Origin of the sequence: Mangrovihabitans endophyticus (assembly GCF_014646155.1) — a bacterium.
Taxonomy (GTDB): Bacteria; Actinomycetota; Actinomycetes; order Mycobacteriales; family Micromonosporaceae; genus Actinoplanes; species Actinoplanes endophyticus.
Genome location: NZ_BMMX01000007.1, coordinates 115344 through 173014, shown reverse-complemented (window position 1 = coordinate 173014; position 57671 = coordinate 115344). Strand labels below are relative to the sequence as shown.

Genomic DNA, 57671 nt, shown 5'->3' with positions numbered 1-57671 from the left:
GGAGACGTTTCGCCGCCCGGCATCATCGTGACCATCTGGCGGCGGGTTGTTGCGTGTCGGCTGGGCCATGGTTGGTGGCGGGTTGTTGCGTGTCGGCTGGGCCATCGTTGGTGGCGGGTTGTCGCGTGCCGGCTGGGCCATCGTTGGCGGCGGGTTGTTGCGTGCCGGCGGGGGTGAGCCACACCGAGGGCTCCGCGGGCCGCGGCTGCGTTGGCGGCGCGCAGTCGATTGCAGGCAGGGCGGGCGATGCCGAGCGGCCCCGTCCTGTCGGGCCTTGCTGGGATTGGTTGACGGTCATTCTGTGGGGGATCCCCTCCGTGCCTTCGCTTTATCCCTCCCGTGCCTTTTGTTCCTCTGTGCCTTTTGTTCCTCCGTGCCTTTTGTTCCTCCGTGCCTTTGTCCCTCCATGTCTTTTGTCCATGGTACCTTTGTTTCTTCGGGCCTTTTGTCCCTTCGGGTCTTGGCCCGCAAGGCGGCGATCCAAGATGTCTGTATTCGCTCGCTCGCTCGCTCGCCCGATCCCGCTCGCCCGATCCCGCTCGCCCGCCGGACGGATGGGAAAAGCGGATTCTCATCGAGAATTGGTCGGATTTTTCATCCACGGAAAATGGCGTGAGGAGCGGATCATGGTGAGGTCGGATGGTGTCGTGGGAGAATTTTTTCATGCGGCAGCTTCAGCTTTTCACCACGGCCCAACTGGCCACCATGCGCGATAGGACGAAGCGCCGTAACTATTCGGCCGAGGCCGAGGAATTTCGTCGTGAGCATGCGCGGCACCGGGAATGGGGGCTGGCGCAACGACACGCGCGAAAGCTGTGCCGGCGGTACGGTCATGTGCCCGATGGCGCGGAGCTGATCGCGAGGTGGAACGAGCGGACGGCCGCCGCGGTCCAGCCGATCGAGCCGGGTTCGTCGCCGGATGGCCAGTCGCAGCGACCGGGGCCGGCGCGGACGGCGGCTGCCGGGCGGACGCTGCCGTGTCGGCCGTTGATTTCCGTTGCCGCGCCTACCGGGCCAACGGCCCTCGTGGCCGAGCTGTCCGTGGCAGAGCCTGCTGTGGCAGAGCCTGCCGTGGCAGAGCCTGCTGTGGCAGAGTCGGTCGTGCCCAAGATGGCCGCGCCGGAGCCTGCTGTGCTCGGGCCTGCTGTGCTCGGGCCTGCGGTGGTGGAGCCGGTCGTTGCCGGGCCGGTGGTGGTGGAGCCTGCTGTGCTCGGGTCTGCGGTGGTGGAGCCGGTCGTGGCCGGGCCAGGATGGGGTGGAGACGAGTCCGAGGTTGCTGGTCTGTGCGTGTCCGAGTGCGGGGCGGCCGAGTGCGGGCTGGCCGAGTGCGGGCCGGCCGAGTGGGGCAGGGTCGGAGCCGGGGCAGTTGAGCAGGGCTGGGTGGAGCCGGAGGTGGCCGGGCTGGTTGCTGTTGGGGCTGAGTCGGCGGGAGGGGACAGGGCCACAGTGAACCTTTTTCAACCCGGCGTCGATTCCGTCGGTTGCGCGCCGTCGACCAGCGGCGGCATCTGCCGGCCTGGTCACGTTGAAACCGGCCTGGTCACGTTGAAAAAGGCTCAGTCTTCCGGGGACAGCGCCGTTGTCGGCCGAGGCCAGAACGCCGGTGGACCGATAGGCGATGCGATACCCACCGGCTCGGGCTGGCGGGTGGCCGCCACGGGGAAGGCGCGGGGAAGGCGCGGGGAAGGCGCGGGCGGGTGCGCAAGGGGAATGGTGCCCTTGTCCCGCTGCTCGGTGCCGAGGGTTTCGCCGTACTGCCGCATCAGCGCGGTGTCCCAGGGGTCGCTCCGGCCACCGGTGCGGGCAACTGGGTGACGCCGGTGGCACCGTCGCCCACGCCCAGCGGGCCGTCCTGCAGACGCAGTGCGGGGATGCCCAGGCGGGTGTTGGCGGGGATGCACCCGGCGTACCCGCAGCCGCCCGAGCCGTGCAGCATGGTCAGCTTCTCGGTCTGGGTCATGACCGCGAGCAGCTCGTTCGCTTGGTCGGCGGGGGACAGGGCGGTGTTCGTCCAGGGCTGGTCGGCCGCTCGGGCGCGGGGGACGCGACGGCCAGCGGCACGGCGAGGACGACGGCCGCCAGGACGGCTTTGCGTAGCACGGGGAACTCCGAAGGATCGATGGTTCCAGCCTTGACGCTGCGCAATCGGCAGGGAAGGGCGCGCCGGTTCCGGGATGGTTCCGGAACCGGCGGCGGGGCTTGTCAGGCGGTGCGGCTTGTCAGGCGGTGCGGCGGCCGAACAGCCGGGAGCCGACCGCGAAGGAGATGCCGGCGAGGGCGACGGCGACCAGGCCACCGATGTAGACGGTGGTGCCGAGCTGCCCGGCGAACAGGGCGCGTGCCGCGTTGACGACGTAGCGCAGCGGGTTGAGACGCGCCAACAGGTCGAGCCAGGCAGGTCCACGGTCGATGGGCAGAAGGATGCCGGACAGCAGGAGCAGCGGGATGGCGAGGGAGTTGACGGTCGGGGCGAACAGCCACTCGTTGGGCAGGGCGAGCGCCAGCACGTACGACAGGGAGGCGAGCCCGATGCCGGTGATGAGGATGAGGGCGACGGAGGCGAGGACACCGAACGGATTCGCCGCCATGCCGAAGGCGTAACCCAGCACGATCAGCGGGACGGCCTGGATGACCAGGACGACCGCGTCCTTGAGGACCCGCCCGAGGAGGATCGCGAGGCGGCTGATGGGGGCCACGCGCAGCCGCTCCACGAAGCCGGACCGGATGTCCGGGATGAGGTTGAACCCGGCGAAGCCGGTGCCGAACAGTCCGAGCTGGAGCAGCAGCCCCGGCACGAAGAACAGCCACGGATTCCGCCCCCCGGGAAGCGCCTGGGTGAGCAACGGGCCGAACAGCAGCAGGTAGACGAACGGCTGGATGAGGCCGATGGCGATGCCGATCCGGTTGCGCAGGGCGAGGCCGAGCTCGCTGCGGAAGACGACACCGATGTCCTGGAGGGTGTGCACGGTTCAGACCTCCTGATGCGTGGCGTGGCCGGTGAGAGCGAGGAAGACGTCGTCGAGGGAGGGGTGCGCCACGCGCAGGCCGCGGACCTCGACGCGGTTGTCGTGCAGGGCCAGCACCACCCGGCTGACGAGCTCGTCGGCGTTCTGGCATCCGATGCGCAGCTCGTTGCCGTCGCCGTGCACGCCGCGCACGCCGGGCAGCCCGCCGACGGCGTCCCGGGCGCGCCCGGCGTCGCCGGTGAGGGCAACGGTCAGGACGTCGTCGCCGAGCTGCCGCTTGAGTCGTGCGGGGCTGTCCTCGGCGACGAGCCGTCCGTGGTCGAGGATCAGCACCCGGTCGCAGAGCGCGTCGGCCTCGTCGAGGTGGTGGGTGCTGAGCACGACGGTCGCGGCGGCGCGCCGGCGCAGGTTCCGGATGTGCTGCCACATCTCGGCCCGGCTGGGCGGGTCGAGAGCCGCGGTGGGTTCGTCGAGGAAGAGCACGGCGGGCGTGTGGATGAGGCCGATGGCCACGTCGAGCCGTCGGCGTTGACCGCCGGACAGGGTCATGGTGGGACGGTCGGCCAGGTCGGCCAGATCGAAGGTGTCGATCATCGCCTGGGCCCGCCGGGCCGGTTCGGCGAGGCGGTGGATGCGTGCTTGCAGCAGCAACTCGTCGCGGGGGGTCGCGATCGGCCGGGTGCCGCCGCTCTGCGCGACGAGACCGATGCTTCGCCGTACGCCGTGAGCGTCGCGCAGCAGGTCGTGTCCCGCGACCACGGCGCTTCCCCGGGTCGGCCGTTCCAGGGTGGACAGCATGCGCATGGTGGTGGTCTTGCCTGCCCCGTTGGGCCCGAGCAGACCGACGACCTCGCCGGGTGCGACGCGGAAGCTCACCTCCCGGACCGCGCCGACCGTTCCCGTCTTCGTCTCGAAGGACTTGCTCAAGCTCGTCGCTGCGATGACCGGCGTCACGAGGACTCCTATTTGTATACGAGTATCCGTATACGAAGGTAGCATGAGGGCATGCCGCTGCGCGCCACCGACAATCCGCTCGTGCTGCCCCTGCTCGGTCTGCTGCTGGAACAGCCCCGGCATCAGTACGCCCTGCTGGCCGCGCTGCGTGAGCGGTACCAGCACCTGCGCGTCCGCACCAGCTCCGTCTACACGCTTGTCAACTCGCTGCGCGACGCCGGATGGATCGAGCCCGCGGACGCCGCATCGACACCGGTCGCCTTCCGACTCACCGCGGACGGCGTCGCCGAATTCCGCGGTCGCGTCGTGGCGGATCTCCAGGACACGGACCCGGCCAACGCGACAAGGTTCATCACCGCACTCGCGTACGTGGGGATCCTGGACCGCGCAACCGCGAGGGACACGCTCGGCGGGCGCGTCGGAGCCCTCCGCCAGCGCGCGGCCGAACTGGAGAAGGCGGTCGGAGCGGCGGGCATCCCCGCCGTGCACATGATCGAGGTGGCCTTCTTCGCCTCGCAGACCCGGCACGACATCGCCTGGCTCGAACGGTTCAGAAACCAGATCGCCGATCCCGGCTACGACTGGCCGATCGACGCCCTCACATGAGTCGGGAGCGGATCGCGCGTCTGCCCGATCCGCTCCCGTTCGTGTCGTCAGTGCCTGCTGCGGAGGGTGAGCGGGAAGGTGCCCTCGCCGAGGTCGTCGAGCGTGCGGGTGTACTGCCTCAGGTACGTGTCCAGGAACGGTGACCTGTCGCCCTGCGTCGGCGCGTCGAACCGGGGGTTCTGCAGGGCCAGGTCCAGCCGCGCCCGGGTCACCGTGATCGTGTTGCCGCTCGGGGTGTCACGCCAGCTCCCACTGCCGATGGTCCCGATCTGCACGGCGAGCTGGTGGCCCGCCTCGAAGGTCCAGTCGGTGGACTTCAGGTCGAACGCGACCCGCCCCGCACGTTCGATCAGCGCCACGTTCTCGTCGAACATCACCGCGGTGCCGTCCGGGGCGACGTCCCACAGACGCACCATGACGTTGCCCGGCGCGTCCGCGTGCAGGGTGACCCGCGGCGTTGCGGTGATCCGCAGCCGCGACGATGCCGGTGTGGACCAACGGAGATAGCTGTGCGCATCGCCGGCCGCGGCCAGCGGCGCGAGGCTCCGGGTGGCGGGCGGGGCGGGATCCGTCGCGTGCTCCATGTCCCACTTCCGGTCGGCCAGAGCGGCAGGCGCGGCCAGCGTCGAGGCGACGCCGTCGTCGACATACTGCCCGTCCGGCAGCTTGGCCGGGAGGTACGACGTCGGCCGCGGCCAGCTCGATTGGGCGCGCCACACGCCGGTGCTGTCCTCGATGGCGAAGGCGGGATCGTGGACGGCCGGCCTGGCACCCTTCAGGTAGCGGTCGTAGAAGCGCATGACCTCCTCGAAGAATCCGGCGCGGCCCTGCAGGAGCTGCCCCTGCTCGTTGGTGTCGTTGCCGCGGACGTGCTCCCATTGCCCGAGCCAGCCCCGCTCGATGCCGCGGTGGTTGTCCAGGTACTCCTCGATGTCCTCCGGTTTGGTGTTGTTCTCGATGAAGCCCTGGGTGACGAACAGCGGCGTGTTCGTGCCCTTCGCCCTCGCCGCGAGGTTGCGGGCGCGCCAATACGGCGAATCAAGGTCGGGGTTGTTGTTGTTCGTCAGGTTGTCCGCCAGGCATTCCGGGTGGCTTTCCTCGTACGCCGCGTTCGCCTGGTAATGGTCGGTGTCGTCGGACAGCGGGTCCATCGTGGCGATCCCGTTGTAGGCGTTCGGTGTGCCTGTCACGTTGGGTCGCGGCACGCCGTTGCTGAACAGGTAGTTGTACATGTTCCACACCGGCTCCTGGGCCACCACGGCCTTCAGCGCCCGTAGTCGCAGGTTGTTGCCGACGAGGCCGGTCACCGCGTCGTACGACTTGCCGTACATGCCCACCCGGCCGGTCGACCAGGGCCGGGTCGCGGTCCATTGGATGGCGGCCCGCACGTCCGCCTGCTCACCGGGGCCGACCCAGTCGAGGCAGCCGGTGCTCCCGCCGAAGCCGCGCAGGTCGACCATCACGTACGTGTAGCCGCGGCGGAAGAGGTCGGTGCCGCTGGTGAAGTCGGCGAACCGGCTGGACGGGCCGGTCTGGCTCCAGCCCTCCGGCCCGGTCTGGCCGGCGTGCGCGAAGTAGGGTCCGACGGCGAGGATCACCGGGGTCCTGGCGTGCGGCGGCAGGTTCGCCGGTCGGAGCACGTCGGCGTGGAGCTCGGCGCCGCTGTCGTCGGCGGACGGGAAGTACGCCTCCGTCCACACCGCACCCTCGGGCACGCGAGGGTTCTCCTCGTGGGTGACGCCGGGTGGGTTCGACGCCGGGTGTCGAGGGGCGGCGGTGGCCGGGCCGCTCACCGCGAGGGTCGCAGCCACCATCAGCGCGCCGGCGGCGGCTGTTGCACGTCCGCGTGGGGTCATCTGCCTCTCCAGGAGATAGAGACGTATCTCTGAAGGCATAGACGTTAGCGTGTCCCGGTCCCGCTGGGAGCGCCCGCGGCGACAACCGGGGCATGCCCCCGTCCTCACTCACCGTAAAAAGCCTCTCACTGGTCGTATCTTGTGCAAATCGGCATTAAAACTATGGTGTCGTGATCAAGCGTGCGGGGAACATGGAGCCGTCCATGAGCCACCAACGGGGATGTCAGACGGGAAGGAGCCTCGGGTGAGTAGCTGGATTCTGGTGCCGTCCCTGGTCAGCCTGCGGAACGAGTTCAACCTGCTCGCGCCGGGCCGGGACCACACGTCGGACGGGTCCATCGGCGACACCGCGCACTCGCAGACGAGCTCGGATCACAACCCGGACGAGACGGGCAAGACGCCGTACGAGGACTCGGACAACATCAACGAGGTCCACGCCATCGACGTCGACGACGACCTGCGGAAAGCCGGCTGGACGATGCAACGCTGCGTGCAGATCATTGTCGAGCGGCACCGGTCGGGTAAGGACAATCGGCTGCAGAACGTCATCTACAACCGGCACATCTGGTCCCGGTCGTGGGGTTGGACGACGCGTACGTACACGGGCACGAACCCGCACACCGAACACGCGCATTTCTCGGCCCGGTACGGCAGCGGATCAGGAAGCAGTAATCCGGAGAACGGCACGAGCCCGTGGGGGCTCCTGGAGGAGGACGACAGCATGACCAAGGATGAGATGCGCCAGCTCGCCGTCATGATCGGTGAGGAGGTCGCCAAGCACGTGGCCAACCTGCCGGTCAACGTCAACGGGCAGGACTGGAAGCTGTCCAGCGCGATCGGCTACATGACCCGCAAGACGTACGAGATCGAAGGCAACACCGAGCAGGCCCCGACCGCCGGCTGACGTCCGGCCCGGGGAACTGCAGTCGCGGCCTGCGCCTGGTAGATCAGGCGCGGCCGCGTACGAGCGGCAGGACGTCCTCGCCGAGTGTGGTCGTGCACGTGGCCGGGCGGCAGCCGGACGTACCGGGTCATCCACTCCATCCCGATCGGACGCGTGCAAACGCGCCTTCAGCCGCGGTGGCGGCCAACCCGGTATGCATGGGAAAGAAATAGATCAAAATTGATATTTCCCGATAGGGCTGCCACGATGGGAGCGCTCCCATGTTGATATAGCGTCGCAGAACGGAGGAAAGTGCAATGCGATCACATCAGCCCGAGCGGTCCAGCGGGCGAACCCGGTCAGCCGTTCGCCATCCCCTTCGAGCGCTCGTCCCGCTGCTCGCCCTCGTGGCCGGCCTGCTGTCCTGGCCCGGCGCGGCTCAGGCGCACGGCACCATCGTGGATCCGGCATCCCGGGCCTACCAGTGCTGGCAGGACTGGGGAAGCGACCACATGAACCCGGCCATGGCGAACGAGGATCCGATGTGCTGGCAGGCGTTCCAGGCCAACGCGGACACCATGTGGAACTGGATGAGCGCCCTGCGGGACGGTCTCGGCGGCAACTTCCAGGCGGCGACCCCCGACGGCCAGTTGTGCAGCAACGCGCTGTCCCGCAACGACAGCCTGAACCGGCCCGGACCCTGGAAGACCACCACCGTCGGCAACAACTTCTCGGTCCATCTCTACGACCAGGCCAGCCACGGCGCCGACTTCCTGCGGGTCTATGTCAGCAAGAACGGGTTCAACCCCACCACCCAGAGCCTCGGCTGGGGCAACCTCGACTTCATCCTGCAGACCGGCCGGTACGCGCCGGCGAACGACATCACGTTCAACGTCTCGACCAGCGGATACACCGGACATCACGTCGTCTTCGTCATCTGGCAGGCCTCGCACCAGGATCAGGCCTACATGTGGTGCAGCGACGTCACCTTCGCCTGAGACCCTGAGACCCTGAGACCCTGAGACCCTGAGACCCAACGGCATCCCTCCCGCCCGTGACGGACATCGGCGTCCCGGGCGGGAGGCATCTCATCTGGCCACGATGTCGCTCAGGCGATCGCCGCTCAGCAGCGCCCGCAGATTGTTCCGGATCCGGTCCGCGGCGCCGAGGGGGCGGCCACCCGCGGCATGCGGGGTGATGATGACCGATGGTTCGTCCCAGAGGCCGGATTCCGGCGGGAGCGGCTCGGTCACGAAGACGTCCAGCGCCGCCCCGCCGAGCCGCCCCGCCCGCAGCGCGGTGAGCAGGGCCTCCTCGTCGACCGTCGCGCCGCGACCCACATTGATCAGCCAGGCGTGCGGCGGCAGCAGATCGAGCACCCGCGCGTCGAGCGCCCGCTCGGTCGCCGCCGTGGCGGGCAGGATCATGATGAGGACGTCGGTACGCGGGAGGAGATCCGGGAACTCCTGGACGGTCACCACCGGGTAGCCGTGCCGCTCGCCGGGGGTCCGGGCGATGCCGGTCACGTGCGCGCCGAGCGCGGTGAGATGCGGTGCCAGGCGAGCCGCGATGCCACCGAATCCCCAGATCGCCACGCGCGCGTCGCGCAGCGTCCGGAAGCTGTCCTCCTCGCGTACGGGCTGGAGCCCGCCCCATTCGCCCGCCCACCGGTGGCCGAGCTGTGCACGGCTCAGCAGGTTGAGCCGGCGCGCCGCGGCCAGGACGAGCGCCAGCGTGTGCTCCGTGACGGTCCCGTCGTGCAGGCCGGTGCCGCCGGTGATGACGACCTGCGGTGCGAAACCGGCGGCGAGTACCGCGTCCGGTCCCGCCGCCAGCGTCTGCACCCAGCGCAAACGGGTGAGCCGCCGGGCGGCGTCGGCCAGTTGCTCGCCCCGGTTGCCCCACACGACCATGGCGTCGGCGTCGGTGTGTTCCTCCGGTATGGGCCGATCCACCGCGTAGATCACCGTTCGGACGTCCGCGGGCGTGGTCAGGTCGAGCTCGATGCTGTCGGGGAGAAGCAACTTCATGCCGCCAGCCTGCCAAACGGCGCGCCGGGCCGCCCGGCCGCCAGGCCGTGCTGGACCAGTGAGATCGAAGGCGGGAAATGTCCCCGGCGGCCTCCGTTGAGGTTTTGGGAGCGCTCCCGTAACATCCCTGACACGAATGTTACCGGTCACAAAGATCGACAAGCGTGAATGTCAGGCTGCGATGTCGCCGGGAGAGAATGTGCATAATTCATCGAGATACGCCAATATCTTGCTGGGCCTGGGCGGCGCCGCGCTGCTGACGTCGGCGGCGGTCGTCGTCGCACTGCCGGCCGGTGCCGCCGCCGCGGGCTGCTCGGTGGACTATGCGGTGTCGTCGCAGTGGCCGGGCGGGTTCGGCGCTAACGTGGCCATCACGAACCTGGGTGATCCGCTGTCCGCCTGGGCGCTGACCTGGTCCTATGCCTCCGGTCAGACGGTGACGCAGGCGTGGAACACGACGCTGACCCAGAACGGCGCCGCGGTCACCGCGAGGAACGTGAGCTACAACGGATCGGTTCCGACCAACGGCACCGTGTCCTTCGGCTTCAACGGATCCTGGACGGGCAGCAACCCGGTGCCGGCCGGCTTCGCCCTGAACGGTGTGACCTGCACCGGCGGCACCACGCCCACCACGCCGCCGACCACCACACCCACGACGCCACCCACCAGCACGCCGACGACGCCACCGACCACCACGCCGCCCAGCACGTGCACCCTTCCGTCGACGTACCGCTGGACCTCCACCGGCGCGCTGGCCACCCCGCGGTCGGGCTGGGTTTCGCTGAAGGACTTCACCGCCGTGCCCTACAACGGCCGGCATCTGGTCTATGCGACGACCCACGACACCGGGACGTCCTGGGGCTCGATGAACTTCGGCCTTTTCACCAACTGGTCCGACATGGCCTCGGCGAGCCAGAACGCGATGTCGTCCGGCACCGTGGCGCCCACCCTCTTCTACTTCGCCCCGAAGAGCGTCTGGGTGCTTGCCTACCAGTGGGGGGCCACCGCCTTCTCGTACCGGACGTCGAACGATCCCACCAACGCCAACGGATGGTCGTCGGCGCAGCCGCTGTTCTCCGGCAGCATCTCCGGCTCCAGCACCGGGCCGATCGACCAGACGCTCATCGGCGACGGCGCGAACATGTATCTGTTCTTCGCCGGGGACAACGGCAACATCTATCGGGCGAGCATGCCGATCGGGAACTTCCCCGGCAACTTCGGCTCCTCGTCCACGGTGATCATGAGCGACACCACGAACAACCTGTTCGAGGGCGTCCAGGTCTACAAGGTGCAGGGCCAAAACCTCTATCTGATGCTGGTGGAGGCGATCGGAGCGAATGGGCGCTACTTCCGCTCGTTCACCGCCACCAGCCTGAACGGTTCGTGGACCCCGCAGGCGGCGACCGAGAGCAATCCCTTCGCCGGCAAGGCGAACAGCGGCGCGACATGGACCAACGACATCAGCCACGGCGATCTGGTGCGCAGCACGGCCGACCAGACCATGCCCATCGACCCGTGCAATCTGCAACTGCTCTACCAGGGGCGGTCACCCAGCTCCGGCGGTGACTACGGCCAACTGCCGTACCGGCCGGGCGTGCTGACCCTGCAGCGCTAGTGGGCGTACCGCGGGCCCTGCCCAGGCCCGCGGGAACACGGCTCGGCCGGCGATGAACCGGGCCTGCGATGAACCGGGCCGGCGATGTCCTGGGCCGGCGATGAATCGGGAGAGGTGTGATGGGGAAGCGCAACGTCCACGCCGTCCTGGCGGCAACCGTTCTGGTGGCCTCCGCCGGAGCCGCCATGGCGCTGCCGGCCGACGCCGCCGCGGCGGGCTGCTCGGTGAACTATGCGGTGTCATCGCAATGGCCGGGTGGCTTCGGCGCCGAGGTGACCATCACCAATCTCGGTGATCCGCTCACCGGCTGGGCGCTGACCTGGTCCTATGCCTCCGGTCAGACGGTGACGCAGGCGTGGAACACGACGCTGACCCAGGACGGCGCCGCGGTCACCGCGAGGAACGTGAGCTACAACGGATCGGTTCCGACCAACGGCACCGTGTCCTTCGGCTTCAACGGGACGTGGACCGGCAGCAACCCCACCCCGGCGAGCTTCGCGGTGAACGGCGTCACCTGCACCGGGGGCACCACGCCGACGACCCCACCGACCACGACGCCGCCCACCACCCCACCGACCACCCCACCGACCACCTCGCCCACGACGCCGCCGAGCACCGGACCGGCGGACATCACGGTGAACAGCGCCACCCGTTACCAGACCATCGACGGATTCGGCGCCGCGACCGCGATCTGGGGCGGCACCTGGACGACCGCGGACACGCAGACCCTGGTCGGCATGGGCGCGAACCAGTTCGGTCTGTCCATCGTGCGTACCGGCATCTCGCCGGTCTCCAGCGAATGGTCGACGCACGTGAGCGCGCTGCGCACGGCGAAGACCTACGGGTCGAGCGTGCAGATCCTCGCCTCGCCGTGGACCGCGCCCGCGGAGTGGAAGACCAACAACAGCCGGATCAACGGCGGCAAGCTGAAGCCCGAGTACTACGACGACTATGCCGACCATTTGAACAGCTACGTGCAGTACATGCGCGGCCAGGGCGTGACGGTCGACGTCACGTCGGTGCAGAACGAGCCGGACTGGCACCCCGCGTACGACTCGATGGACTGGAGCGGGACCGAGCTGGAGAACTTCGTCTGCAGCCAGGGCGCGCGGGTGCAGAACACCAGGCTGATGGTCGCCGAGGCGGTGAACCTGAACTACAGCTACACCGATCCGACCCTGAACGACGCCTGCGCCCGCAACAACCTCGGCTACATCGGCGGCCACCTGTACGGCACCGAGGAGCAGGGCCGGCTGACCCGGTACGCCCTCGCGGAGCAGTACGACAAGCCGGTGTGGATGACCGAATGGAACCTGCACGAGGCGGACGGCAGTGGTGCCGCCATCTGGGGCGACCCCGGCAACCAGGCGGTCTGGGACGAGACGCTGGACGACATCATGCGCACGGTGCACAAGTCCATGGAGGCCGACTGGAGCGCGTACGTCTGGTGGTACGGCAAGCGCTTCTACTCCTTTATCGGCGACGGCGAGGCGGCGTACGGCACCACCGCGGGCGCCCCACTCAAGCGCGGATACGCGTTCTCCCAGTACGCCAAGTACGTGCGCCCCGGCTACCAGCGGGTGGGGCTGGCCAAGAGCAGCAAGGCCGGGCCGCTGGAGGTGACCGCCTACTCCGGCGGCGGCAAGCTCACATTGGTGATCCTCAACCGCTCCACCAGCGCCGTCGACGGCGCGGTGATCCAGGCGCCGCAGAACGTCGCCGCAGCGGCGTATCACGTCACCTCGCGCACCGCCAGCGCGGCGAGCCAGCCGATCAGCGTGACCGGGGGACGGGCCACCGTCACCGTGCCCGCCCGCAGCATCTCCACGGTGGTGCTCACTCTCTGAAGGCGTACGCCGGAACAGGACCGGGCGGCGGGCTTCTCGGGAAGCCCGCCGCCTCGTCGTGGCGCGTCGCCCGGTCCGCCGGTGGACGTTGACGAAACAGTGACACATCTGAAACATTGAATGCTCGCCATGAAAGAACTTGGCAACATGCCGAAAAATCTCGCGTGGCGGGCGGCAGAAGCCGCGTCCTTGTCCGGCCCGGCGGTGCGGGCCGGCCCAGCGACACCCCCCGATGTCGTTCCCCGAAGGACTCCACACCATGAGACGCAAGCTCCTGAGCAGCCTGCTCGCGCCCGCCCTGGTGGCCGTCGCGCTGGCCGCCGCCCCGCCCGCCCCTGCCCTCGCGGCCGGCGGACCCAACCTCGCCATCGGCCGGAGCGTGACCGCCAGTTCGTCGATCGGCGAATACCCCGCCCCGAACGTCGTCGACGGCAACCAGCAGACGTACTGGGAAAGCGCGTCCAACGCCTTCCCCCAGTGGGTTCAGGTCGACCTGGGCAGCATCGTCAGCGTCGACCAGGTCAAGCTGAAGTTGCCGCCGGCGACGGCGTGGCAGACCCGCACCCAGACCCTGTCGGTGCAGGGCGGCACGAACGGCAGCACCTTCAGCACCCTCTCCGCCTCATCCGGCAAGGTCTTCAACCCGGCCTCGGCGAACACCGTCACCCTGGACTTCACCGCCACCGCGGTGCGGTACGTGCGGGTGCACATCACCGGCAACACCGGCTGGCCCGCCGGGCAACTGTCCGAACTGGAGGTGTACGGCGCGGACGGCGGCACCACGGATCCGCCGACGCCGCCGACCGACGGCACGAACCTGGCCGCCGGCAGGCCGATCGAAGCGTCCTCGTCGGTGTACGACTTCGTGGCCACCCGCGCCAACGACGGCGACCTCGGCACGTACTGGGAATCGAGCGGGCAGAGCGCGAACCTGACCGTCAAGCTCGGCGCCGACGCGGACCTCACCTCGGTGGTGGTCAAGCTCAACCCGGACGCGGTGTGGTCGACCCGCACGCAGACCATCGAGGTGCTCGGGCGCGCATCGGCCGCGACCGCGTTCAGCACGCTGAAGGCGCGCGCCACCTACACCTTCAACCCCGCGACCAACCAGAACGCGGTGACCATCCCGGTCTCCGGCCGGGCCGCGGACGTACGGCTGCAGTTCTCCGCCAACAGCGGCGCGCCCGGCGCGCAGGTGGCCGAGTTCCAGGCGGTCGGCGCGTTCGCCCCGGCACCGGACCTGACCGTGACCGGCGCGACCTGGTCGCCGGCCTCGCCCACGGAGAACACCGACGTGACCCTGTCCGCCACGGTCCGCAACGTCGGGCCGGTGCAGGCCCCCGCCACATCGGTGGACTTCAAGCTCGGCGGCGCCACCGTCGGCAGCGCCGCGGTGGCCGCCCTCGCGGCCGGCGCGTCGACCACGGTCAGCTACAACGCGGGACGCCGCGCGCAGGGCACCTATCAACTGATCGCGGTGGTCGACCCGGCCGACGCGGTGTCCGAGACCAACAACGCCAACAACACCTTCACCGCGCCGGACTCCCTGGTGGTCGCCCAGGCACCCGGCCCGGACCTGGAGATCACCGGCATCACCTCGAACCCGGCGAACCCGGCCGTGGGCGCATCGGTCACCTTCACCGTGACCGTGCACAACCGCGGCACCAGCACGGCGGCGGCGAGCACCACCCGGCTCACCATCGGCGGCAGCACGCTGAACGCGAGCACGCCGTCGATCGCCGCCGGCGCCTCGGCCGGCGTCACCCTCGGCACCTGGACGGCGACCGGCGGCGGTGCCACCGCGACCGCGACGGCCGACGCGACCGGCGCGGTCGCCGAGACCAACGAGAACAACAACACCCTCGCCCGCTCGTTCGTGGTCGGTCGCGGCGCGGCCGTGCCGTGGGTGGAGTACGAGGCGGAGAACGCCCGCTATCAGGGCACCCTGCTGCAGGCCGACGCCCTGCGCACGTTCGGCCACACCAACTTCGGCACCGAGTCGTCGGGCCGCAAGTCGGTGCGCCTCAACAGCACCGGCCAGTTCGTCGAGTTCACCTCGACCAACGCGGCCAACGGGCTCACCGTCCGCAACTCGATCCCGGACTCGGCGAGCGGCGGTGGCCGGGAGGCGACCATCAGCCTCTACATCAACGACCAGTTCGACCGGAAGATCACCCTGTCGTCACGCAATAGCTGGTTGTACGGCACCACCGACGACACCGACGGCCTGTCGAACGTCCCGTCCGCGAACGCCCGCCGGCTGTTCGACGAGTCGCACGCGTTGCTGAGCCAGTCGTATCCGGTCGGTACCCGCTTCAAACTGCAGCGCGACTCGGGCGACTCGGCCGACTTCTACGTCATCGACTTCATCGACCTGGAGCAGGTGGCGGCCCCGCTCAGCCAGCCCGCCGGCTGCACCTCGATCACCTCGTACGGCGCGGTGCCGAACGACGGCGTGGACGACACGTCCGCGATTCAACGGGCGGTCACCGACAACCAGAACGGCGTCATCGGCTGTGTCTGGATCCCGGCCGGGCAGTGGCGGCAGGAGCAGAAGATCCTCTCCCCGGACCCCGACCGCGGCCAGTACAACCAGAAGGGCATCCGCAACGTCACCATCCGCGGCGCCGGCATGTGGTATTCGCAGCTTTACACCAACACCGAGCCGCAGAACGTGGTCGGCAACATCAACCATCCGCACGAAGGCAACGTCGGCTTCGACATCGACGACAACACCCAGATCTCGGACATCGCGATCTTCGGCATGACGACCAACCGGGCGAACCGCGGCCACGGCCTCAACGGACGGTTCGGCAAGAACACCAAGATCAGCAACGTCTGGATCGAGCACGTCAACGTCGGCGCCTGGGTCGGCCGCGACTACACGGACACGCCCGCCTACTGGAACCCCGGCGACGGCGTGGAATTCTCCGGGATGCGCATCCGTGACACGTACGCGGACGGCATCAACTTCTCCAACGGCACACGCAACTCCCGGGTGTTCAACTCCTCGTTCCGCACCACCGGCGACGACTCCATGGCGGTCTGGGCCAACCCGCGCGTCAAGGACACCTCGGTCGACATCGGCCACGACAACCACTTCACCAACAACACCGTGCAACTGACGTGGCGCGCCAACGGCATCGCCATCTACGGCGGTTACCGCAACGCGATCGAGAACAACCTGGTCTACGACACGATGAACTACCCGGGCATCATGCTGGCCACCGATCACAGCCCGCTGCCGTTCTCCGGCACCACCCTGGTGGCGAACAACGGCCTTTACCGCACCGGCGGCGCCTTCTGGAACGAAGCCCAGGAGTTCGGCGCGATCACGCTGTTCCCCTCCACCACCGACATCGTCGGCGTGACCATCCGGGACACCGAGATCTCGGATTCCACGTACGACGGAATCCAGTTCAAGAACGGCGGTGGAAGCATGCCGAACGTGGCAATCACCAATGTCCGCATCGACAAGAGCAACAACGGCGCGGGCATCCTGGCCATGGGTGGTGCGCGAGGCAGCGCCAACCTGACCGACGTGACGGTGACGAACTCGGCCGACGGCGACTACGTCGTGCAGCCGGGCTCGCAGTTCGTCCTCAACCGCAACTGACCCACCCGCACGAGCGATGCCCCCGGTGCCGGCACCGGGGGCATCGGTGGTCGCGTCCCCGGCAGGCCGGTCAGTCGAGAAGCTCCCGGATGCTGCTGATCCGTGGGTGGTGCGCCGGATAGGCTCGGCGGTAGACGACCAGGCATCGCCGCGCCAGCTCCCGCGCCTCGGCGTGCCGGCCCAGCCGGGCCAGCACCCGCGCGAGGTTCTCCACCGACTGCATCGTTTCGAGGGCGTCGACGCCCCAATGCCGTTCCTTGCGGACCAGCGCCTCGCGCAGTTCGGCCTCCGCCTCGTCGAACCGGCCCAAATGGAACAGCACGGTGGCCAGGTTGTTGTGCCCGGTGCCGTCGTCCTCGCCGGGCGCGTCCAGGCCGGCCCGGAACATCCGCGCCGCCTCCTCCAGTTCTCCGAGCTGGAACAGGGCGGCGGCCAGGTTGTTGCGGGCGCTCTGCGTGCGCGGGTCCTGCGCACCCCAATCGCGCTCGGCCTCCTCGGCCACGCTGCGGAAATCCGCTGCGGCCTCGGCGAATCGTCCCTGCGCCAGCAGGGTGCGCGCCACGTCGAGCCGGGCCATCCGGACCGCCTCGGCGTCCTCGCCACCGGCGCGCCGGTGCCGGTCCAGCACATCCCGGTGCAGCGCCTCGGCCTCGGCCGGGCGGCCGACCGCGGTCAGCACCCGGCCCAGCAACTCCGCGCTGGCCAGCGAATCCGGATGGTCCCCGCCGAGGACCCGCTCGCGGCCGTCCAGCGCCGCCTGGGCCATCTCCTCGGCGCGGGCCAGATCGCCGGACCGGAACACCACCTCGGCGGCCTCGTGCACGACCTCCAGGCACCATGGATCGTCCGGACCGGGGGAGTTCCAGAGGACCTCCAGCAGGTTCAGGTATGTCTCGACCGCCTCCTCGCGGTCCTCCGGCGAGGCGGCGAGGCAACGGGCCACCTCCTGCGCGGCGCGCAGCGTCTCCGGGTGGTAATCACCCCGCTCCCGGCGCACCGCCTGGTAGCGCAACTTGTAGTAGACATCCGGATCAACCGGAACGGTGACCTTGATCTTCTCGGCCTTCGCGGGCCCCTTGGACCTCCTGGATTTCCGGCTCATCGGCACATCTCACATTCCATAGTGGACATATGCGGACCAGAGGCTCGGCGTACGGGGAAAGCGGTCGCGCAGATCGCGGACCGTGTCGTGCAGGGCCTGCGCCGGATCGTCCGGACCGGCCCGCCACCGGGTGTGGAAACCGGCCGCGACCTGGCTCGCGACCCGGTCGTTGACCTGCCACAGCGTGCCCACCACCGAGGCATAGCCGGCGAGGTGGAACGCGCCGGTGATATGCAGGGCCTCGTCGGCGAGATGATCCGGGCCGCGCGCGGTGTGGCAGGCGGACAGGTACGCCAGCCGCGCCGCCGGCAACTCCAGCCGGGACAGGTCCAGCAGAGACACCGGTCGGTCCCGGTGGTCGTGGACCAGCAACCGGCTGTCCGAGGGCTGCTCCGGATCGCTCACCGCGTGGCAGGCGAAATGCACCGACGCGTGCGCCGGCAGCGCTGCGAGCACGGCCTCCCGGGTGGCCGCACCGGCGATCATCGTCCGCGTCGGCCCGGTGCCGGCCACCGCCGCGGCCTCCCGTGACGCGTACCGCAGCGGACGCTCGCCCTCGGTCTCGGGCATGGCCACCACCAGCAGATCCGGCGAGCCGCCCGCCGTCGGTGCCCGCAGCGCCCGCACCGTCGGGGTGTACGACGAGACCACCCGGTCCAACGCCGTCGCATGCAGCGGAAGCGCCGTCAACGGACCGCCGGGGGACCACCAGACCCGGCGCACGGCCGGGCCGAGGCGATCAAGAACCGGTCCGGTCACCCTGTCGGCCAGCCAGTCCAGCACCTCGGCCACGGTCCGTTGCGCCCGCGCCTCACCCGCCCCGGGCCGCTCGCCGGCCCGGATCGCCGCACCGAACTGCTCCGCCCGGCGGCGGATCTCGTCCCCGTCGACGGCCGGCAGCGGCACCAGCGCCACCTCGTCGGCGCTGACCAGCAGGGCGTCACAGCGGTGCCGTGCCACATTCAGCAGCACGATCGGCCCGCAGGCCGCCGACGCGCGCAGCGCCTCCGTCGACGGCGGCAGGAGGAACGACGCGAAGCCGCGCCGGGCACGAATGCGGTCCAGCAGGTCGTCCCGGCGCACGGCCAGTCGGTGCCGACGTTCGCTGGGTAGATCCTCGCGGTCCAAGGCGTCGTTCACGGCGGCCCAGTCCGCGGCCAGGTCCGGATGTCTGCCGCGCAACTCGGTCAGGTCACTGTGGGACTCCAGCGTCTGCGCGAGCAGCACCCCCCCGCCCCTGCTCCAGCCACCGCAACGCGACCTCGACCGCACCGGTCTGCAGCGCACAGGCGGCGGCGTCCGCCGCGACGCCGCTCAGACGCGTCAGGCCGTATTCGCGATCCGAGCGGGCCAGGCGTCGGCTGGTCACGTACGGGACGAGGTCGATGGCCAGCCCGGCAGCCGCCCGCGCGGTCGCCCAGTCCTGGCTCCGCGCGGCGGCGTCCGCCCAGTCGCTCGCGGCCAGCAGCCGCGTCATCGGCGTCGTCGCCTCGTTGGCCGCGGCCGCCGCGTACGCCGCGGTCACCCGGCGCAACACCGCCGGATCGCCGGTCCGGTCGAATTGCCGGCCGAGCGCCTGCGCCCATCTCTGCTGGTACCAGGCCCGCTGCGGCGCCGCGACGCCATCCGCGCGGACCGCGCGGCCGAGCATCGCGATCGCGCGATCCAGCGCGGCCGGATCGTCGAAACGCTGGTACGCCTCCAGCCATGCGCCGCCCAGATTGCCCAGGCACCGGGAGTGGTCCTGGGTGCCGTACGCGGTATCCCGCAGCACCTGCTCCAACAGGTCGATCGCGGCGCGCAGATCATCCGGCGCGCCGCGCGCCGCGAACCGGCACCGCAACGCGTTGGCCAGGGTGTGCCGCGCGCGCACCGGATCCGGCTCCGGAGCGGCCCGCGCCGATGCGACGGCCTCGTCCGCCCACGCCGCGTCGCGGGTGCGCCACCACATGTCCTGGGCGGCGATGCCCAACGTGCTGCGGCATTGCGGATCATCGGTCGCACGCAGCAGATCGACCGCCTCCCGCAGCGCCGGCAGGTCCGCGAAGTGCAGGTAGCGATCGCGCAGCGCGGTGGCCAGATTGGTGACCCGCCGGGGCCGGTTCGGGTCGCCGGACGGGGTGGCCGCGACGGCGTGCCGCTGGGCTTCGATCGCCTCGGCCAGCGGGGCATCGTCGCCGGTCACCTCGAACTGCCGGATCAGCGCGATGCCGAGGCTGTCGGCACGGTCCGCCGCGTTGGCCGGGTCGGTCACCGCCTCGCGCAGGCAGCGCACCGCAGCCTCGATGTCCGCCACGGCACCGGTGCGTTCGTACCGGTAACGGCGCAGCACACCGGCGTGGTGCAGGGCATCCGCACGCAGCGCCTCGGTGGCCGGCAATCCCGCGCTGGCCTCGTCGGCCGCGGCGATGCCCTCCCGAAGGGAATCCGCGTCGCCGCACCGCTCGACGTGCGCCCGCAGACCTTCCGCGAGGTTCACCAGCAACCCGGCACGCAGCGGATGACCGTCCGCCGCGGCACGCTGCGCCACGATCGCCGCGTCCAGGTCGGCCAACCGGCCGTCGGCCCGGTAACGCTCGCGGAGACACCGGCCCAGCACATGCCGGAGCATGGCCAGATCGTCGGCCGGGCCGGCGCGGTCCGCACCGGTGCGGCACAGGGTGATCGCCGCGTCCAGGTCGGCCCCGGCGCCGTCCAGCCGGTGCCGGTGCTCGTACGCCTGAGCCAGCCAGCACAACCGGTCGATGGTCACTCCGCTGTGGATGGCGAGCTGCCGGAGCAAGGAGAGACCCTCGTCGAGATCTGCGCGCCGCCCCGAGTGCTCGAACCGGGACAGCAGCGCGGTGCCCAGATTGCCGGTGTCGGCCGCCGCCCGGAACATCGCGATGGCCCGATCGAGCAGCCCGAGATCGCCGGTGCGGCGGAAATCGTCGACCAACCCAGCAGCAGCGGCGAGGTGTGCGTTCCGGTCGACCACTTGTGCAAGGATCGCTGTTCGTAGATTGAACCGCAACGCATCGGTCAGGGCGGTGACACTGTGGACGAGCGGCTGGAAAGCCTGTGCCTGCGTCTGGCCGGGCCCGGCGACCCGCTCGCGGAGCCAGGGCCGATGCACGACCTGGCCGCCCGCATCGCCGGCGACGTGCGGGCCGGGCGGGAGGACCTGTCCGACGAGCTGGATTCCTTGGAAGACCGGCTTCTCGCCGCCGGGTATGCGGCCGGGCTGAGCTCCGCCCGCAGCCCGTACGCGCCGGTGCCCGGCCTGGGCGACGGGCACCCGCCGCTGACGGTCCTGGCGTGCCCGGCGGGGCGTTGCACCCGGGTGGAGCCGCCCGCCGACCCGCCGCCCCTGTGCGCCGTCCTGCGCCGCCCGTTGGTCAGGGTGCGGCTCGGCCCATGACCAGGTTCATCGAGACCCTGGCCGGCAAGATCGCCGATCGCTGGATGACGATGCTCGTCGTGCCGGGCGTGGTGTACCTGGTCGCGGTGTTCGTGGCGGCGCGTCTCGGCCACCGGCGCTGGTTCGACCTGGGCTCGCTGCGGGCCGACGTGACCCACCCGGTGTGGCGTGACCCCGGCACCGCGGTCCTGCTCCTGGCGTTGATCCTGGCCGGCGCCGCGGCGGTCGGCGTGCTGGTGCAAGGCTTGGGGGCGTTGTTCGTGCGGGTGTGGCTGATGCCGGCCGTCGGCCCGGCCGTCCCGTTGGCCGCACGCCGGGCACGCGCGTGGGACCGGGCGGACGCGGAATTCCGGTCCGCACTGGTGGCCGCCGGACGCGCCCAGCTCGCCGCCTCGGCGGACGCGGCCGACCTGCGCCGGACGGCGTCGGCGCTCGCCGCCCGGCGCGACCGGACCGCCCTGGCGCGGCCGCAGCGTCCGTTTTGGATGGGCGACCGCATCGCGGCGACGGACACGCGGGTGCACGAGAAATACCTGCTGGACCTGGCGAGCGCCTGGCCCCGCCTGTGGCTGGTGGTGCCGGAACCGGTACGGGCCGAGTTCGGGCACGCCCGATCGGCGCTGACCCGGCAGTCGTGCCTGGCCGGGTGGGCGTTGGCGTACGCGACGCTGGGCGTCCGGTGGTGGCCGGCGCTGGTCATCGGGGCCGTGTGCGGCGTGACGGCGTGGACGCGGGCGCGGGCCGCGGTCGGGGTACTGGCGGACCTGGTGGAATCGGCGGTGGATGTGCACGGACGCACCTTGGCCGCATCCTTGGGTGTGTCCTGCGAGGGCGTCCTGACCAAGGAGACGGGCGCCCAGATCACCGCAATCACCCGAGCGGATCCCTGACCTCCCGCGCCTGTGTCCCGCGCCCTCCTGCAGCCGACGTGCTCACCGGGTATGGCGATCCTGCGGATGATCGCCATGCTCGCCTTCCGGCGGAGCAGGGAACCGCGCCTCGTACGAGTGGATCACCGCTCTGCCGGTCTCCGTGTCCACCCCGACGGTCTGTCGGACCTGCTCGGCGACCTGCGCCGACAGCCGGGCCTGCGCGTGCCGGATCAGCGCCATGACCCGTCCGCTCAACTCCGCTCCGCTGGACTGGAGCGCGCGATCGCCGATGTCGAGCGTCCGGAGCTGGCCGGACGGTCCCACGGCGACGGTGATGGATCCGTCGCGGCTGCGTGCCTCGCCGGTCAGGAGGGACACCCGCCGGGACAGCTCCACGGCGCGGGACGCTTGCGCATCGACACCGGCCACCCAGGAGTCGAGCCATTCCTCGGCGGCATCGACGTCTCGCATGCAGCCAAACTTAGGATTGTCGATGGGCGGGCGGCAACGGCATCGCCCGTGAGTGGCACACATCCAAGCGTCCAGCGATGAGATACTGCGCTAGTTCTTCTGACGATGCTGCGCCACCACAATGGAGCTGGAAACGGACCAGAGGCAGACCATGTCCTCGCCGTCCGACCTGCCGGAGCTGTTCCGGAAGGCCGTCGACGACGGGTGGGTGTCAGATCAGCGTGGTGCCTGGCTGATGCGTCACTTCCGGGCCACCTATTTCGGGTCGCCGGAAGCGTTCAGGGACGTCACCGGGTATGAGGCCGCGGTCAACGGTCGCGGCATCCCCGATCTCGACCTGGCGAGCCGCGGCACGGCGCGAGCCGCGGCGTTGGCCCGGCGCGGAGCCACCTTCGCGCGGGCGGCGCTGCACCGCCTCAACGCCGACTACCCGGATCACCCGCCCGCTTCCGCATACGTTTCGATCAGTGAAGTAGACATGGATGACGAGGTGGTATACGTCGGAGATGTGACTTTCGTGACGACGCACCACGGTGAGCCGCCTTACCTGGAAGATGTCGAGGGGCTGACCGCCAACGCAGTGCTGGTGATCGACTCAGCCGAGTGCGTCGACCCGAGCTGACCCGGACGGGCTCAGCCATAACGCGCTCCGGTCGCGTCCTCAACTCCAGGTGACCGCCGCCGCGCCGCGCCACGCGCCGAGGGCCGTCGGGTCGCCCTCGAAGGCGAAGCCGTCCAAGCCGGTCCGGTTCCACAGCAGCAGGTAGAGGTCCGTCGCGCGGCCGCGCACCGCGAGCGTGGCCGGCTCGGCGCCGTCGGCCACATGCAGCCCCTCGCCGTCCAGGCGGATCGTCCAGGCCGCGTCGACGTCGGTGCAGGACAGCGCGATGGTCGTGGGCGGATCGCCGATGATCCGTTCGGGACGGCGTGCGAAGAAGGCGCGTAGCAGTTCCTCGACGCCGTCGACGGCGAACTCTGGCGACCAGGTCGGCGTGGTGCCGGTCGCGATTTCCACGTCGGCGCGGTGGACAGCGGTCTCGTGGGCCTGCCGCCGTGTCCAGAAGGCCAGCGACGATGGTGCGGGCAGGAAGCTCCAGCAGGTCAGGGCCGGGTCGGCGGTGGCGAGCAGGTCGACCAGGGTCTGATGCCCGGACCGGTACCACTCGATGAGCGCCTCGTCGTCGACCTCGGCGAAGAACGTCTTCTCCTCGGCGGTGGGGAACGGCTTGGGCCGCCCCTCGCGCACGTGGCCCGCCGCCCAGCGGTGGACGCCGCCGAGGTGCAGCAGCACGTCGCGGACGCGCCAGCCGGGGCATGGCGGCACCATCGCGTCCAGGCCGGCGGCCTGAGCGGCATCGGCCACCATCGGCCCGTCACGTCGCAGCATCGCGAGATGTTCGTCGATCCGCATGCCGGGATCGTGTCACGACGCCTGCCGCCCGCGCAGCCCGGTCGAGCGTCGGGACGGCAGCATCTGGACGGCGCCTGCCTCTGGACGAGGCCGAGATCTCCCGGTTGGCCACCGGTGGCGTCCGGGTCTTCCTTCGCGCGTACGGCCGGGGGAGCGCCGATTCCGCACGGTGAGCGGGCGTCGGGTGGCGTCGAGGGATTCGGCGTCAGGAGCTGGCGGGGATGTCCGTTCCGAGCTGGTCCACGACCGGGTCCGTGATGTCATTGAGCTCGCGGACCAGCACGACGACGGCCCTGCGAGCGGTCGCCTCGACGTCGTCGGTGTCGGGACCGTCCGGCGCGGGCGGCAGGTCGTCCAGCCGCACCGGCGCCTGAATCCGCAGCGAGGCGCGCAGGTGCGGGTTGCGGGTGAGATCCCGGTCGGTGGGGTCGACGTACTGCCCGAACGTCTGCGGCCACTCCCTCCAGCCGCGGTCCCGCTCCCACTGCCGGCTCCACGTGAGCTGGGCGGGCAACGGCGAGACCACCGCCACGTCGCAGGTCAGACCGCCGTCCCAGGCGTTGCGCGTGCAGACGGCGGAAACCACGCGACGGTGCCATCGGACGAATCCGGGTTGCAGCGTGGTGGCGATCCGCCACGCGGCCACGGCGAACGCCGTCGGCGCGATGTCGCCCCACGCTTCGGCGAACTCGTCAAGATGCCGGCGTACCTGATCGCCGTACCGGCTCTGTCCGGCCTCGGCATGCTCGCGGTCGAAATTCTCGTCGATCCAGAATGTCCGCTGCATCGGTGCCTCCCCCGTTCGACTCGCTGACGCAAGCGTAGGCCGACGGGGAACTGTGCGCCTCGTCACGCGGGAAGAGTTCAATCCGCGACGGAATGGCCTTGATGAATGCTGCCACAGTGGCGACGGCGATTCATTCCGACATTCTGCCGAAGCTTAGATAGTTCGGAGACGACAGTCGAAACAGGAGAGACGGGGAGGCAGTGCGTTGACATATCTGGTTACCGGCGCCACCAGCGGCATTGGCAGGGCGACCGCCGTCCGGCTCGCGGAACGCGGGCATGACGTGATCGCCGGAGTGCGGCGCGTTGCCGACGCGCCGTCGCACCCCCGCATCCGCCCCCTGGCCCTGGACGTCACCGACGCCGCGCAACTGGCCGCGGCGCGGGAGGAGGTCGGGCAGCTCCAGGGACTCGTCAACAACGCCGGAGTCACCTTCGCCGGTCCGATGGAACACCTTCCGCTGGACCGCCTGCGGGAACAGTTGGAGATCAACGTCGTCGGGCTGGTGGCGGTGACGCAGGCATTCCTGCCCGCGGTCAGAGCCGGCCGCGGGCGGATCGTGATGATCAGCTCGGCCGGTGGCCGGGTCACCACGCCCCTGCTCGGGGCGTACAGCGCCTCGAAGTACGCCGTGGAAGCCATCGCCGACGCGCTCCGCCGGGAGCTGCGGCCGTGGAATCTGCCGGTCGTGGTCATCGAGCCGGGCAGCTTCAAATCCCGCAACCGGGACGGCACCGAGGAGGCGGCACGAGCCGACCGTGCGCACATGGGCGAGCTCGCCGAGAGCCGGTACGGCCACGCCATGGACGCCCTCACCCGGTTCAACCGGAACGTGGAAGCCCGTGCGGGCGATCCGGAACAGGTCGCGGCGGTCGTCGAGCGCGCGCTCACAACCGGTCGCCCGCGGGCGCGCTACCTGGTGGGAAACGACGCTCGCGCGGTGGTCGCGATGGCCAGGTTCCTGCCGGTCCGGACGATGGACGCCATGCTGTGCAGGACCATGGGCATCCACGAGCACACGCCACATCCATAAGCGGCGGCTGTCAGAAATCCGCTCGGTCGGCCGTCGAACCGGACCGCACAGGCGCTTGTTCGCTGTCACGTAGCGACGACTCGCTGCCATGAGCCTCGAACGTGTTGCGGAGGAGCCGGTGTTGATCCGTTGGTACGCCTTGAATCACTTTCCCGGGCTGCGAGACGACAGTGGTGAGCATCGGTGACCGGGACGGCAAAGCAATTCCAGGTCGGCCCGGACGACTTGATGGTGCATGCACGCGCGGTGGACGCCGTCGGTGACGGTCTGGGAGCGGCGCGGCAGGCCAGCGTGGTGCTGCGAATGGACGCTGGGGCGTACGGGCAAATCTGCCACATCATCCCGGACCTGCTCAACGGTCTGCAGACCAGGATGATCGACGGAATCGCAGCGGCCGCGGACACCGCACACGACACGGCGGATGCACTGCGGTCAGTAGCGGACGGTTACGCGTCAGCGGACCGAGCGATCTCCGATCAGTTCCGGAACCTTCGGTGACCTCGCCGAGTCCGCTGGTAGCACCTCGTGCCGAGGTCGCCGTCGATCCGTGGGCGGGCGTGTGGCTCGCGGAAGACATCCAGGTCATCGTCCACGGCGTCCGGAACGGGAATTGGATCGAGGCGTCGCTGGGTGGCGTCGCCGGAAGTCTGGACGCGCTGGCTTTCGTCTCCGATCCGGTCGGCTCGCTGCTGCAATACGCTGTCGCTTGGATCATTGAGCATGTTCGACCGCTTTCCCAAGCCCTGGATTGGCTCGCCGGTGACCCGGCCCAGATCGCCGCCCACGCCCAGACCTGGCGTAACGTCGCGAGCTCGCTGAGAGATCAAGCGGACGACTGGGATCGTGCAGTGCGTTCGGATACCTCGGAGTGGACCGGTATCGCCGCCGATGCGTACCGGAAATGGGCCGGCCGGCAGAACGGTGCCGTCGCGGGCATGGCCGAGGCCGCCGGTGCGATGGCCGCGATCACCGAGACGGCCGGGATGCTGGTGGCGGGCGTTCGGATGCTGGTACGTGACGCCATCGCCGTGCTGGTGTCTCGGCTGATCACGTACGCGGGTGAGGCGTTGTTCTCGCTCGGGTTGGCCACACCGGTGGTGGTGGAGCAGGTGAGCACGCTGTGTGCGGCGTGGTCGGCACGGATCAGCAGGTGGCTCCGGGACCTGATCTCCAGCCTGGTGCGACTGCGGGGAATGGCGGACAACCTTGCGGGCCGGATCGACGCGCTCAGAGGGCTCTTCCGGCGAACCGCGAGGGGGGAAGCGGGGCCGGCGCGCGTGCATGGCGGACATGCCGACCGGCCGAGAGACATCGTCGACTACGAGCGGCAGGAGCGCTGGGCCAACGACGCCTACGACGACATCCGTATGAATCCGGACGCCGACGTCATCGCCGGCAACCTTGGCGACGTCGCGAGGCTCGACGGGTCGACGGGCTTCACGGCGGCGGAGATCGACCGGATCAGACAGCACATCTTCTTCGAAGAACATCCGGTGTCCGACTATGCCGGCGGCATCGTCCACCAACGCTACGACGCCAGCCCGGACATGGCGGACGCCTGGCTGCGACTGCGGTCCGGGCGCGCTCGGCCGGAAGACATCGCGTTGCTGGAACACGAGCTGGCCGAAGCCCGCTACTACGACGCACACCCCGGTGCCACTTACGAGGAGGCCCACCGTGCCGCTAACGAGGTGTCCAACTGGCAGAATCAGATACCCGAGCCGACCTACGAGGACTATTCGGCACCGTGGAGGTAGCTGTGGGCATGATGGTGACCGGGCGCAAGGTTTCCGAGACGCCCGACGCGGTGCGATACGAGTTCGGCCTCGACCGGCAGTTCGACCGGGTTCTGACGATCGACAAGGCCACGTGGCAGGCGAGCGCGGAGGATGGCCGGTTCGATTCGGCGGCGGGTGCGGTCGTTTCGAAGATCAAGCGTGCCTGGCAGGAACAGGGCGAATTCCCGCCCGGCGTCGTCTTCGCCAGTTAGCGAACGCGGAACGCTCGGCGGTACGCGGCCGGGCCGACGCCGCGGCGCGCCGAGAAGTGGTGGCGGAGGGTGTCGGCGCTGCCGAAGCCCGACCGCGTGGCCACCGCTTCCACCGGCAGGTCGGTGCTCTCCAGGAGTTCCTCGGCGCGGCGCAGCCTCTGGTCCAGCAGCCAGCGGCCCGGTGTGGTGCCGGTCGCCGACCGGAACCGGCGGGCGAAGGTGCGCGGTGACATCAGCGCTCGGGCCGCCATCTCCGGTACGCCCAACGGCGCATCGAGCCGGGTCTGCGCCCAGTCGATGAGGTCCGTGAGGTCGTCTCCCCGCCCTCCGCGCCCCGCCGGGAGCGGCGTCTCCACGTATTGTGCCTGCCCGCCGGAACGATGCGCCGGCATCACCATGCGCCGGGCCAGCGCGTTCGCCACGGTCGAACCGTGCTCGTCCCGGATCACGTGCAGGCAGGCGTCGATCCCGGCGGACGCCCCGGCGCTGGTGAGCACCGGACCGTCCACGATGTACAGCATGTCCCGCTCGACTCGTACGGCCGGATGGTGTGCGGCCAGCCGATCGGCGAACTGCCAATGGGTCGTGGCCCGGCGCCCGTCCAGCAGGCCGGCCTCCGCCAGGACGAATGCCCCCGTGCACACCGACATCATCCGGGCTCCCCGAGCGGCGGCGTCGCGGAGCGCCTCGATCACGCCGGGCGGCGCCGGAGCGTCGAGCCGCGGCCAGGCCGGCACGACCACCAGGTCGGCGGCGGTGAGCGCGGGCAAGCCGTGCCGGACGTGGACGGCGAAGCCGGACGTGGTGGGGACGTCCCCGACGTCCGGGGCGCACACGGCGAAGTCATAGGTGGGCAGGCCCTCGTCGGACCGGTCCAGCCCGAACACCTGTGCCACGATGCCCAGTTCGAAGGCCGCCGCCTCGGTGCCGAGCAACGCGACCACCGTACGGATCACGGACCCATTTTGGCAGCAAGTTCCCGGCCTGGGGCAGTCCTGCCGCTGACGGTCGCGCACCGGGCGGTCGAGGATGGCGGTCATGGCACTCACCGGTTTTCCGCTTCCCGGCTCGGGGCCCGCAACGGTCGCGGTTGCGGCGCCCGGTCCCGGGCCGCAGCGCTGGTCGGGCGCCTCCAGCGCGGCGCTCGACGACGACGGCTCCGTCGTGCTGGCCTACCGGGTACGCGACGAGGCGACGGATCGCAACGTGCTGGCCCGCTCGGCCGACGGCGAGCATTTCACCGTGGTGGGTGTGGTGGAGCCCGAGCGGCTCGGCGCGGCCATGGTGGAGCGCCCGGCTCTGGTGCGGGTCGAGGCGGGACGATGGCGGATGTACGTCAGTTGTGCCACGCCGGGGACCAAGCACTGGTGGGTTGGGGTTCTGGAAGCGCCCGACGTGGAGGGGCTGGCGACGGCGAACGTGCGCCGGGTGTTTCCGGGCGACGCGGGTACCGGAGTCAAGGATCCGGTGGTCCGGTTCGACGGTCGGCGCTGGCATGCGTGGCTCGGCTGTCATCTGCTGGACGTGCCAGGCGCCGAGGACCGTATGCGGGCCGGGTACGCGACGAGCGCCGACGGGTTGGCGTGGGACTGGCACGGCACGGTCCTCGCCGGGCGCCCCGGTGCCTGGGATGCGCGCGGGGTGCGGGTGACGAGCGTGCTGAACGGCGGGCGCGTCAGTTACGACGGTCGGGCCACGGCGGCGGAGAACTGGTTCGAGCGCACCGGCCTGGCCGCTTCCGCCGGGGCCGGCCCGGCGCTGCGGCCGGTGGCGGATTCGCCGGTCGTGGACGTGCGTTATCTCGATGTGTTGCCGCTGCCGGGCGGCGGTTGCCGGATCTTCTACGAGGCGCGGCTGCCGGACGAGAGTCACGAGCTGCGCACCGAACTGCTCGCGTGACGACGGCTCGGGTTCACGCGTGCTCCGCACACAGGCAGCGCACACCCCTCTCGATCCAGTCGCGCCCGGTCCACTCCGGATGGCGCTCGATCGCCAGGGCCCGCACTTCCGCCACGATGGTGTCCTCGCTCATCGCCGAGTCACGTCGCCGCCAGGTCTCGTCGCGCAGCAGTTCCAGATATTCGCGGACCTCGTCGAGCAGCCGCGGGCCGTCGAGGTCCCCGTGGCCGGGCACCACCACGTCGGGGTGTCCGGCCGACAACCGCCGCATCACCTCGATCCAGCGCAGGCCGGACACGTCGGTGTCGTGCGGCGGAAACCAGGGGAAGATCGCGAATTGTCCGGTCTCCACCAGGTCGCCGGTGAACAACACCCCGGCGTCGGGCACGGTCACCACCTGGTCGCCGAGGCTGTGCCCGCGCCCGGTCGGCCGCAACCGCACCACCCGGCCGCCCAGGTCGAGGTCGTACGTGTCGTCGTAGACCACGTCCGGCGCGACCAGTTCGACGCCGTCCAGCCGGCGGGCCACCGTCTCGCCCAGCCCGCGGAACATCTCCAGGTAGCCGCGCCCCTTGCCGGCCAGGTCGGCCGCCTGCGCCCGGTTGACGACGTACGTCGCCCGGCCGGCGAACGACTGCGCGCCGAACGCGTGCTCGGGATGGAAGTGGGTGGTGGTCAGGTAAAGCCGCCGGCCGCGTGCGTACTCGGTGGCGAACGCGAGCACCCGCTCCGCGTTGTCCGGCCCCAGGCCGGTCTCCACGACCAGCACGGCATCCGTGCCGCCGATGAGGCCGATGTTGGGCACCAGGTCGACGTTGCGGTTGGGCACGACCAGCAGATCGCGGGCGATGTCACGGGCGTCACCGAGGTCGACGATCGGGTCGGGAATCGCGGTAGGCATGCGCCGACTTTCACCGCACCGTGCGTACGGCGTCCAACACCGCTTCTGCACTGCCCATACCGTACGGGTATCGTGCCTGGCGATGGAGCTTCGCCTGCTGCGCTATTTCGTGGCCGTGGCCGATGAGCGACACTTCGGGCGGGCCGCTGCACGGCTGCACATGACTCAGCCGCCGCTCAGCCGTGCCATCCAGCAGTTGGAGGCGGATCTGGGCGTCGCGGTGCTGCATCGCTCGGCCGCGGGCGTCGAGCTGACCGCCGCCGGCGCGGCGCTCTACGACGAGGCGCGTGCCCTGCTGGAGCAGGCCGGCCACGCCCGTGCCCGTGTCACGGCGGCGAGCGGTGCCACGGCGCTGACCATCGGCACGCTCGCGGACAGCGCCGGTGCGGTGGGCACCCGGCTGGCCGCGTCGTTCCGTGAGCGGCATCCCGCGGTGCGGGTGACCGTCCGGGAGGCGGATTTCACCGACCCGACCACCGGCCTGCGCAGCGGGCTGGTCGACGTGGCCCTCACCCGTGCCCCGTTCGACGCCGCCGGCATCGGCATGCGCGTGCTGCGCAGCGACCCGATGGGTGCGGTGCTGCGCAGCGACGACCCGCTGGCGGCCCGTGGCGTGCTGTGCCTGGCGGACCTGGCGGACCGTTCGTGGTTCCGGCTGCCCGAAAGCGTCGACCCGGTGTGGCGGTCGTATTGGTCCGGCGGCGCCGAGCACCGCCCCGGCCCCGTGGTGCGCACCGTCCACGAATGCATGCAGGCCGTCCTGTGGACCGACACGGTGGGCCTGGCGCCTGCCTATCACGCGATGCCGCCGGGGCTGACCGTGGTGCCGCTGACCGACATGCCACCCAGCCGCCTGGTGGTGGCCTGGCCGGACGGCACGACGAGCCCGCTGGTCCGCTCCTTCGTGTCCGCCGCGGCGGCGGCATGGTCGCCGGGTGCGCACCCGGCCGAGGGCGGTCGGGCGGGATGACGCGGGAGGTGCACGTGGCCGAGCCGGAGCGGTGGCGCTGGCCGCTGGGGCACGTGCTGTGGTAAGGCTGGCCGGTGTGAAACGCGGTGATCACTCGCGCCGGCGCGCGACTTGCGCGGCCGGGACCGTGCGCTTGCGTCCGGAACGGCGGATGTGACCATGAGACGGCCGGTGTCCTCGCCGGAAGGCACCGGAATTGCCCCCGACCGGAGCCTCACCGGCGCGCGCATGGAGCCGATCTCGAACAGCATGTGGCGCGGGATCCGGCACCGGCTGTCGAGCATGCGCATCGGGGTGAAGATCGTGGGCATCTCGATGACCGGCTCGATGATCTTCGCCGCGGTGGGTGCGGTCGGCCAGGTGCGGCTGCACAACCTTGCCGACTGGGAGAACGAGCAGTACCGCACGAGCGTACGAGCGCTGGAGTTGACGTCCACCGTCCGGTCCGCCGTCGGGGGTCAGCAGGAGGCGGTGCTGACCTACATCCTGTCCGGCACCGGGGTGTACCGGGACACCTACGCCGAGGCCATCACCGAGACCGACCGGACCATCGACAACGGGCTCGCCGCGCTGACGAAGGTGGAACTGCCGGAGGAGGCCCAGAGGGCGCTCTCCGCGGTCACCGACGACGTGCAGATCTGGCGCCGTACGCGAGACGTCGCACTGACCGCGGTGCGTGAGGGCGAAGACCGGCAGGGCGTGCTCTACACGCTGGCCCGTCTGGACACCGTGTCACGGACGGTGAAAGGGTCCGCGGACGCCCTGCACGAGATGCTTGTCGAGCAGGTGGCCGACGGGGCCCAGCAGGGTTCCACGGAGAGCGAGAACATCGCGCAGCTCATGACGATCCTCGGGCTGATCGGCGCGGCCGCGTCGCTGGTGCTGTCGGTGCTGCTGTCGCGCAGCATCTCCCGGCCGATCGCGGAAGTGGTCGACGTGCTGACCCGGGTGGCCTCCGGCGACCTCAGCAAGAAGGTGCGTCCGCGGAGCCGCGACGAGATCGGCAAAATGGGCGCCGCGCTCAACGACACCCTGGGCGTCCTGCACCGGGCCTTCGACGAGGTGCACCACCGCGCCACCCACGACAGCCTGACCGGCCTGGCCAACCGGGCGCTGTTGCGCGAAAGCCTGGAGGCGGCCCGGCACCAGGACGCCGACGGTGCCGTGAGCGTGGTCGTGCTGCTCGACCTGGACAACTTCAAGCAGGTCAACGACGTTGGCGGGCATGCCGCCGGCGACCACATTCTGATGACCATGGCGCAGCGCCTGGCCCGGCGGGTACGCCACACGGACACCGCAGCCCGGCTCGGCGGTGACGAATTCGCCGTCGTGTTCACCGGTCTCGCCTCCGCCGACGACGTCCCGGCGATGATCGGGCAGCTCGTCGCGTCCCTGGAGGAGCCGACCCGCTTCCGGGGGCGGACGCTGCTGCCCAAGGTGAGCGTGGGCGCCGCCGTGCTGAGCGCCGAGCGCGACATCGACGCGGTCATGCGCGACGCCGACGAAGCGTTGTACGAGGCCAAAGCGGTGCGCAAGGGCATTCGCCCGAACATTCGGCGTGGCCGGGAAGCCATGCTGGCCGCGGCGTTGCCGAAGGGGCTCGCGGCGGGGCAGTTCGAGGTGTACTACCAGCCGCTGATCGACCTCGGCGAGCGCCGGTGCGCCGCCGTCGAGGCGCTCGTCCGCTGGCACCATCCGGAGCTGGGCAAGGTCTCCCCGGCGGAGTTCATCCCGGTGGCCGAGCAGACCGGACTGATCAACGATCTGGGCATCTGGGTGCTGGAGCAGGCGTGCGTCCAGACGAGTGCCTGGCTGCGGGAGCTGTCGCCGGATGCGGCCTTCTACGTCAGCGTCAACCTGTCGCCGCAGCAGATGGCGAACCCGACGCTGGTGCAGGACATCCTGGAGGTGCTGGACCAGACCGGGCTGCCGCCGCGGCACCTGACCCTGGAGGTCACCGAGTCGGCGCTGATCGACGGTGACGTGGCGGTGCCTATCCTGGCGGCGTTGCGGGCGCAGGGCATCCGGATCGCGATCGACGACTTCGGCACCGGATATTCGTCGCTGCACTATTTGACGAGCCTTCCGGTCGACGTGGTAAAGATCGATCGCAGCCTGACGCAAGAACTCGACGGCTCCGCGGAGCGTGCGGTGATCATCGAATCGGTGGTTCACCTGGGGAAGAAGCTGCACTTCGGAACCGTGGCCGAAGGCGTCGAGACGCCGGAGCAGGCGGATCAGTTGCAGGCCCTGGGCTGCCGGCTGGGACAGGGCTACCTGTGGGCGAAGCCGCTGCCGGCCTCGGTGATCACGCCGCTGTTGATCGGCGAGCCGGCCATCCCCGCCTGACGGCACAGCCCCCTTCGAGGCCGCTCGGCCGCAGCCCACGGCTGGGCTGGCCCGCGGCTGGGTCGGCCCGCGGCACCCTAGACGGCCCGAGGCGGTCACCACACGGGCCCGGCACGCCTGGTTTCGGAGCGTGGTTACCCGGGAAGGTGGTGATCCCACCATGTCGTCCATCGGAGGGAGAGACAGATGGGTGTGCAGACGGATCCCGCCACCGTGCACGGATGCCTTCGGGTCGGCGCCGGCTTCACCCAGGGTGACTGGAACTGGATCTCGGAGCAGTTCACCACGTTGGACTCCCGGCTGGCGACGTTCCCCGCGGACACCACGGAGCTTGAGGTCTCGGTGAAGGACCGCGCGGCGCGTGGACAGAAGGTCACCCTGGAATGCTGGATCGCCGGCCGGCAGAAGATCGTCACCACGTCCACCGAGGACGATCTGCACGCGGCGCTCCACGACGTGCGCGATGACTTGCGCCGACGGCTGGACGACGCGAAGACGCGCCAGGAGCCGCGGCACAATCGGCATCTGCGGGGGCCGCGCGAGGCGGCATCCGGTGAGCCGGTGGCGGACATGCTGAGCAACGGCCCCGGACGATAAGCCCGGACCCGGCAACGACGAAGCGGCCCCCGAGGGATGATGTCACCCTCGGGGGCCGCGCCCTGTGCGGTACGTCCGTCAGCGCACCGGGACCGCCGTGCATCCGGCGGTGCCGCAGCGATGCGACGGCCAGCGGGACGGTGGCATCGCAGCGAGCGGGTTGTTGGCCGCGAACGGTGCCAGCGTCAGCCCGTTGCGACTCACGGAGTCGCCGACGGTGGGCCCCGGGCGGTACGCCGAGCCGGCCGGCCCGGTGGGCGTGACGTCGCCCGGAGCTGTGTCGCCCGGTGTGGTGTCGCCGGGTGTGGTGTCTCCCGGTGTCGATCCGCCCGGTGTGGTGTCTCCGGGTGTCGATCCGCCCGGTGTGGTGCCGCCCGGTGTGGTGTCGCCGGGTGTCGATCCGCCGGGGCTCGTGCCGGTGTCGGGGGCCGTGGGCGACCCGCCTCCGCTCGACGGATCGCCGTCGTAGGCGAAGCCACCCGGCATCGTGACCGAGCGGTCACCGTGATCGGCGACGGTGACATCCACTCTGCTGCCCGCAGTGCCGCCGGGCGTGACCACGGTCAGGCTGTTGAGGGTCTGACCGAGCACGGCGACGGGGTGCCCGCCGATGGTGACCACCGGGTACTCCGGGAAACCCGAGCCGGAGATGATCACCACGGTGCCGCCGGAGGCCGGGCCATGGTAAGGCGTCAGCGATGTGATCCGGATGCCGTCCTCGCTGACCGGTGCGGGCGGGGTGACCGGCGTGCCGCCATCCGCGGGCGTTCCCGGGCCGGACGGAGAACCGGGCGAGCCGGGAGCGGTGCCGGAGTCTGGCGTGCCGCCGGAGCCGGGGGAGGTGTCGCCGGGCGTGCTGCCGCCGGGAGTGGAGCCCGGTGTGTCTCCGGAGCCGGGCGTGCCGCCCGAGCCCGGTGCGGTGCCGCCGCCGGGCGTGGTGTCCCCGGGAGAGGTGCCCGACCCGGGCGTGGTGCCGCCGGGAACGGTCTCGCCCGGAGTCGTGCCGCCCGGAGTCGTGCCGCCCGGAGTCGTGCCGCCCGGGGTCGTGCCGCCCGGGGTCGTGTCGCCGGGCGTGCTGCCGCCGGGAGTGGAGCCCGGTGTGTCTCCGGAGCCGGGCGTGCCGCCCGAGCCCGGTGTGGTGCCGTCGCCGGGCGTGGTGTCCCCGGGAGAGGTGCCCGAGCCGGGCGTGCTGCCGTCCGGGGCGGTGCCGGCGTCCGGCGTCGTCGCCGTGTCCGGGTCGCCGACGGCGAAGAACAGCGCCGTCGACCTGCCGTACGCGAACCGCGGGTCGTCGGCCGCGACCACGTCCAGGACCAGCGCGTACTCACCTGTCGGCAGGCTCGTCCCGAGGCGCACGTCGAGCCCGCCGCCAGCCAGGTCCGCGCCGGTCAGCCCGTCTGCCAACGTCACCTGGGCCGACTCGTCCGTGTCGGCCGCCGAGCCGTCCACGGTGACCGGGTGGTTGATCACGCCGTACGTGGCGCCGTCCACCGCGGTCGCCAGGGTGGCGCGCAGCGCGACCGTCGCGCCGGCCGGAACCAACCCGGAGGAGGCGGACACGTTCAGCACGCCGGTGTGCTCGGTGTCCGGCTGGAACTGGTGGAAGCCGTCGCCCCGCACCGTCGGGTCGCTGCCGATGGCCTGCTCCGCGTTCAGCCGCCCGCCGGTCACCGAGATGTTCTGGTACGCGGCGACCGGATCGGCGGTGTCCATCAGCCGCTGCCGCAGTTGTGCCGGCGTGAGCGACGGGTCGGCGGACAGCACCGCAGCCGCCGCGGCGGCCACGTGCGGCGTGGCCATCGATGTGCCCTGCATGGCGGCGTAGCGGCTGCCCGGCACGGTGGAGGCGATGTAGTGGCCGGGTGCGAAGATGTCCACCGTGGACGCGCCGTAGTTGGAGAAGGAAGCGCGCTCCTCGGCGGCGGTGCTCGCGCCGACCGAGATGATGTTGTCCAGCGGCAGGTCGGCCGGCCACACCGCCGCCTGGTCGGTGTTCGCGCCGTCGTTGCCGGCCGCGGCCGCGACAAGCACACCCTTACTTCCGGCGTACGCGATGGCGTCCTCCATGACGCGCACGGCGGAGCGCGGCGCCGAGCCGGGGCTGCCGCCGAAGCTCGCGTTGATGACCTTGGCGCCGTTGTCCGCCGCGTACCGGATGGCCTCGGCGATGTCGGAGGTCAGCATGGAGCCGTTGGTGGAGACCTTGAGGGGCATGATGGTCGCCCCGGGCGCGAGACCGGCGATGCCGCGACCGTTGTCCGGGATGGCGGCGATGGTGCCGGCGATGTGGGTGGCGTGGTCGTTGGAGTCCGCGGCGTCGAAGATCGTGTTGTCGTCGTGCGCGAAGTCCCAGCCGGTGCAGTCGTCGACGTACCCGTTGTGGTCGTCGTCGACGCCGTTGCCGCAGGTCTCGCCGGGGTTCGTCCACACCGGAGGCAGGTCCGGGTGGTCGAGTTGCATGCCGGTGTCGACGATGGCCACGACCACGCCGGCGCCGTCCGCCTTGCGGCGGGACTCGACGCCGTCCACGTCGGCGTCCGCCACCGCCGGGAAACCGCCGACCGAGCCGCCCTTGTTGTCCAGCGCCCAGAGCAGCGAGTCGTAGGTGTCATTGGAGGTGACGTGCAGGATCGCGTCCTCGGTGGCGTCCAGCCCGGTGCTTTCGCGCACCCGGTTCTGCGTGACGTCGCCGACCACCCGCCAGGTGGTCCGGTCCACCTGTGAGATCTCCGTGACGCCGGGGTCGGTGGCCAGGTCCCGCAACGGCGCGGGCACGTGCACCACGTCCGCGCCGACCGGCTCTTCGGCGGGGGACTCGGTCACGCCGGACGTCACGTCCACCACGGAGCCGTCCTCCAGCACGGCGACCACCCGGTCGCCGGAGCGCTGCAGCATGGAGACCTTGCGCGGCAGGCGGGACATCTTGTCCAGATCCAGGTTCGGCACCGCGGAGGTGACCGGGGCGAGGCCGAGAGCCACCGGTACGAGCGGCGCGGTTGCGGCCACTCGGACCAGGAAATGATCGAATTCGTCGGGGACGGCCCCGGCCGCCGCCAGCGGCAGCAGGGGCAGGTCCTTGACGTGCGGCGCGACGGCGACCGCGCCTGCTGCTGCCAGGGTCAGACTCAGCGCACCCGCGCCCAGCCCGGCCCAGACCTTCCTGGTCACATGCATGCATCCGCCTCCGTGTCGGGTGTCCCATCACAGGAAACGGGGCGCTGAGAGCGGATGCGGTGTGTGTGGGTTGCCGATCGGTTGCCGGCTGGATTCTGTTATCGGCTGGATTCTGTTATCGGCTCGATTCGGTTGCCGCTAGAGGAGGGCGGCGGCCTCGGCGGCACACGCCCAGGACAGCGTCACTCCCGCGCCGCCATGCCCGTAGTTGTGCACGATCAGGCTGTCGCCGAGGCGTTCCGCCTCCAGCCGTACGGTGGGCCGGGTCGGCCGGAGCCCGACGCGGTGCCCGACCACCCGCGCCCCGGCGAAGCGGGGCTCGACGCGGGCGCACCGGGCGACGATGGCCGCGGCCGTGTCCGGATCGGGCGTGGTGTCGACCACGTCGTGCTGCGCGGTGCCGCCCAGCAGGACCGTGCCGCCGTGGGGGAACCAGTACACCGGTGGGTCGCCGTCGTCGACGAAGAACTCGGTGATCCCCGGGTTCTCCACCACCACGACCTGCCCCCGCACCGCCGTCACGGTGTCGTCGCGGACGAGTTCCCGGGCTCCGGCGCCGGTGCAGTTGACCACCCGCGGCGCGACGTCCGGACGGTCCGCCGGGCGGATGTCGACGACCACACCGGCCTGCCGGGCGCGGTCGGTCAGATAGGTCAGATAGGTGGGCATGTCGACGACCGGCGCGGTTCGTCGTTCGCCGCCCTCGACGCCGTCGACCAGCGCCACCCCGGTGCCCGGCATGGAGGCGAGGCGGCGCAACTCGTCGAGGGTGGCGGCACCCCAGGTGCGTACCCGGTCGCTCTGCTCGACCAGGTAGAGGCTCCACGTGGCACCGGCCGCGTAAGACGTGGTGTGCGCGCCCTGGCCGGTGGCCCGCACCGTCACCGGACGGCCGGACTCGGCGAGCGTGACGGCGGTGGTGAGCCCTATCACGCCGGCACCCAGGACCACGATCTCGTCGTCATCACGGCGATTCATGATCGCACTCTAGTGAACCCGTGTCGTGGCCGCCGTGCGTACGTGCGGCGCACCGCCCGGTGCCGGCGAGGGCCTGGCGAGGAGGCCGGCGAGGAAGACCGGCATCGGGCGGTCCGGGTCAACAGGTTGAAAAGCTCAGTCGGAGAGCGCGCAGGGGGCCAGCGAGTCCAGGCCGACCGGTTTGGCGGCGTGCCGTCCGATCGCCGTGGCGATGCGGTTGATGGTCGCCACCCGCTTGTCCTCCAGCGGGCCGAGGATGGCGTTCTGCACGAAGTTCGGGCCGCCCTCGTTGGCGCTGGTCGCCAGGCGGCGTTCCGCCTCGGCGATCTGGTTGTCCAGCAGCGCCAGGTTGCGTGCCACCTCCGCCTGCGCCTGCGTCGGGATCTCCGGAAGGCGGTCCGCGACCGTCGGGCACGAGATGGCGCCCGCTGCCGCGGCCGGCGGTTCGGTCTGCTCGTCGGCGGGCGGCGCGGTGGTCTGCTCGTCGGCGGGCGGCGTCGTTTCCTGCTCGGTGGGCTGGCCGGCGTCGTCGGACAGCGCGCACTGCGCCAGGCCGTCCAGGCCGGTGGGCCGGTCGGCGACCCGGCCGATGGCGATCGCGATCCGATCGATGGTGGCGGCACGCTTGCCCGCCAGCGGGCCGAGGATGGCGTTCTGCACGAAGTTCGGGCCGCCCTCGTTCGCGCTGCGTGCCAGCCGTGCGTTGGCCTCGCCCAACTGCGTGTCGAGCAGCGCCAGGTTGCGTTCCACCTCGGCCTGGGCCCGCTGCGGTACGGCGGGCAGCTCACCCGCCACGTCAGGGCAGACGATGGTGGACGTCGCCGCCGAGGTCTCGTTGGTGCCGGCCGCGGCGATGCCGAGGCCGCCGCCGACGATGCCCAGAGCGGCGACCGCGATCGCCGGACCGCGCCAGCGGCGCGGGGAGGAGCCGTACATCGAATCACCTGAACCTTGTGATCGGGGGGCTTGGTTCAGCCGGTCATACGGTCCCCGAGCCGTCTCGGTTCAAGATTTTGGGAGCGTTCCCAGATGTGGCTCGTCCGGGCGGCGGGCCGGGCCGGAGGTCAGGCGGGCGAGGTCAGGCGGTTCAGCGCCTCGGTCAGGTTCGCCTCGGTTCGCGCCGCCAGCTTCTCGAATTCGACGCGCATCACCGGTGTGGCGAGCTTGGCCAGGCCGTGCATCTCCAAGTCCACGTGGTAGGTCACCGCGCAGCCGTCGGCGGCCGGACGCACCGTGATGGTGTCCGTGGAGGTGGCGCCCTCGTTGCGTCCGACGAACACCAGCCGCTCGGGTTCCCAGGCGCACAGCGTGTATGTCAGGTCGGTGGTCACGCCCAGCACCCGTGACTGGTTCTGCCAGGTCGCACCCACCCTGATCGGCCCGGTGTCGACACGCGTGGTGCTGCGGGTCGCCGGGTCCCAGTGGTTCGTGTTGCCGAAATCGGCCAGGTAATCGAGCACCGCGCCCGCGGGGGCGGCGACGGTGAAGGTGCGCTCAACCACGATCGTCATGCTGCTCTCCCGGTCGTGTGGCCTGCTCCCACCCTAGAGGCACGGGGCGGCGGTCGTCCCGGGCTGACCGAAACTGACCACACGCTGCGACGCGTCGTGCTCCAATCGTGGGCATGCGGATCATGCGGCGCGCCGCCGGCAGGGTAGTGGTCGACGAGCCATCCGGCGTGCGTACGCCGGCGGGTGAATCGGCGGGTCTGCGGTGAGCGCCGCCGTCGGGCTGCCGTGGCCCCTGCGGCCGGTGCTGGCCGCCGCCGACCGGATGCGCAGCAGCCTGCGCCTCGGCGTGGTGGTCGCGGTGCTGGTGATCCCCGGCCTGGTCGCCACCTATGCCTACAGCAGCAGCATCAACGCCGACGTCTCGTTCAGCGAGGCGGAAAAGCACGGCGTCGAGGTGATGCAACCCGCGCTGCAGGCGATGACGGAGACGGTGGCCGGGCGGCAGGCCGACCTGTCCGCGTTGCAGGCCGCCGCCGACAAATATCCCGAACTGGTGGTCGGCGATCTGCCGCTGGGCAGCGGCGCGGCACTGGTCGGAGACCTCAAGCACCTGATCACCGACGTGGCGGACCGGTCCAACCTGATCCTCGACCCGGACTTGGACTCCTACTACGTGATGAGCGCCCAGGTGGTGCAGATTCCCAATGCGCTGCTGGCCGCGGTCGAGGCGGGGGAGGCCATCACGGCCGACGACCCGGAGATCACCCGTGCGGTGCACGCCAGCAACCTCACCCGCGCCGCCCAATTGCTGCGCGACGACGTGGAAACGGCAGCCACGCACTCCGAAATGACCGACCTGCGCCAACGCCTCACGCCGGTGGAGACCGCGGCCGACGAGATCGCCGCGCTCGCCACCGCGCTCGCCGACGGGTCCGGGCCGGTCAGCACCACCGCGGTCGCGGACGATCTGAGCGCGGCCATGGCACCGCTCGGCCAGGTGCTCGACGATCTGCTCGACGAGCGCATCGGCTTCCTGTCGCTGGAACGCTCGGTGGTGCTGGGTCTCACCACCGGCGGCTTCCTGCTCGCCTTCTGGTTCGCCGCCGGGGTGCTCTGGCGCACCCGGCACGATGTGCGGCTCGCGGTCACCGGCGTGACCGCTATCGCGTCCGGCGACTTCAGCGAGCGGGAACTGCCCGGCGGCAAGGACGAGTTCGGCGACATCGGCCACGCGCTGGCCACCGCACGGGCCCGGCTCGTGGCCCAGGAGCGGGAACTGACCGAAAGCCAGCGAGTGCGGCAGGAGCAGTTGCGGGTCAGCTTCATGCACCAGCGGCAGGCCGAGATGCGCCTGCGTGACCGGGCCCAGACGATCATCGACGAGTCCACCCAGAGCATCGCCGAGGAACTGCGGCTGGTCACCGGGCAGGTCGGCGACGTACGGCAGGCATCGGAAACCATCGACCGGGAGATCTCCACGACCGACGCGGCGACCAGCGCCGTGGTGGAACACGCTCGCCGGGCCGACCAGGTGATCTCCTCGTTGGAGAACAGCCTGCGGCGGGTCGCCAGCACCGCGGCGCTGGTCAACGGCATCGCCGGGCAGACCCGGCTGCTGGCCCTCAACGCCACCATCGAGGCGGCCCGCGCGGGCGAACTGGGTCTCGGCTTCACCGTGGTGGCCGACGAAGTGAAGGAACTGGCCACCACCACCTCCCGGTCCACCGAGCAGATCGCCGAGACGATCGCCGAGTTGGAACGCGACACCTCCGAGGTGTCCCAGACGATCGCCGCCATGGTGTCCGGCATCAACAGCGTCGGCGACGCGGCGACCTCGCTGCGGGCGGTGGCCGCGGACCAGGGCACGGTCGTCGGTCGCCTGAATGACAGAATGGACCACACGATCGGCCGGATCGAGGAGATGTCGACCCTCGCGTCCGAACTGGAGCGCCGCCAGTCGGACCGGATCGCCGCCTCCGGCCCGGCCCTGCTGCGGCCCGCCGGATCCGTGGACTTCATCGACGCGACCCTGGTCAACGTCAGCACGGGCGGGCTGCGGGCGCGCCTGCCGGACGGGATCGACCTGGTCGTCGGCGATGTCGTCGACGTCAAGCTGGACCACAAAGACAGGCACATCGACGTGCCGGCGCGCGTGGCGAACATCGACGGAGCCGAGCGCGGCCTGCAATTCCTGGTGGCGAACGACGGGCAGCAGGAACAGGTCGACCGATACGTGGCAGCCCTGTCCGACCTGGCCTGATCACCCGCGCACACGTTATCTTCGTGATCGTCCCCAGCCCCTGTTCACGCCGGCCGGGGTGCGTCGGCGCGGGTCACCCGTCGAGGGTGTGCGCGACCGCCGCCAGCCAGCGGGCCACCGCCTCCGCACCCGGGTCCGGGCGGCCGAGGACCCGATCACCCAGGTAGCTCGACCGGCCCAGCCTGGCCCGGATGTCCGCGGTGGCCGCCGCGCCGGTGGCCGCCGCCTCCGCGGCCTCGGTCAACGCCTGGCGGCCGGACGAGTACGGCAACCGGGCACTGAACGTCTCCGCGGCCGGCGCCAGGGCATCCACCATGGTGCGGTCGCCGACGTCGGCGCCACCGACTTCGCACACTCCGGCCACCGCTGCCCGGAACGCGGTGGCCCAGTCGCCGCCTTCTTCCAAGGATGCGGCGGCGCGCAGCAGCAGCACCGCGTACAGCGGACCGGACGTGCCGCCGACGCTGCGCCGCACCGTCGCGGATGCCGCACGCAGCACCGCGGCCGGGCCGGCGTCGCCGGGGTAAGCGGGGCATTCGGCGAGCACCGCAGCCGCGCCCCGGGCCAGGCTGATGCCCATGTCGCCGTCACCGACCTCGCGGTCCAGTTCGGTCAGCTCGTCTCGTGCGGAGATCAGCGTCTCGGCCGCGGCCTCCAAGGCGCGGCGCACCGGATCGTCCCCGTTGAGGGTGCCGGCGACGCCGTCCGACGCGGGGGGCGCCTGCCGCACCGCGGGTTCGACGGCGGTGACCGTTTGTGGCCATGCCGGGGCCGACGTCGGCGCGTCCAGGGCGGCCAACAGAGCATCGTCGACGGGCAGCACGCTGATCGAGCATCCGGACATGTCCAAGGCGGTCAAGAAGTTGCCCGCCCAGATCCGGGCCACGACGATGCCACGGTCGGTCAGGCAGCGCGCCGCCGCGTCGGCCACGATGGACAACTCCATCGGCGGTGTCGCGCCCAGCCCGTTCGCCAGCACCGCGACCCGTTGCCCAGCGCCGATGCCGCGATCGTCGGCGATCGCTTCGACCAGCCGCTGCGCCACCGCAGCGGCCGAACGCAGATCGGCGCGCTCGACCCCGGGCTCCCCGTGGATGCCCAGACCCCATTCGATCTCGTCGACGTCCAGCATGAATCCGGGTTGGCCGGCGGCCGGGACGGTGCACGGGCTGAGTGCCACGCCCATCGTGCCGACGGCGTCCGCCGCTCGCTGTGCCGCCGCGGCCACCTTGTCGAGCTTGGCGCCGGTGGCGGCCGTCGCCCCGGCGACCTTGTGCACCAGCACCGTGCCGGCCAGGCCGCGGCGGCCCGCTCCGGCCTCGGCGGCCAACGCCACGTCGTCGCCGACCACGACCGTCGCCACGTCGATGCCCTCGGCGCGGGCGAGTTCGGCCGCCAGCCCGAAATTGAGCCGGTCTCCGGTGTAGTTCTTCACGATCAGCAGCACGCCGGCGGGTGAGGCGACGGCCCGGATGCCGTCCAGCACCGCGTCCACCGACGGAGAGGTGAAGACCTCACCGGCCACGGCGGCGGTGAGCATGCCCGGCCCCACATACCCGGCATGCGCGGGCTCGTGCCCGGCGCCTCCGCCGGAGAGCAGCGTGACCTGACCGGCGGCGCGCACCTCGTCGACGTCCGCGCGGACCGCGGTGGTGGAACCGGCCAGCCGCGCGATGCCGGCACAGGTGCGGGTGAGCCCGTCGAGGGCCTCGCCGACCACGTCGCCGGCGTCGTTGATGAGCTTCTTCACCACCTCATCATCGCGCGGGTGGCGCGATCGCGCCCGTCACTGCGCAGATGGCATCGATCGCCGTCGAGTCACCCGGTGAACGCCTCCCACATGCCGTCGCGATCCGCGGTCACGCTCAGCTCGCTAGTCCGCCCGTCCTCCAGGGTCAGCATGCAGTCGTACCGGTATCGGACCGTCTCGCCCGGCACTTCGCCGGCCGCCGTGCAGGTCGCGTCGATGGCCCGCATGCCGGTGGCCGCGTCCAACTGGCCGTCCGAGACGATGTGGCTCTGCACCGCTGCGACCGCCGCGGCCTCGCGCTGTTCCGCAAGGGCAGGCAGGCCGAACACGCCGATCAGGGTCCAGAGGCCCACTGCGGCGACCATGCTGAGGCACCAGGTGGTCCAGTACGGCGCCACGCCGTTGCGCTCGCGTCGGGCGGCGGCGGCGCGCCGCCGGACCGTGATCAGGGCGAGCACGCCGAAACACAGCGTCAGCGGGATGATCGGCCACCAGCGTGGGGGCAGCGGCCGGGCGGCCTGGTCCATCTCCTCCGGGTACGGAACCAGAAGCGCCCCATGGCGCGGGGCGTCGTCACCGAGTGGAGCGCCCGCACGCGGCTCCGGCGCGGCGGCGGCCCGCGGGGGAGCGGTGCCCAGCGGGGCGGCCCCCAGCGGGGTGGTGCCCAGCGGGGCGGTACCCAGTGAGGCGGCCCAGGGCGGGGCGGTCGGATAGCGCGATGGGTTCTCGTCGGACGGCGGTGGCGTGTTCGTCATGCGCCGCCCCCTTCTCCGGTCCCGACCCGCGGGCATGCCTCCCGACTCCCGTCCATCGGCGTGGCCCGGCCGGACCTGAGCGGTCCGGGTCAGTCGCTGCCGGTCCCGCCACCGCCGCTGCCCCCGCCACCGCCGCTACCCGTGCCGCCACCGCCGGTTCCGGTGCCGCCGTCACCCGGATCGGTCGGCTCGGTGGTGGGCGGCTTGGTGGTGGGAGCGGTGGTCGGTGCGGTGGTGGGCGGCTTGGTGGTGGGAGCGGTGGTGGGCGGCTCCGACGTCGGCGGCTCGCTGCTGGCCGGTGCCGACGTGGGTGGTGTGGTGGTCCGCTTCGGGTTCGGCGGGTTCTGCCGGGTCGGCGCACGGGTGGCCGTCTCCGACTCCTCGGGCGTCGGGGACTCCTCGGGCGCGGCGCTCTCGGTCGCGTCCGCGGACGAGTTCACCTGCGGATCGGCGGGCGGGGTGTTGCCGTCGGGCTGCAGCGCGAGCGCGACGGCCAGACCGATGGCGAGCAGGAACAGTACCGCCACGGTGATGCCGACCGCGAGCTGACTGCGCGACCGTCGCGGAGGCCGCGGTGGCGGCGCCGCGGCGGGCGGCATGCCGCGCGGGACGGGCACGGTGCGGGTGGGCGGCGCGAGGCTCACCGGGGCGGTCAGCGCGGTGCCGGTCAACGAGGTGCCGGTCAGTGTCTTCCAGTCCATCGAGCCGCTCGCGGCCAGGGCGGCCTCGGCGAACTCGGCGGCGGTGCCGAACCGCTGCGCCGGGTCCTTCGCCATGGCCCGGACCACCAGATCCCGTACGGCCGGGGGAACGTCCTCCGGCAGCGGCTCCGGTTCCTCCTCCAGATGGCGCAGCGCCACCTGTAAGGCGTTGTCGCCGTCGAACGGGGGGCGCCCGGCGATGCAGTGATAGGTGACCGCGCCGAGGGCGTAGATGTCCGTCGCCGGGGTCACGTTGCCCTTGGCCACCTGTTCCGGCGCCATGTAGAGGGCGGTGCCGACGATCGCGTTGAGGCCGGTGACGCTGGTGACCGCGGCCGAGCGGGCAACGCCGAAATCGACCAGGATGACCGCGCCGTTGGGCCTGACGATCAAGTTGCCCGGCTTCACGTCGCGGTGCACGGTCCCGTGCTCGTGCGCGGCGTGCAGTGCGTCGGCGACCTGCGCCACGATGGACATCGTCTCGGAGACCCCGAGGCTGCCCGCGGACTTCAGCCGCGCCGACAGCGGCTCACCCTCGACGTAGGCCATCACCAGGTAGGCGGTGCGTTCCTCGCCCTGCTGATCGTCGCCGCTGGAGTAGTCGTAGACCTCGACCACACCCGGGTGCCGGAACGCGGCCATCATCCGAGCCTCGCCGTAGAACCGGGCGGCGAACTCGGGATCGGTCAGCATGGTGGTGCGCAGCACCTTCACCGCGACGACGCGGCCGAGCACGACGTCCGTGCCACGCCACACATCGCCCATGCCGCCTGCGGCGATGCGCTCGTCCAACCGGTAACGGTTGTCGAGGAGGTGTCCGGCATCCAGCACCAGCGGACCCTATCTGATCGGGAGGTACCTCATCAGAAGACAGTTTCGTCACGGGGTGAACGGCGTAACCGTCTTGCAGTTGAGGGCGGCACAACTGTACCGAATGGATGCCCGTGCACGCCGGGCACAGGCACTCGTCGGAGCGTTCCACCGCAGCACGTGGGGCCGTCGGGACGAGCAAGGGGCTCTCCTCCGACGGCCCCACGGCCGGAGCCGTCAGTTCAGTCGTCGAGGGTCGGGGTGACCACGACGGCCGTCTCGGCCAGTTCGATCTCTTCGCGTTCCGCCTGCCGTTCCAAGGCCGCGCGGGCGGAGGTGGCCGCGGCCCAACCCAGTGCCGCACCTAGCAACCCGACCCCGACGATCAGGCCCCACGGCAGCCCCGGCTTGTGCCCGGCCAGCGCGTTCGCGGCCGCGTTGGCTCGCGCCCACGCCTCGTCGGCGGCCGAGTTGACCCGGGCACCGGCCTTGTCCGCCAGCTTCGAGCCCTTCTTCGACGCTCGGCCGGCCGCCTTGGAGCTGCGCTTCGCCGCCTTGTCGGCCATCTTGCTGCCGGTCTTGCCGGCCCGCGACGCCAGCTCGGAAGCCTTCGCGCCGACCGCTGCCGCGCCGCTGCCCGCCGCGTCGGCGGTGTGTTTGCCGACCTCACGAGCCTCGCCACCGGCCGTGGCCATGGCCGATGACAGGTACTCCCATGCCTGCGCGGCCGTCCGCTCGGCCTTGTTCTTCCGCGAGAACATCCTCACAACCTCCTGCTCGGCGGTGCCACCATTCTCCCCCTCCCGCCGCCTGGCGAAACGTGCCCCGCCGTCTGGCAGAAGGTGGTTCGCCGTCATGATGCGGTGGGCCGCACGGCTGGCGTTTCACGCTCGGTGTGTGCACAATCACAGGCGCACAACGCGTTGGACAGGCCGGGTAACCTTGAGCCGATTTGAGTGGAGCACACAGGTGCGTCTCAGGTTCGGCGAATAGCCTTCTGGCAGTCCCCCGAACCTGAAGGGCGGTGACCTTGCCGGCGGGCGTCCCGAGAGGGCGCTTCGTGGCGGGGCTGCCACCCCGGCGCCGGAGCGGCAGGCGAGTCCATCGCGTCCGGTCCGCGCATTGATGGAGAAGGCGCCCGGGAAGATGTCCCGGGCGGGTGGAGGTAAGAGGCGTGACGCTGTCGATAACGACGTCGGCATTGGCGGGAGACGTGGCCGAGATCGCCCTGGCGGGTGAGATCGACGTCGAGAACGCATACGAGATCCGGGAGGCCGTGGCGGCCCAGTTGGCCAGCTCGCACCTCCGTCGCATCGAACTCAGCATGGAGCACGTCTCCTTCATCGACTCCGTCGGCATCAGCGCGCTGGTGGCGGCGTTCCAGTTGGCCGGGGTCAGCGACGTCAAGCTGATCGTCACGCGCCCGAGCCGGTTCGCGCATCGTCAGCTCTGGGTGACCGGTCTGCTCGGCCTGTTCGGCAACCCGGAACCGCACGTCGGCGGCGACCGGGCCGCGCGCGAGCACTCGACCGCGTCGCGGTCGTGACAAGGCCCCGATCAGGAATCTGCCTCGGCCCACGGCAACGGGCCGTCGAAGCCGAGGCGGTACATGTCGAACAACACCGCCGCCTCGACGCCGAGCGCCGGCCCGGCCTGGTTGGCCACCCAGGTCAGCATCGGTCCCGGCTCGGGACCGCCGGCGCCGAGGCCCTTGGTGTACTCGGCGTGCGCCGCCAGCGAGGCGATGCCGCGCCGTAGCGGTTCGCCGGTCACGTCCACCCCGTGCGTCGGCGTGGCGGCACCGCCGTAGCACACGAAGCGCACCCCGCCCCACGTCTCCAGCCCTTCGTCGGCCAGCTCCGGAAAGATCCAACGGTTCCCGGCGTCGCGGGCGGCGTCCAGCACGGCCAGCCCCACGGCGCGGTGATCCGCCTGGTTGACCATGCCGCCGGCCATTCGGATCTCGAACGAACCGGACACGATGATGTCGGGGCGATGCCGCCGGATGGCGCGCGTGATGTCGCGGCGCAGCGCCGTGCCGTACTCGATCACTCCGTCCGGGTGGTCCAGGAACTCCACCACGTCCACGCCCACCTCGCGAGCCCCGGCCCGCTCCTCGGCCTCCCGCAGGGGCCTTGCCTCGTCCGGGTGGATGCCGTCGATCCCCGCCTCGCCCCGGCTGGCCAGCAGGTAGGTGACGTGCTTGCCCTGCGCGGTCCAGCGGGCCACCGCGGAGGCGGCGCCGTACTCGATGTCGTCGGGATGGGCCACCACGGCCATGCACCGCTCCCAGTCCTCGGGTAGCGGCGGCAGGATCTCACTCATCCGGCTAGTCTGCTCTCCCGTGGACCTCGGCCGCCTCCACCCTCAGGCTCGTCTTGCGCTGGCGGCGCAGCAGCGCGCCCCGCTGACCCGGCCCGGCCTGGACGCGGTCCGGCAGAGTATGGCCGCGGCGACACCGGACGAGGTGGGCCCGGGACCAGCCGTGCGACGGGTCACCGACGGGGAGACCGCTTCGGGCGTGCCCACCCGGCTCTACGCGGACGGCCCGCCCGATGCGCCGCTGCTGCTCTACGCCCACGGCGGTGGATGGGTGATGGGCGACTTGACGACCCACGACGGTTTGTGCCGGGAGATCGCAGCCCGCAGCGGTTGGGCGGTGCTGTCCGTGGCATACCGGCGTGCGCCCGAGCATCCGCATCCGGCCGCCGTCGACGATCTGCTCGGCGCGCTCGACCTGGCGGGGGAGCGGGACACCGTCGCGGTCGGCGGGGATTCCGCGGGGGCGCATCTGGCGGTGCTGGCCGCCCGGCGCGCCGACCGTCCGATCGCCGTTCAAGCGCTCCTCTGCCCCGCGCTGGATCCGGCGATGAACTATCCCGATCTCGACGACTTCGGCTTGCACCGGGACGAGATGCGGTTCTTCTGGGACGCCTATCTGCCGCCGGGGATCGATCGCGACGATCCGGGCGTCAACCCGATGCGGGCGGACCCGGCCGGCACCCCGCCGACCGTCGTGATCACCGCGGAGTTCGACATCCTCCGCGACGAGGGGGAGCGCTATGCGGCCCGGCTGCAGGCCGCGGACGTGCCGGTGATCTGCACCCGCTACCAGGGTGTGAACCACAACTTCGTGCGCAAGCTGGCGGTGTTCGATGCGGCCGCGGTGGCCGTGGCGCAGCTCGCGGCGGGACTGCGGCGACTGGCTCCGGCCTCGCCGCGGCCGGCCTGATCGGTGCGTGCTCGGGCGCTCACCACTGCGCGGGAGCGCACGGTTCACCCGCTCCGACCGGCTCCACCTGCAGCGTCGCGTGGTCGATGGCGAAGTCCCGGTGCAGCGCCTCGCGGGCGTCGGCGAGCACGGTGCCCAACTCGGCGGCGGGGCTCAGGGACAGGTGCGCCGACGCCACCTCCATGCCCGAGGTGAGCGTCCAGACGTGCAGGTCGTGCACGTCGGCCACGCCCGGCACGGCGGCCAGCCGGGTGCGCACCGCGGCCACATCGAGGTGGGCCGGGGCGGCCTGCACCAGAATCCGGACGGCCTGGCGGGCCAGCGAGAAGGTCCGCGGAAGGATCATCAGCGCGACCGCCACGGCGGCCACCGGGTCCGCGTACGACCAGCCGGTGGTCGCGATGACGACGGCGGCGATGATGACGCCCACCGAGCCGAGCAGGTCGCCGATGACCTCCAGGTAGGCCCCCCGGACGTTGATGCTCTCCTGCGCACCCGATCGCAACAGCGCGAACGCCACGATGTTGACCAGAAGACCACCGGCCGCGACCACCAGCATGGAACCGGCCGGCACCTCGTGTGGGTCGGTGAAGCGGCCCACCGCCTCGATCAGGACGTAGACCGCGACGCCGAACAGCAGCACCGCGTTGGCCAGCGCGGCGAGCACCTCCAGGCGATAGAGCCCGTACGTGCGGTGCGAGTCGGTGGCGGCCCGACCGGCCGCGTGGATCGCGGCCAGCGCCATCGCGATGCCCAGCACGTCGGTGAACATGTGTCCGGCGTCGGAGAGCAGCGCGAGTGACCCGGTGAGCAGCGCCGCCGCGGCCTCGGCGACCATGAAGCCGGCCAGCAGGCCGGCCGCCCACCAGAGCCGCGAACGGTGCTTGGCACCCGCGTTCGCCACCTGTGCGCCGTGGTCGTGCCCGGCTCCCATGAGACAACCTTCCGTCGCGGACGCCGACCCTGCCAATTTATGTTCACATCGCTATATGTGCAACCGAATCGACGGCCGAGTCGGTGGTATTCACTCTCCAGGTGCGTGGTGCCCTCAGCCCGCCGATGCGCCGCCCGGACGCCAGTCATGCGTGCCGACGCATGTCAGCCGCTGGGTGGCCCGGGACAGCGCGACGTACAGCGTCCGCACACCAGCCCGGTCCACCGCGATCTCGGCCGGCTCCACCAGCACCACCGCGTCGTACTCCATGCCCTTGGCTTGCAGGGCACTCACCACTTGAAGGCGGCCCGGCAGCTCGGCCAGCCAACCGGCCACCTCGGCGCGGCGCTCCGCCGGGGTGATCACTCCGACCGTGCCCGCGACCTCGGCGAGCTGCTTCTGCGCCGCCTCGCGGATGGCGTCGGGCAGCGACGCGGCATCGGTCACCACGTCCAAGGGGTCCACCCCGGTGCTGCGAACCGCGGCGGGCAGCGGCAGGTCCGGCATCACCGAACGGATCACCGACGCGGCCACCGCGAAGATCTCCGCCGAGTTGCGATAGTTCGTGGTCAGCGCGAACGTGTGCCGACGTCGTGACCCCAGCGCCCGGTCACGCGCCCGGTCCAGTTCGGCCTGGTCACCGGGCCACGCGGTCTGCGCCGGGTCGCCGACGATGGTCCAGGACGCGTACTGGCCGCGGCGGCCGATCATCCGCCATTGCAGCGGCGAGACGTCCTGCGCCTCGTCGACCACCACGTGCGCGTACTCCCGGTAATCGTCGTCGCGCTGCACCTGCTGCGCCCGCGCCGCCGCCTGCCGGTCGGCGTAGGTGCTCACCTCATGCACCCCGTCGCGCACGTGGAACGGACTCCGGTTGCGCTTGGCGGGTTGCCGAGGCCGGCCCATCAGCTCGTCCAGCTCGTCCAGCAACGCCACGTCCGCGATCGTCGGGCCGGAGTCGGCCAGCGCGTCGAAGGACCCCTGCAGGGTGGCGATCTCGTCGCGGGACAGGATCCCGTTCGCGTACGCGCGAAGCCGTTCCGGCGTGGCCAGCCAACGCAGCACCCGCATCGGGGTGAGGCGCGGCCACCACGCTTTGAGGAAGGCGCGGAAGTCGCCGCGGTCGGCCAGCTCCGACTCGAACTCCGGCTTCTCCGGCAGGTTGCGGACCTTCAGGCGCTGGGCCTGCGCCCACAGCGCGTCGAACACCGCGTCGAAGCCGTTGCCGCGCACCTCGTTGCGCCGTGCGCCGCGCGGCAGCGCCCGGTGCCGGATGCGGTCCAGCTCCGCCGCTTCCAGCCGCAACAGCGAGCCCTGATAGAGCAAGCGCAACTCGGTGGGTCCGTCCGGCGGCGCGTCGTGCGAGGCCCGCTCCAGCACCCGGCGCATGCGCAGCGACCCCTTCACTGCCGCGACCGGCCCGCTGTCGACCCGCTCGGCCCGGTAGCCGGCGACCAGGGTGCCGAGCGAACGCAGCGTCGCGGTGTCCTCGCCGAGCGACGGCAACACGGTGCTGATGTAGTCCACGAACACACCCGACGGGCCCACCACCAGCACCCCGCCGCCGGCGAAGCGGTTGCGGTCGGAGTACAGCAGGTACGCCGCGCGGTGCAGCGCCACCGCGGTCTTCCCGGTGCCGGGGCCGCCGGTCACGATTGTCACGCCGGCGGCGGGGGAGCGGATGGCCTCGTCCTGTTCGCGCTGGATGGTGGCCACGATGTCGCGCATCCCCGGCCCGGTGGCACGGGAGAGCCCGGCCAGCAGCGCGCCGTCGCCGACCACGCGCATGCCCGGCGGTGCCGCCTCGGGGTCGAGCAGGTCGTCGGAGATGCCGGTGACACGCTCCCGCCGGGACTGGATCATGCGGCGGCGCACCACGCCCAGCGGCTCGGCGGGCGTCGCCCGATAGAACGCCGCCGCGGCGGGCGCTCGCCAGTCGACCACCAGCGGCTGCGCCGACTCGTCGCGGATGCCCATCCGGCCCACGTAGTGGGTGGCGCCGGTGTCCCGGTCGAGCCGGCCGAAGACCAGGCCCTCGTGTTCGGCGTCCAGCGCATGCCGGCGGCGGGCCGCGTGGAAGACCATCGCGTCCCGTTCCACCAGGGAACCGAAGGTGCCCACGCCGGACATCCGGTAGCCCTCCCTCTCGGCCCGCGAGGCGTCCCGGCGCAGCTCGGCCAGCCGGGTGTAGACCCGGTCGACGTGTTCCTGCTCAAGCGCGATCTCCTGTTGCAGGACCGTGGTCTCACTCACCCCGGCCTCGTTCACCTGGCCTCGCTCACTCGGACCTCGCCCGCGGCGTTTCGCCGCCAGCCGCACCTCGCGCTGCTCACCGGGTCCCCGTTCTCGTGTTCGTCGACGCCGCCCGACCTGTCGCGAGCGAGCAATCGAACTTACCCCCTCGGCGCGGGCGGTGAGCACCCGAATCACGTGCCGCCGTCGTTGCGGCTCAGGCGGCGCGTTCCAGGCCGGTGGGTGGCGGTGTCCGGCGGTCGCGCCGGTGCGCCGCCGCGGCGCGTGCCACGATCGCGCTCAGCGTGGCGGTGACCTCGTCGCCGCGTTCCAGCATCAGCATGTGACCGGCGCCGGGGCAGACGGTCAACTCGGCTCCGGCGAGCGCCTCGGCGATGGACTCCGCGCACGGCGGCGGGGTCAGCCGGTCCCGGTCGCCGACCAGCGCGGCGGCCGGGACCGGGGGCAGCGACGTCAGCGTCGCGAGCCGGTGCTGGGCCCCGATGGAGGGGCGGAAGCCACCGATCGAGCGCAGCGTGGCCCGGCCCACGGCCCGCATCGTGGCGTCGAGGGACGGGCCGTCACAGTCGTCGCCAAACAGCAGCCAGCGCACCGCCGGTCGCAGCACCGGCAGCGCGGCCCGGTGCGGACGCCAGGCACCGCAGCGAGCGAGCACGCCCGCGCCCACGGTCTCCCCGATCCGCATCAGCATGGCCAGCGGGTCGGGCAATCCGTAACGCGTATGGGTGACGCCCTCCGCGGTGGTGGAGACGAACAGCAGCCCGCGCACCCGGTCGGCGAACTCGTCCGGGTGTGCCGCCGCGTACTCCATGATCGTCATGCCGCCCATCGAATGGCCGACCAGCACCACCGGGCCGCGGGGAGCGTGCCGCCGCAGCACGGCGGCCAGGTCCTCGCCCAGACGGCTCAGCGTGGCCGCGCTGAGCCGGGTCGCGCCGGAGCCGCCGTGTCCGCGGGCGTCGTATGCGACGATCCGTACGGTGCCGGAATCGCGCAGCGCCGCGATCTGATGCCGCCAGATGTGCCGGTCCAGACACCAGCCGTGCAGCAGCACGACGGTGATCGGTGCGTCCGAGGGGCCGGACGTCTCGACGCGCAGGCGCACGCCGTCGGAGACGGTCAGTGACGCGCGCTCGGGCATGGGCACCTCCGTGTGTCGCACGGCCCCGCTGTACCCACGGGTAATAAGCATCACGCGTGATCGGCGGAAAAGCCAGACCTTAGGCCGCGTTTCGCCAGCCCCGGCCGGCCCGCCACGAGGAGAAACGTGAGATCGCGGGCATGAGCTGAAGAGTACGACGCCGATGCGCGAGAATCATGACCATGACGCACCCCTCGCCCCGGCACACTCCCACCACCGCGCTGGCCGAGCTGATCGACGGCAACCGGCGCTTCGTCGGAGGGCGGCCGGTGCACGGGCACGACGTGGCCGCCGCCGCTGCCGCCTCCAGCGGCCAGGAGCCGCACGCGGTTGTCCTCGGTTGCATCGACTCGCGGGTTCCGCTGGAGGCGATCTTCGACCAGACCTTCGGATCGATCTGTGTCGTGCGCTCCGGCGGGCAGGTGGTCGACCGGGCCGTGCTGGGCTCGGTGGCCTTCGCGGTGAACGCGCTGGGTGCCGCCTTGGTGATGGTGCTGGGGCACGTGCGGTGCGGCGCGGTGGGCGCGGCCGTGGACGCGTGCCGCGCGCAGCAGCGTCCCGGCGGAGACGTCGGCTTCCTGGTCGCGGAGATCGAGCCGGCGGTCCGCGAGGCGGGCCTCGACCATCCGGACGCGGCGGACCGGGCGATGCGCGCACACGTCGCCCGCACCGTGCGCCGGATGCGAGAGATGGCGGAGATGGCGGAGGCGGTGGCGTCCGGTGCGGTGGACGTGGTGGGTGCCGTCTACGACCTGGACACGGGACGTGTCGATCTGTTGGACGTGCCGGCCGTTGCGCGATGAAGGGGCGCGATGGGGGCTGAGACCCGCGCCCCGGTGATCAACTTGTCGTGATCTTCACCAAAGGTGAAAAGGCACTCTCCGGGCGCGGCCCGGAGAGTGCCTTTTGTGTGGCCGGTCAGCCCTCGAAGACGCCCGCGTCGACGAGGCGCTTCTCGGTGGTGTCCCAGCCGTGGGCCGGGAACGACTCGTTGAGGGCGCTGAGCTCGTTGCGAATCTTGGTGCCGTGTCCGGCCGCTGCCAGCGTGCGGATCTCCTCGACGAAGGCCTCGGAGTCGGTCTTCAGGTGCGCGGTCTTGCCGTTGGTCAGGTTACGCACATAAGCGAAACGGCCGTCGGCAAGCGGAATGAGGTATTTGTACTCGCCGAGCACGCTCAGGGCGCCGCCGGCGCCCTGACCGGCGCGGACTGATGCGCGGGCGGTCTTCGAGGTGTTGCTCGCCACGGCAGAACTCCTAGGGAAAGCAGAAAAAGGGCCGGAACAACTTTACACGACGCGCCCCCGGCCGTGCCGTCCGAGCGGTTTGCGGCGTTAGGACGAGTGGGCCATTGTGGCCGCCAGCCAGTCGATATTGCGGTTTCTCTGGCGCACCATCCGCACCACCCGGCATCATGGGACACGATCAACCGCGGTCGAGGTCGTAGGGGAAGACGCATCTCGGTCTTCGGGAGGTCACCGTGCCAACGTGTGGCGTCGTATACGTCCACTCGACCCCGCTCGCCGTGTGTCAACACGTCGAATGGGCGATAGCGCGCGTCCTGACCGCGCCGGCAAATCTGCATTGGACCGCACAGCCCGTAGACCCCGGGATGCGCCGGTCGGAATGCAGTTGGTCCGGTCGGCCGGGAACCGGCGCCGAGCTGGCTGCTGCCCTGAGGCAGTGGCCCATGATCCGTTTCGAGGTCACCGAGGATCCGAGTCCCGGCGTCGACGGTGAGCGTTTCATGCACGTTCCCGGGCGCGGGTTGTTCCGCGGCACCATCGGGGCAGCCGGCGATATTCAGCTCGGCGAGGACCGCCTGCGCAGCATCATGGCCTCCGCACCGGCCCCGGAGGCGTTGTCACACGCCCTGGACAAGGCGCTGGGCACCGCATGGGATGCCGAGCTGGAGCCGTACCGGTACGCCGGTGACGGTGCTCCCCTCACGCTGCTGACCCGCGTCGGATAACGATTTTCCGGGGGTGCCCACTCCCGGCACGCCTGCGGCTGATCGAATGACGCGGTGAAGATGGTGTCGCGCGTCGTCCGGCGCTTCCCCGTGGCTCTGGCCGTCCCGCTCGTCCTGGTCGCCCCGCTGGCCCTGACCGCCGGGTGCGGTTCTGATGCGCCGCCGGCTCCCGCCGCTTCCGCCACCGCCCGCCCGTCGGGCCCTGCGCCGTCCGCCGGGTCGGCGTCGCCTTCCCCGTCGCCCACCGGTGATCCCGCCGAACGCGCCGCGGCGGCGGTCCGCCGGATGACCGACGCGGATCTGGCCGGCCAGGTGCTGATGCCGTACGCGTACGGCAACGACGCGACCCGGGTGGATGCGGCATCGATCGCGGGCAACCGGCAGATCGGCGGCGTGGACACCCCGGCCCAGATGATCACCAAGTTCCGGCTGGGTGGCCTCATCCTGGTCGGATTCAGCGCGCAGGACCCGACCGGCAGCACCAACCCGACCACCAACGTGGAAAACCCGGAACAGGTCCGCACCCTCACCGCGGGGCTGCAGCAGGCCGCGGCCGGGCTGCCCAGCGGCGCGCCCCTGCTCATCGGCACCGACCAGGAGTACGGCGTGGTGACCCGGGTCACGGACGGCGTCACCATGCTGCCGTCCGCCATGGGTTTCGGCGCCGCAGGCGCGCCCCGCCTCACCGAGACCGCCTGGCACGCCGCCGGTGCGGAACTCGCCGCGATGGGCATCAACCTGGACTTCGCCCCGGTCGCGGACACCCTCGGTGCGCAGGGCAGCGCGGTGCTCGGCTCCCGGGCGTACGGCGCGGATGCCAAGGCCAACGCCGAGCAGGTGGCGGCGGCCGTGCGCGGCCTGCAATCGGCTGGCGTCTCGGCGGCGCTGAAGCACTTTCCCGGCCACGGGCACACCACCGCGGACAGCCACGCCGAACTGCCCGTGGTCGAGCAGAGCATGAAGGCGTGGAAGAACCAGGACCGGCCGCCGTTCACGGCGGGCATCGCGGCCGGCGCCGACGTGGTGATGTCCGGTCACCTGGACGTCAAGGCGCTCGACCCAGGGGTGGCCGCCACCTTCAGCCACAAGGTCATGACCGATGTGCTGCGCGGCCAGATGAAGTTCACCGGCGTCGCGGTCACCGACGCGATGAACATGGCGCCGGCGAAGAAATGGTCACCGGGGGAGGCCGCGGTGCGTGCCCTGAACGCGGGCAACGATCTGCTGCTGATGCCGCCGGACCTGATCGCCGCCCGGGACGGGATCGTGGCCGGGCTGGCCGACAAGAGCCTTCCCCGCAGCCGCCTGGAGGAGGCAGTCACCCGGATCCTGACGCTGAAGTTCCGGCGTGCCGGCGCGGAGCAGCCGGAACTCTCCACGGTCAACTCCGCCGAGCACCAGCAGGCGGCGCGGGCCGCCGCCGCGGCGGCGATCACCGTGCTGCGCGGGTCGTGCACCGGGCCGCAACTGGGCGGCGTGGCGGTGACCGTGACCGCGGCGCGCGGGCGGGAGGTCGCGCGGGTGGCCCTGGTCAAGGCCTTGCAGGCGGCGGGCGTCGAGGTGCACGCCAGCGGCGGGAAGATCGTGCACCTGGTCGGGTACGGCGACCGGACGACCGACCTGCGCAGCGACGCCGATGTCACGGTCATGATGGACACGCCGTACCTGCTGAGCGCCGCCCGTTCCCCGGTGCTGATCGCCACGTACTCGTCCAGCCCAGCGTCGATGGCGGCGCTGGCCGACCTTCTCGCCGGGCGGGCGGACGCGCCCGGCCGCTCCCCGGTCGCCGTCTCCGGACTGCCCCGCAGCGTCTGCCGGACATAGGCCCGCAGCGTCGGCGGAAATGAGCGAGCCGCCCGGCCGGTGTCGGTGCACCGGCCGGGCGGCCCTGTGATGTCGCGTCGCGTCCTACAGCGGGATGTTGCCGTGCGTGCCCCGCGCGGCGGGCGCGGCGGCCAGCGCTTCGGCGATGCGCCGGCGCGTCTCCGCCGGCCGGATCACCTCGTCGACCACGCCGATCTCCAGCGCCCGGCCGACGCCGCCGGCCACCCGCGTCTGCTCGGCGATGAGCTGCTCGCGCAGCGCCTCACGCTCGTCGTGCGGAGCG

50 protein-coding genes (1 of these 50 only partly in view) are annotated in these 57671 nt (G+C 71.2%); 23 read left to right on the top strand and 27 right to left on the bottom strand.

Annotated features, from left to right (window positions below; all coding sequences use genetic code 11):
* Nucleotides 1–1762: 1762 nt before the first annotated feature.
* The 3 genes from IEY73_RS11825 to IEY73_RS11815 form a co-directional block, all read right to left on the bottom strand.
* Entirely contained in the window at nt 1763–1960 is a 198-nt protein-coding gene (locus tag IEY73_RS11825) for a hypothetical protein (protein WP_189079203.1), read from the bottom strand.
* Between the two features lie 259 nt (nt 1961–2219).
* Nucleotides 2220–2966, bottom strand: a complete 747-nt coding sequence (locus IEY73_RS11820; RefSeq protein WP_189079202.1) for an ABC transporter permease — start codon at nt 2964–2966, stop codon at nt 2220–2222.
* A gap of 3 nt (nt 2967–2969) precedes the next feature.
* Nucleotides 2970–3920, bottom strand: a complete 951-nt coding sequence (locus tag IEY73_RS11815; protein ID WP_229715765.1) for an ABC transporter ATP-binding protein — start codon at nt 3918–3920, stop codon at nt 2970–2972.
* Nucleotides 3921–3971: 51 nt separating this feature from the next.
* Here IEY73_RS11815 and IEY73_RS11810 point away from each other — a divergent pair, with 51 nt between their 5' ends.
* Nucleotides 3972–4526 (top strand): PadR family transcriptional regulator, encoded by a 555-nt coding sequence (locus tag IEY73_RS11810; protein ID WP_189079200.1) that lies wholly within the window; start codon nt 3972–3974, stop codon nt 4524–4526.
* Nucleotides 4527–4573: 47 nt separating this feature from the next.
* Here the strand turns inward: IEY73_RS11810 and IEY73_RS11805 are convergent, their stop codons facing one another.
* Entirely contained in the window at nt 4574–6382 is a 1809-nt protein-coding gene (locus IEY73_RS11805) for a CocE/NonD family hydrolase (protein ID WP_189079199.1), read from the bottom strand.
* 244 nt (nt 6383–6626) lie between these two features.
* Between IEY73_RS11805 and IEY73_RS11800 the strand changes: the two genes are divergently transcribed.
* Together IEY73_RS11800 and IEY73_RS11795 are read left to right on the top strand one after the other, a co-directional pair.
* Entirely contained in the window at nt 6627–7286 is a 660-nt protein-coding gene (locus IEY73_RS11800; RefSeq protein WP_189079198.1) for a hypothetical protein, read from the top strand.
* A 296-nt stretch (nt 7287–7582) separates the two neighbouring features.
* Nucleotides 7583–8263 (top strand): lytic polysaccharide monooxygenase auxiliary activity family 9 protein, encoded by a 681-nt coding sequence (locus IEY73_RS11795; RefSeq protein WP_189079197.1) that lies wholly within the window; start codon nt 7583–7585, stop codon nt 8261–8263.
* Nucleotides 8264–8353: 90 nt separating this feature from the next.
* Here the strand turns inward: IEY73_RS11795 and IEY73_RS11790 are convergent, their stop codons facing one another.
* Nucleotides 8354–9295 (bottom strand): phosphoglycerate dehydrogenase, encoded by a 942-nt coding sequence (locus IEY73_RS11790; RefSeq protein ID WP_189079196.1) that lies wholly within the window; start codon nt 9293–9295, stop codon nt 8354–8356.
* 181 nt (nt 9296–9476) lie between these two features.
* On the opposite strand from IEY73_RS11790, the gene IEY73_RS11785 reads away from it, so the two are divergent.
* From IEY73_RS11785 to IEY73_RS11775, 3 genes are all read left to right on the top strand, one after another.
* The gene (locus IEY73_RS11785) at nt 9477–10910 is read left to right on the top strand and encodes a glycoside hydrolase family 62 protein (RefSeq protein ID WP_189079195.1); all 1434 of its coding nucleotides are present in this window, start codon (nt 9477–9479) and stop codon (nt 10908–10910) included.
* 119 nt (nt 10911–11029) lie between these two features.
* A complete protein-coding gene (locus IEY73_RS11780; protein ID WP_189079194.1) occupies nt 11030–12757 on the top strand; it encodes a cellulose binding domain-containing protein in 1728 nt (575 codons plus the stop codon).
* Between the two features lie 259 nt (nt 12758–13016).
* Nucleotides 13017–16373, top strand: a complete 3357-nt coding sequence (locus IEY73_RS11775; protein WP_189079193.1) for a CARDB domain-containing protein — start codon at nt 13017–13019, stop codon at nt 16371–16373.
* Nucleotides 16374–16443: 70 nt separating this feature from the next.
* On the opposite strand, the gene IEY73_RS11770 is transcribed toward IEY73_RS11775, so the two are convergent.
* From IEY73_RS11770 to IEY73_RS11760, 3 genes are read right to left on the bottom strand one after another with little or no spacing between them, the layout of a single operon-like run.
* Nucleotides 16444–17475, bottom strand: a complete 1032-nt coding sequence (locus IEY73_RS11770) for a tetratricopeptide repeat protein (RefSeq protein ID WP_189079192.1) — start codon at nt 17473–17475, stop codon at nt 16444–16446.
* Between the two features lie 9 nt (nt 17476–17484).
* The gene (locus tag IEY73_RS11765) at nt 17485–18702 is read right to left on the bottom strand and encodes a CHAT domain-containing protein (protein WP_189079191.1); all 1218 of its coding nucleotides are present in this window, start codon (nt 18700–18702) and stop codon (nt 17485–17487) included.
* The gene (locus tag IEY73_RS11760; RefSeq protein WP_189079190.1) at nt 18668–20452 is read right to left on the bottom strand and encodes a hypothetical protein; all 1785 of its coding nucleotides are present in this window, start codon (nt 20450–20452) and stop codon (nt 18668–18670) included. The genes IEY73_RS11765 and IEY73_RS11760 overlap by 35 nt, the downstream gene beginning before the upstream one ends.
* 60 nt (nt 20453–20512) lie before the next feature.
* Between IEY73_RS11760 and IEY73_RS11755 the strand changes: the two genes are divergently transcribed.
* Both IEY73_RS11755 and IEY73_RS11750 read left to right on the top strand, forming a co-directional pair.
* Nucleotides 20513–20875: a hypothetical protein gene (locus IEY73_RS11755; RefSeq protein ID WP_229715763.1), complete on the top strand. Its 363-nt coding sequence runs from the start codon at nt 20513–20515 to the stop codon at nt 20873–20875.
* Nucleotides 20872–21765 (top strand): hypothetical protein, encoded by an 894-nt coding sequence (locus tag IEY73_RS11750; RefSeq protein WP_189079189.1) that lies wholly within the window; start codon nt 20872–20874, stop codon nt 21763–21765. The genes IEY73_RS11755 and IEY73_RS11750 overlap by 4 nt, the downstream gene beginning before the upstream one ends.
* A gap of 42 nt (nt 21766–21807) precedes the next feature.
* Here IEY73_RS11750 and IEY73_RS11745 read toward each other — a convergent pair whose 3' ends face one another.
* Nucleotides 21808–22218, bottom strand: coding sequence for a YbaB/EbfC family nucleoid-associated protein (locus tag IEY73_RS11745; RefSeq protein WP_189079188.1), 411 nt, complete (start codon nt 22216–22218; stop codon nt 21808–21810).
* 121 nt (nt 22219–22339) lie between these two features.
* On the opposite strand from IEY73_RS11745, the gene IEY73_RS11740 reads away from it, so the two are divergent.
* Nucleotides 22340–22840, top strand: a complete 501-nt coding sequence (locus IEY73_RS11740) for a hypothetical protein (protein WP_189079187.1) — start codon at nt 22340–22342, stop codon at nt 22838–22840.
* 39 nt (nt 22841–22879) lie between these two features.
* Here IEY73_RS11740 and IEY73_RS11735 read toward each other — a convergent pair whose 3' ends face one another.
* Both IEY73_RS11735 and IEY73_RS11730 read right to left on the bottom strand, forming a co-directional pair.
* The gene (locus IEY73_RS11735) at nt 22880–23629 is read right to left on the bottom strand and encodes a maleylpyruvate isomerase family mycothiol-dependent enzyme (RefSeq protein ID WP_189079186.1); all 750 of its coding nucleotides are present in this window, start codon (nt 23627–23629) and stop codon (nt 22880–22882) included.
* 205 nt (nt 23630–23834) lie between these two features.
* Nucleotides 23835–24416, bottom strand: coding sequence for a hypothetical protein (locus IEY73_RS11730; RefSeq protein WP_189079185.1), 582 nt, complete (start codon nt 24414–24416; stop codon nt 23835–23837).
* Nucleotides 24417–24621: 205 nt separating this feature from the next.
* On the opposite strand from IEY73_RS11730, the gene IEY73_RS11725 reads away from it, so the two are divergent.
* The 4 genes from IEY73_RS11725 (at nt 24622) to IEY73_RS11710 (ending at nt 27439) form a co-directional block, all read left to right on the top strand.
* Nucleotides 24622–25449, top strand: coding sequence for an SDR family oxidoreductase (locus tag IEY73_RS11725; protein ID WP_189079184.1), 828 nt, complete (start codon nt 24622–24624; stop codon nt 25447–25449).
* A gap of 183 nt (nt 25450–25632) precedes the next feature.
* The gene (locus tag IEY73_RS11720) at nt 25633–25947 is read left to right on the top strand and encodes a type VII secretion target (RefSeq protein ID WP_189079183.1); all 315 of its coding nucleotides are present in this window, start codon (nt 25633–25635) and stop codon (nt 25945–25947) included.
* Nucleotides 25948–26006: 59 nt separating this feature from the next.
* Complete coding sequence (locus IEY73_RS11715) at nt 26007–27206, top strand: WXG100 family type VII secretion target (protein WP_229715762.1); 1200 nt, start codon at nt 26007–26009, stop codon at nt 27204–27206.
* A 2-nt stretch (nt 27207–27208) separates the two neighbouring features.
* The gene (locus IEY73_RS11710; protein ID WP_189079181.1) at nt 27209–27439 is read left to right on the top strand and encodes a hypothetical protein; all 231 of its coding nucleotides are present in this window, start codon (nt 27209–27211) and stop codon (nt 27437–27439) included.
* Here IEY73_RS11710 and IEY73_RS11705 read toward each other — a convergent pair.
* Entirely contained in the window at nt 27436–28395 is a 960-nt protein-coding gene (locus IEY73_RS11705; RefSeq protein WP_229715761.1) for a helix-turn-helix domain-containing protein, read from the bottom strand. The genes IEY73_RS11710 and IEY73_RS11705 overlap by 4 nt on opposite strands.
* A gap of 82 nt (nt 28396–28477) precedes the next feature.
* Here IEY73_RS11705 and IEY73_RS11700 point away from each other — a divergent pair, with 82 nt between their 5' ends.
* Nucleotides 28478–29338, top strand: a complete 861-nt coding sequence (locus IEY73_RS11700) for a glycoside hydrolase family protein (RefSeq protein WP_229715760.1) — start codon at nt 28478–28480, stop codon at nt 29336–29338.
* A 13-nt stretch (nt 29339–29351) separates the two neighbouring features.
* On the opposite strand, the gene IEY73_RS11695 is transcribed toward IEY73_RS11700, so the two are convergent.
* A complete protein-coding gene (locus tag IEY73_RS11695; RefSeq protein ID WP_189079178.1) occupies nt 29352–30239 on the bottom strand; it encodes an MBL fold metallo-hydrolase in 888 nt (295 codons plus the stop codon).
* Nucleotides 30240–30321: 82 nt separating this feature from the next.
* Here IEY73_RS11695 and IEY73_RS11690 point away from each other — a divergent pair, with 82 nt between their 5' ends.
* The 3 genes from IEY73_RS11690 (at nt 30322) to IEY73_RS11680 (ending at nt 34155) form a co-directional block, all read left to right on the top strand.
* Entirely contained in the window at nt 30322–31209 is an 888-nt protein-coding gene (locus IEY73_RS11690; protein ID WP_189079177.1) for a LysR family transcriptional regulator, read from the top strand.
* A 159-nt stretch (nt 31210–31368) separates the two neighbouring features.
* A complete protein-coding gene (locus IEY73_RS11685) occupies nt 31369–33558 on the top strand; it encodes a putative bifunctional diguanylate cyclase/phosphodiesterase (protein WP_189079176.1) in 2190 nt (729 codons plus the stop codon).
* A 186-nt stretch (nt 33559–33744) separates the two neighbouring features.
* Nucleotides 33745–34155, top strand: a complete 411-nt coding sequence (locus IEY73_RS11680; RefSeq protein WP_189079175.1) for an HPF/RaiA family ribosome-associated protein — start codon at nt 33745–33747, stop codon at nt 34153–34155.
* A 78-nt stretch (nt 34156–34233) separates the two neighbouring features.
* Here the strand turns inward: IEY73_RS11680 and IEY73_RS34235 are convergent, their stop codons facing one another.
* From IEY73_RS34235 to IEY73_RS11660, 4 genes are all read right to left on the bottom strand, one after another.
* Nucleotides 34234–37329 (bottom strand): S8 family serine peptidase, encoded by a 3096-nt coding sequence (locus IEY73_RS34235; RefSeq protein ID WP_189079174.1) that lies wholly within the window; start codon nt 37327–37329, stop codon nt 34234–34236.
* Nucleotides 37330–37467: 138 nt separating this feature from the next.
* Nucleotides 37468–38307: an FAD-dependent oxidoreductase gene (locus IEY73_RS11670; protein ID WP_189079173.1), complete on the bottom strand. Its 840-nt coding sequence runs from the start codon at nt 38305–38307 to the stop codon at nt 37468–37470.
* Nucleotides 38308–38442: 135 nt separating this feature from the next.
* Nucleotides 38443–39243 carry a hypothetical protein gene (locus tag IEY73_RS11665; protein ID WP_189079172.1) on the bottom strand — a complete coding sequence of 267 codons (801 nt, stop codon included), beginning with the start codon at nt 39241–39243 and terminating at the stop codon, nt 38443–38445.
* A gap of 128 nt (nt 39244–39371) precedes the next feature.
* On the bottom strand, nt 39372–39818 hold the full coding sequence (locus IEY73_RS11660) for an SRPBCC family protein (protein WP_189079171.1): 447 nt from the start codon (nt 39816–39818) through the stop codon (nt 39372–39374).
* A gap of 202 nt (nt 39819–40020) precedes the next feature.
* Here IEY73_RS11660 and IEY73_RS11655 point away from each other — a divergent pair, with 202 nt between their 5' ends.
* The gene (locus IEY73_RS11655) at nt 40021–42018 is read left to right on the top strand and encodes a methyl-accepting chemotaxis protein (protein ID WP_189079170.1); all 1998 of its coding nucleotides are present in this window, start codon (nt 40021–40023) and stop codon (nt 42016–42018) included.
* 73 nt (nt 42019–42091) lie between these two features.
* Here IEY73_RS11655 and dhaL read toward each other — a convergent pair whose 3' ends face one another.
* The 4 genes from dhaL to IEY73_RS11635 form a co-directional block, all read right to left on the bottom strand.
* Entirely contained in the window at nt 42092–43768 is a 1677-nt protein-coding gene (gene dhaL, locus IEY73_RS11650) for a dihydroxyacetone kinase subunit DhaL (RefSeq protein ID WP_189079169.1), read from the bottom strand.
* 68 nt (nt 43769–43836) lie between these two features.
* Nucleotides 43837–44523, bottom strand: coding sequence for a hypothetical protein (locus tag IEY73_RS11645; protein WP_189079168.1), 687 nt, complete (start codon nt 44521–44523; stop codon nt 43837–43839).
* Nucleotides 44524–44612: 89 nt separating this feature from the next.
* Entirely contained in the window at nt 44613–46055 is a 1443-nt protein-coding gene (locus IEY73_RS11640; RefSeq protein ID WP_189079167.1) for a serine/threonine-protein kinase, read from the bottom strand.
* A 221-nt stretch (nt 46056–46276) separates the two neighbouring features.
* Nucleotides 46277–46795, bottom strand: coding sequence for a hypothetical protein (locus tag IEY73_RS11635; RefSeq protein ID WP_189079166.1), 519 nt, complete (start codon nt 46793–46795; stop codon nt 46277–46279).
* A gap of 413 nt (nt 46796–47208) precedes the next feature.
* On the opposite strand from IEY73_RS11635, the gene IEY73_RS11630 reads away from it, so the two are divergent.
* Nucleotides 47209–47580 carry an STAS domain-containing protein gene (locus IEY73_RS11630; protein WP_189079165.1) on the top strand — a complete coding sequence of 124 codons (372 nt, stop codon included), beginning with the start codon at nt 47209–47211 and terminating at the stop codon, nt 47578–47580.
* An 11-nt stretch (nt 47581–47591) separates the two neighbouring features.
* Here the strand turns inward: IEY73_RS11630 and IEY73_RS11625 are convergent, their stop codons facing one another.
* On the bottom strand, nt 47592–48359 hold the full coding sequence (locus tag IEY73_RS11625) for a PIG-L deacetylase family protein (RefSeq protein WP_189079164.1): 768 nt from the start codon (nt 48357–48359) through the stop codon (nt 47592–47594).
* A gap of 19 nt (nt 48360–48378) precedes the next feature.
* On the opposite strand from IEY73_RS11625, the gene IEY73_RS11620 reads away from it, so the two are divergent.
* Nucleotides 48379–49266: an alpha/beta hydrolase gene (locus tag IEY73_RS11620; RefSeq protein ID WP_189079163.1), complete on the top strand. Its 888-nt coding sequence runs from the start codon at nt 48379–48381 to the stop codon at nt 49264–49266.
* A gap of 19 nt (nt 49267–49285) precedes the next feature.
* Here IEY73_RS11620 and IEY73_RS11615 read toward each other — a convergent pair whose 3' ends face one another.
* The 3 genes from IEY73_RS11615 to IEY73_RS11605 all read right to left on the bottom strand — a co-directional run bounded on the left by IEY73_RS11615 (nt 49286) and on the right by IEY73_RS11605 (nt 53594).
* Entirely contained in the window at nt 49286–50200 is a 915-nt protein-coding gene (locus tag IEY73_RS11615) for a cation diffusion facilitator family transporter (protein ID WP_189079162.1), read from the bottom strand.
* Between the two features lie 114 nt (nt 50201–50314).
* Nucleotides 50315–52453, bottom strand: coding sequence for a HelD family protein (locus tag IEY73_RS11610; RefSeq protein ID WP_189079161.1), 2139 nt, complete (start codon nt 52451–52453; stop codon nt 50315–50317).
* Between the two features lie 196 nt (nt 52454–52649).
* Nucleotides 52650–53594, bottom strand: coding sequence for an alpha/beta fold hydrolase (locus IEY73_RS11605; protein WP_189079160.1), 945 nt, complete (start codon nt 53592–53594; stop codon nt 52650–52652).
* A gap of 182 nt (nt 53595–53776) precedes the next feature.
* Between IEY73_RS11605 and IEY73_RS11600 the strand changes: the two genes are divergently transcribed.
* Nucleotides 53777–54397: a carbonic anhydrase gene (locus IEY73_RS11600; RefSeq protein ID WP_373292775.1), complete on the top strand. Its 621-nt coding sequence runs from the start codon at nt 53777–53779 to the stop codon at nt 54395–54397.
* A gap of 115 nt (nt 54398–54512) precedes the next feature.
* Here the strand turns inward: IEY73_RS11600 and IEY73_RS11595 are convergent, their stop codons facing one another.
* Nucleotides 54513–54839 carry a hypothetical protein gene (locus tag IEY73_RS11595; protein WP_189079158.1) on the bottom strand — a complete coding sequence of 109 codons (327 nt, stop codon included), beginning with the start codon at nt 54837–54839 and terminating at the stop codon, nt 54513–54515.
* Nucleotides 54840–55072: 233 nt separating this feature from the next.
* Between IEY73_RS11595 and IEY73_RS11590 the strand changes: the two genes are divergently transcribed.
* Nucleotides 55073–55564 carry a DUF3145 domain-containing protein gene (locus tag IEY73_RS11590; RefSeq protein ID WP_189079157.1) on the top strand — a complete coding sequence of 164 codons (492 nt, stop codon included), beginning with the start codon at nt 55073–55075 and terminating at the stop codon, nt 55562–55564.
* Between the two features lie 63 nt (nt 55565–55627).
* A complete protein-coding gene (locus IEY73_RS11585) occupies nt 55628–57388 on the top strand; it encodes a glycoside hydrolase family 3 protein (protein WP_373292777.1) in 1761 nt (586 codons plus the stop codon).
* An 84-nt stretch (nt 57389–57472) separates the two neighbouring features.
* On the opposite strand, the gene IEY73_RS11580 is transcribed toward IEY73_RS11585, so the two are convergent.
* Nucleotides 57473–57671, bottom strand: partial view of an acyl-CoA carboxylase subunit beta gene (locus IEY73_RS11580; protein WP_189079156.1) — the end only. The gene runs 1223 nt beyond the window's last position; 199 of the gene's 1422 nt are visible here — the last part of the coding sequence; its start codon lies off the right edge, out of view; its stop codon occupies nt 57473–57475.

Coding starts and splice junctions, on each gene's coding strand:
- IEY73_RS11825 (WP_189079203.1), bottom strand. CDS start 1,960: ATGACCCAGACCGAGAAGCTGACCATGCTGCACGGCTCGGGCGGCTGC.
- IEY73_RS11810 (WP_189079200.1), top strand. CDS start 3,972: ATGCCGCTGCGCGCCACCGACAATCCGCTCGTGCTGCCCCTGCTCGGT.
- IEY73_RS11805 (WP_189079199.1), bottom strand. CDS start 6,382: ATGACCCCACGCGGACGTGCAACAGCCGCCGCCGGCGCGCTGATGGTG.
- IEY73_RS11795 (WP_189079197.1), top strand. CDS start 7,583: ATGCGATCACATCAGCCCGAGCGGTCCAGCGGGCGAACCCGGTCAGCC.
- IEY73_RS11790 (WP_189079196.1), bottom strand. CDS start 9,295: ATGAAGTTGCTTCTCCCCGACAGCATCGAGCTCGACCTGACCACGCCC.
- IEY73_RS11785 (WP_189079195.1), top strand. CDS start 9,477: ATGTCGCCGGGAGAGAATGTGCATAATTCATCGAGATACGCCAATATC.
- IEY73_RS11780 (WP_189079194.1), top strand. CDS start 11,030: ATGGGGAAGCGCAACGTCCACGCCGTCCTGGCGGCAACCGTTCTGGTG.
- IEY73_RS11775 (WP_189079193.1), top strand. CDS start 13,017: ATGAGACGCAAGCTCCTGAGCAGCCTGCTCGCGCCCGCCCTGGTGGCC.
- IEY73_RS11770 (WP_189079192.1), bottom strand. CDS start 17,475: ATGAGCCGGAAATCCAGGAGGTCCAAGGGGCCCGCGAAGGCCGAGAAG.
- IEY73_RS11750 (WP_189079189.1), top strand. CDS start 20,872: ATGACCAGGTTCATCGAGACCCTGGCCGGCAAGATCGCCGATCGCTGG.
- IEY73_RS11745 (WP_189079188.1), bottom strand. CDS start 22,218: ATGCGAGACGTCGATGCCGCCGAGGAATGGCTCGACTCCTGGGTGGCC.
- IEY73_RS11740 (WP_189079187.1), top strand. CDS start 22,340: ATGGAGCTGGAAACGGACCAGAGGCAGACCATGTCCTCGCCGTCCGAC.
- IEY73_RS11735 (WP_189079186.1), bottom strand. CDS start 23,629: ATGCGGATCGACGAACATCTCGCGATGCTGCGACGTGACGGGCCGATG.
- IEY73_RS11730 (WP_189079185.1), bottom strand. CDS start 24,416: ATGCAGCGGACATTCTGGATCGACGAGAATTTCGACCGCGAGCATGCC.
- IEY73_RS11700 (WP_229715760.1), top strand. CDS start 28,478: ATGGCACTCACCGGTTTTCCGCTTCCCGGCTCGGGGCCCGCAACGGTC.
- IEY73_RS11695 (WP_189079178.1), bottom strand. CDS start 30,239: ATGCCTACCGCGATTCCCGACCCGATCGTCGACCTCGGTGACGCCCGT.
- IEY73_RS11690 (WP_189079177.1), top strand. CDS start 30,322: ATGGAGCTTCGCCTGCTGCGCTATTTCGTGGCCGTGGCCGATGAGCGA.
- IEY73_RS11685 (WP_189079176.1), top strand. CDS start 31,369: ATGAGACGGCCGGTGTCCTCGCCGGAAGGCACCGGAATTGCCCCCGAC.
- IEY73_RS11680 (WP_189079175.1), top strand. CDS start 33,745: ATGGGTGTGCAGACGGATCCCGCCACCGTGCACGGATGCCTTCGGGTC.
- IEY73_RS34235 (WP_189079174.1), bottom strand. CDS start 37,329: ATGCATGTGACCAGGAAGGTCTGGGCCGGGCTGGGCGCGGGTGCGCTG.
- IEY73_RS11670 (WP_189079173.1), bottom strand. CDS start 38,307: ATGAATCGCCGTGATGACGACGAGATCGTGGTCCTGGGTGCCGGCGTG.
- IEY73_RS11665 (WP_189079172.1), bottom strand. CDS start 39,243: ATGTACGGCTCCTCCCCGCGCCGCTGGCGCGGTCCGGCGATCGCGGTC.
- IEY73_RS11660 (WP_189079171.1), bottom strand. CDS start 39,818: ATGACGATCGTGGTTGAGCGCACCTTCACCGTCGCCGCCCCCGCGGGC.
- IEY73_RS11645 (WP_189079168.1), bottom strand. CDS start 44,523: ATGACGAACACGCCACCGCCGTCCGACGAGAACCCATCGCGCTATCCG.
- IEY73_RS11635 (WP_189079166.1), bottom strand. CDS start 46,795: ATGTTCTCGCGGAAGAACAAGGCCGAGCGGACGGCCGCGCAGGCATGG.
- IEY73_RS11625 (WP_189079164.1), bottom strand. CDS start 48,359: ATGAGTGAGATCCTGCCGCCGCTACCCGAGGACTGGGAGCGGTGCATG.
- IEY73_RS11615 (WP_189079162.1), bottom strand. CDS start 50,200: ATGGGAGCCGGGCACGACCACGGCGCACAGGTGGCGAACGCGGGTGCC.
- IEY73_RS11605 (WP_189079160.1), bottom strand. CDS start 53,594: ATGCCCGAGCGCGCGTCACTGACCGTCTCCGACGGCGTGCGCCTGCGC.
- IEY73_RS11600 (WP_373292775.1), top strand. CDS start 53,777: ATGACGCACCCCTCGCCCCGGCACACTCCCACCACCGCGCTGGCCGAG.